Source organism: Pseudomonas sp. 05N431 (assembly GCF_056397005.1).
On sequence record NZ_JBFTMN010000019.1, the window covers coordinates 57,004 to 111,121 of the forward strand.

Annotated in this window: 49 protein-coding genes and 4 tRNA genes; 19 read left to right on the forward strand and 34 right to left on the reverse strand. The window is 59.3% G+C overall.

From position 1 onward, the window contains the following. Positions 1–29 precede the first annotated feature (29 nt). The 7 genes from AC1DIG_RS24930 to rluD form a co-directional block, all read right to left on the reverse strand. Positions 30–106, reverse strand: a tRNA-Pro gene (locus AC1DIG_RS24930). A gap of 97 nt (positions 107–203) precedes the next feature. Further along, positions 204–279, reverse strand: a tRNA-Lys gene (locus tag AC1DIG_RS24935). A 5-nt stretch (positions 280–284) separates the two neighbouring features. Next, positions 285–361, reverse strand: a tRNA-Pro gene (locus AC1DIG_RS24940). A 9-nt stretch (positions 362–370) separates the two neighbouring features. Next, positions 371–446 (reverse strand) — tRNA-Asn (locus AC1DIG_RS24945). Positions 447–743: 297 nt separating this feature from the next. Next, the gene (gene clpB, locus AC1DIG_RS24950; RefSeq protein WP_477769445.1) at positions 744–3,308 is read right to left on the reverse strand and encodes an ATP-dependent chaperone ClpB; all 2,565 of its coding nucleotides are present in this window, start codon (positions 3,306–3,308) and stop codon (positions 744–746) included. Between the two features lie 130 nt (positions 3,309–3,438). Next, on the reverse strand, positions 3,439–4,164 hold the full coding sequence (gene pgeF, locus AC1DIG_RS24955; protein ID WP_477769446.1) for a peptidoglycan editing factor PgeF: 726 nt from the start codon (positions 4,162–4,164) through the stop codon (positions 3,439–3,441). Further along, positions 4,161–5,123, reverse strand: a complete 963-nt coding sequence (gene rluD, locus AC1DIG_RS24960) for a 23S rRNA pseudouridine(1911/1915/1917) synthase RluD (RefSeq protein WP_477769447.1) — start codon at positions 5,121–5,123, stop codon at positions 4,161–4,163. Before rluD ends, pgeF begins: the two co-directional genes overlap by 4 nt. Before the next feature lie 152 nt (positions 5,124–5,275). Between rluD and AC1DIG_RS24965 the strand changes: the two genes are divergently transcribed. The 4 genes from AC1DIG_RS24965 to AC1DIG_RS24980 all read left to right on the forward strand — a co-directional run bounded on the left by AC1DIG_RS24965 (position 5,276) and on the right by AC1DIG_RS24980 (position 9,572). Then, the gene (locus tag AC1DIG_RS24965) at positions 5,276–6,292 is read left to right on the forward strand and encodes an outer membrane protein assembly factor BamD (protein ID WP_477769448.1); all 1,017 of its coding nucleotides are present in this window, start codon (positions 5,276–5,278) and stop codon (positions 6,290–6,292) included. A 124-nt stretch (positions 6,293–6,416) separates the two neighbouring features. Then, positions 6,417–6,650, forward strand: coding sequence for a PP0621 family protein (locus AC1DIG_RS24970; protein WP_123583150.1), 234 nt, complete (start codon positions 6,417–6,419; stop codon positions 6,648–6,650). Further along, the gene (locus AC1DIG_RS24975) at positions 6,640–8,229 is read left to right on the forward strand and encodes a sensor histidine kinase (RefSeq protein ID WP_477769449.1); all 1,590 of its coding nucleotides are present in this window, start codon (positions 6,640–6,642) and stop codon (positions 8,227–8,229) included. The genes AC1DIG_RS24970 and AC1DIG_RS24975 overlap by 11 nt, the downstream gene beginning before the upstream one ends. Beyond that, positions 8,226–9,572 carry a sigma-54-dependent transcriptional regulator gene (locus AC1DIG_RS24980; protein ID WP_477769450.1) on the forward strand — a complete coding sequence of 449 codons (1,347 nt, stop codon included), beginning with the start codon at positions 8,226–8,228 and terminating at the stop codon, positions 9,570–9,572. Before AC1DIG_RS24975 ends, AC1DIG_RS24980 begins: the two co-directional genes overlap by 4 nt. A gap of 4 nt (positions 9,573–9,576) precedes the next feature. Here AC1DIG_RS24980 and thiO read toward each other — a convergent pair whose 3' ends face one another. The 7 genes from thiO to AC1DIG_RS25015 are packed head-to-tail and all read right to left on the reverse strand — an operon-like array spanning position 9,577 to position 16,411. Continuing rightward, positions 9,577–10,680: a glycine oxidase ThiO gene (gene thiO / locus AC1DIG_RS24985; protein ID WP_477769451.1), complete on the reverse strand. Its 1,104-nt coding sequence runs from the start codon at positions 10,678–10,680 to the stop codon at positions 9,577–9,579. 57 nt (positions 10,681–10,737) lie between these two features. Further along, a complete protein-coding gene (locus tag AC1DIG_RS24990; RefSeq protein ID WP_477769452.1) occupies positions 10,738–11,139 on the reverse strand; it encodes a type IV pilin protein in 402 nt (133 codons plus the stop codon). Between the two features lie 15 nt (positions 11,140–11,154). Continuing rightward, positions 11,155–14,316: a pilus assembly protein gene (locus AC1DIG_RS24995; RefSeq protein WP_477769453.1), complete on the reverse strand. Its 3,162-nt coding sequence runs from the start codon at positions 14,314–14,316 to the stop codon at positions 11,155–11,157. Continuing rightward, complete coding sequence (locus tag AC1DIG_RS25000) at positions 14,303–14,788, reverse strand: pilus assembly PilX family protein (protein WP_477769454.1); 486 nt, start codon at positions 14,786–14,788, stop codon at positions 14,303–14,305. Before AC1DIG_RS25000 ends, AC1DIG_RS24995 begins: the two co-directional genes overlap by 14 nt. Before the next feature lie 5 nt (positions 14,789–14,793). Then, on the reverse strand, positions 14,794–15,498 hold the full coding sequence (locus tag AC1DIG_RS25005) for a PilW family protein (protein ID WP_477769455.1): 705 nt from the start codon (positions 15,496–15,498) through the stop codon (positions 14,794–14,796). Further along, positions 15,495–15,941, reverse strand: a complete 447-nt coding sequence (gene pilV / locus AC1DIG_RS25010) for a type IV pilus modification protein PilV (protein WP_477769456.1) — start codon at positions 15,939–15,941, stop codon at positions 15,495–15,497. Before pilV ends, AC1DIG_RS25005 begins: the two co-directional genes overlap by 4 nt. Further along, positions 15,938–16,411 (reverse strand): GspH/FimT family pseudopilin, encoded by a 474-nt coding sequence (locus AC1DIG_RS25015; RefSeq protein WP_477769457.1) that lies wholly within the window; start codon positions 16,409–16,411, stop codon positions 15,938–15,940. The genes pilV and AC1DIG_RS25015 overlap by 4 nt, the downstream gene beginning before the upstream one ends. A gap of 123 nt (positions 16,412–16,534) precedes the next feature. On the opposite strand from AC1DIG_RS25015, the gene AC1DIG_RS25020 reads away from it, so the two are divergent. Next, positions 16,535–17,083 (forward strand): GspH/FimT family pseudopilin, encoded by a 549-nt coding sequence (locus AC1DIG_RS25020; protein ID WP_477769458.1) that lies wholly within the window; start codon positions 16,535–16,537, stop codon positions 17,081–17,083. Here AC1DIG_RS25020 and ispH read toward each other — a convergent pair. From ispH to murJ, 6 genes are all read right to left on the reverse strand, one after another. Further along, positions 17,060–18,007 (reverse strand): 4-hydroxy-3-methylbut-2-enyl diphosphate reductase, encoded by a 948-nt coding sequence (gene ispH, locus AC1DIG_RS25025; RefSeq protein WP_103319409.1) that lies wholly within the window; start codon positions 18,005–18,007, stop codon positions 17,060–17,062. The genes AC1DIG_RS25020 and ispH overlap by 24 nt on opposite strands. 161 nt (positions 18,008–18,168) lie before the next feature. Beyond that, entirely contained in the window at positions 18,169–18,606 is a 438-nt protein-coding gene (fkpB, locus tag AC1DIG_RS25030) for an FKBP-type peptidyl-prolyl cis-trans isomerase (protein WP_173860013.1), read from the reverse strand. A 7-nt stretch (positions 18,607–18,613) separates the two neighbouring features. Beyond that, on the reverse strand, positions 18,614–19,126 hold the full coding sequence (gene lspA / locus AC1DIG_RS25035) for a signal peptidase II (protein ID WP_019691622.1): 513 nt from the start codon (positions 19,124–19,126) through the stop codon (positions 18,614–18,616). Beyond that, positions 19,119–21,950: an isoleucine--tRNA ligase gene (ileS, locus tag AC1DIG_RS25040; protein WP_477769459.1), complete on the reverse strand. Its 2,832-nt coding sequence runs from the start codon at positions 21,948–21,950 to the stop codon at positions 19,119–19,121. The genes lspA and ileS overlap by 8 nt, the downstream gene beginning before the upstream one ends. Before the next feature lie 13 nt (positions 21,951–21,963). Next, on the reverse strand, positions 21,964–22,902 hold the full coding sequence (gene ribF / locus AC1DIG_RS25045; protein WP_477769460.1) for a bifunctional riboflavin kinase/FAD synthetase: 939 nt from the start codon (positions 22,900–22,902) through the stop codon (positions 21,964–21,966). Between the two features lie 129 nt (positions 22,903–23,031). Next, the gene (gene murJ, locus AC1DIG_RS25050) at positions 23,032–24,570 is read right to left on the reverse strand and encodes a murein biosynthesis integral membrane protein MurJ (protein ID WP_477769461.1); all 1,539 of its coding nucleotides are present in this window, start codon (positions 24,568–24,570) and stop codon (positions 23,032–23,034) included. 251 nt (positions 24,571–24,821) lie between these two features. Between murJ and rpsT the strand changes: the two genes are divergently transcribed. After that, positions 24,822–25,100, forward strand: a complete 279-nt coding sequence (gene rpsT, locus AC1DIG_RS25055; RefSeq protein ID WP_003185593.1) for a 30S ribosomal protein S20 — start codon at positions 24,822–24,824, stop codon at positions 25,098–25,100. Positions 25,101–25,282: 182 nt separating this feature from the next. On the opposite strand, the gene AC1DIG_RS25060 is transcribed toward rpsT, so the two are convergent. From AC1DIG_RS25060 to rplU, 5 genes are all read right to left on the reverse strand, one after another. Beyond that, positions 25,283–25,747 (reverse strand): CreA family protein, encoded by a 465-nt coding sequence (locus AC1DIG_RS25060; RefSeq protein ID WP_427534673.1) that lies wholly within the window; start codon positions 25,745–25,747, stop codon positions 25,283–25,285. A gap of 11 nt (positions 25,748–25,758) precedes the next feature. Beyond that, entirely contained in the window at positions 25,759–26,877 is a 1,119-nt protein-coding gene (gene proB, locus AC1DIG_RS25065) for a glutamate 5-kinase (protein ID WP_054595513.1), read from the reverse strand. 123 nt (positions 26,878–27,000) lie between these two features. Then, a complete protein-coding gene (cgtA, locus tag AC1DIG_RS25070) occupies positions 27,001–28,224 on the reverse strand; it encodes an Obg family GTPase CgtA (RefSeq protein ID WP_019691616.1) in 1,224 nt (407 codons plus the stop codon). A gap of 195 nt (positions 28,225–28,419) precedes the next feature. Further along, complete coding sequence (gene rpmA, locus AC1DIG_RS25075; RefSeq protein WP_003176049.1) at positions 28,420–28,677, reverse strand: 50S ribosomal protein L27; 258 nt, start codon at positions 28,675–28,677, stop codon at positions 28,420–28,422. A gap of 35 nt (positions 28,678–28,712) precedes the next feature. After that, positions 28,713–29,027 carry a 50S ribosomal protein L21 gene (rplU, locus tag AC1DIG_RS25080; RefSeq protein ID WP_003176051.1) on the reverse strand — a complete coding sequence of 105 codons (315 nt, stop codon included), beginning with the start codon at positions 29,025–29,027 and terminating at the stop codon, positions 28,713–28,715. A gap of 240 nt (positions 29,028–29,267) precedes the next feature. Here rplU and AC1DIG_RS25085 point away from each other — a divergent pair, with 240 nt between their 5' ends. The 3 genes from AC1DIG_RS25085 to AC1DIG_RS25095 all read left to right on the forward strand — a co-directional run bounded on the left by AC1DIG_RS25085 (position 29,268) and on the right by AC1DIG_RS25095 (position 31,222). Continuing rightward, the gene (locus tag AC1DIG_RS25085) at positions 29,268–30,236 is read left to right on the forward strand and encodes a polyprenyl synthetase family protein (RefSeq protein ID WP_019691615.1); all 969 of its coding nucleotides are present in this window, start codon (positions 29,268–29,270) and stop codon (positions 30,234–30,236) included. Positions 30,237–30,417: 181 nt separating this feature from the next. Then, a complete protein-coding gene (locus AC1DIG_RS25090; protein ID WP_054595511.1) occupies positions 30,418–30,759 on the forward strand; it encodes a zinc ribbon domain-containing protein YjdM in 342 nt (113 codons plus the stop codon). 205 nt (positions 30,760–30,964) lie between these two features. Further along, positions 30,965–31,222, forward strand: a complete 258-nt coding sequence (locus AC1DIG_RS25095) for a PA4570 family protein (protein ID WP_054595510.1) — start codon at positions 30,965–30,967, stop codon at positions 31,220–31,222. A 132-nt stretch (positions 31,223–31,354) separates the two neighbouring features. On the opposite strand, the gene AC1DIG_RS25100 is transcribed toward AC1DIG_RS25095, so the two are convergent. From AC1DIG_RS25100 to AC1DIG_RS25110, 3 genes are all read right to left on the reverse strand, one after another. Further along, positions 31,355–31,972 carry an FKBP-type peptidyl-prolyl cis-trans isomerase gene (locus AC1DIG_RS25100; RefSeq protein ID WP_054595509.1) on the reverse strand — a complete coding sequence of 206 codons (618 nt, stop codon included), beginning with the start codon at positions 31,970–31,972 and terminating at the stop codon, positions 31,355–31,357. 127 nt (positions 31,973–32,099) lie between these two features. Beyond that, on the reverse strand, positions 32,100–32,393 hold the full coding sequence (locus tag AC1DIG_RS25105) for a DUF6482 family protein (RefSeq protein WP_427534030.1): 294 nt from the start codon (positions 32,391–32,393) through the stop codon (positions 32,100–32,102). A gap of 213 nt (positions 32,394–32,606) precedes the next feature. Beyond that, complete coding sequence (locus AC1DIG_RS25110; RefSeq protein WP_123423585.1) at positions 32,607–33,095, reverse strand: TIGR00645 family protein; 489 nt, start codon at positions 33,093–33,095, stop codon at positions 32,607–32,609. Positions 33,096–33,256: 161 nt separating this feature from the next. On the opposite strand from AC1DIG_RS25110, the gene AC1DIG_RS25115 reads away from it, so the two are divergent. After that, on the forward strand, positions 33,257–35,086 hold the full coding sequence (locus AC1DIG_RS25115; RefSeq protein ID WP_477769462.1) for a hypothetical protein: 1,830 nt from the start codon (positions 33,257–33,259) through the stop codon (positions 35,084–35,086). A 3-nt stretch (positions 35,087–35,089) separates the two neighbouring features. Here the strand turns inward: AC1DIG_RS25115 and AC1DIG_RS25120 are convergent, their stop codons facing one another. Beyond that, complete coding sequence (locus tag AC1DIG_RS25120) at positions 35,090–35,431, reverse strand: PA4575 family protein (protein WP_477769463.1); 342 nt, start codon at positions 35,429–35,431, stop codon at positions 35,090–35,092. A gap of 296 nt (positions 35,432–35,727) precedes the next feature. Continuing rightward, positions 35,728–38,172 (reverse strand): Lon protease family protein, encoded by a 2,445-nt coding sequence (locus AC1DIG_RS25125; RefSeq protein ID WP_477769464.1) that lies wholly within the window; start codon positions 38,170–38,172, stop codon positions 35,728–35,730. A 278-nt stretch (positions 38,173–38,450) separates the two neighbouring features. Between AC1DIG_RS25125 and AC1DIG_RS25130 the strand changes: the two genes are divergently transcribed. From AC1DIG_RS25130 to AC1DIG_RS25140, 3 genes are all read left to right on the forward strand, one after another. Next, entirely contained in the window at positions 38,451–38,939 is a 489-nt protein-coding gene (locus AC1DIG_RS25130; RefSeq protein WP_427547035.1) for a DUF3015 domain-containing protein, read from the forward strand. A gap of 85 nt (positions 38,940–39,024) precedes the next feature. Further along, positions 39,025–40,878: an Lnb N-terminal periplasmic domain-containing protein gene (locus tag AC1DIG_RS25135; RefSeq protein WP_477769465.1), complete on the forward strand. Its 1,854-nt coding sequence runs from the start codon at positions 39,025–39,027 to the stop codon at positions 40,876–40,878. Positions 40,879–40,988: 110 nt separating this feature from the next. Further along, positions 40,989–41,480 carry a GreA/GreB family elongation factor gene (locus AC1DIG_RS25140; RefSeq protein WP_477769466.1) on the forward strand — a complete coding sequence of 164 codons (492 nt, stop codon included), beginning with the start codon at positions 40,989–40,991 and terminating at the stop codon, positions 41,478–41,480. Between the two features lie 230 nt (positions 41,481–41,710). Here AC1DIG_RS25140 and ettA read toward each other — a convergent pair whose 3' ends face one another. Continuing rightward, complete coding sequence (gene ettA / locus AC1DIG_RS25145) at positions 41,711–43,375, reverse strand: energy-dependent translational throttle protein EttA (RefSeq protein WP_477769467.1); 1,665 nt, start codon at positions 43,373–43,375, stop codon at positions 41,711–41,713. 285 nt (positions 43,376–43,660) lie between these two features. Here ettA and AC1DIG_RS25150 point away from each other — a divergent pair, with 285 nt between their 5' ends. The 6 genes from AC1DIG_RS25150 (at position 43,661) to AC1DIG_RS25175 (ending at position 52,440) form a co-directional block, all read left to right on the forward strand. Further along, positions 43,661–47,509, forward strand: coding sequence for a bifunctional diguanylate cyclase/phosphodiesterase (locus tag AC1DIG_RS25150; RefSeq protein ID WP_477769468.1), 3,849 nt, complete (start codon positions 43,661–43,663; stop codon positions 47,507–47,509). A gap of 186 nt (positions 47,510–47,695) precedes the next feature. Continuing rightward, entirely contained in the window at positions 47,696–47,818 is a 123-nt protein-coding gene (locus AC1DIG_RS25155; RefSeq protein WP_477769473.1) for a hypothetical protein, read from the forward strand. 251 nt (positions 47,819–48,069) lie between these two features. Further along, a complete protein-coding gene (gene glyA, locus AC1DIG_RS25160; RefSeq protein ID WP_054595500.1) occupies positions 48,070–49,323 on the forward strand; it encodes a serine hydroxymethyltransferase in 1,254 nt (417 codons plus the stop codon). Between the two features lie 259 nt (positions 49,324–49,582). Next, a complete protein-coding gene (locus AC1DIG_RS25165) occupies positions 49,583–50,896 on the forward strand; it encodes a C4-dicarboxylate transporter DctA (protein WP_477769469.1) in 1,314 nt (437 codons plus the stop codon). Between the two features lie 66 nt (positions 50,897–50,962). After that, complete coding sequence (locus AC1DIG_RS25170; RefSeq protein ID WP_427547123.1) at positions 50,963–51,667, forward strand: FadR/GntR family transcriptional regulator; 705 nt, start codon at positions 50,963–50,965, stop codon at positions 51,665–51,667. Between the two features lie 44 nt (positions 51,668–51,711). Continuing rightward, positions 51,712–52,440: a GntR family transcriptional regulator gene (locus AC1DIG_RS25175; RefSeq protein ID WP_477769470.1), complete on the forward strand. Its 729-nt coding sequence runs from the start codon at positions 51,712–51,714 to the stop codon at positions 52,438–52,440. 132 nt (positions 52,441–52,572) lie between these two features. Here AC1DIG_RS25175 and yjiA read toward each other — a convergent pair whose 3' ends face one another. The 3 genes from yjiA to AC1DIG_RS25190 all read right to left on the reverse strand — a co-directional run. Further along, the gene (gene yjiA, locus AC1DIG_RS25180) at positions 52,573–53,544 is read right to left on the reverse strand and encodes a GTPase (RefSeq protein WP_477769471.1); all 972 of its coding nucleotides are present in this window, start codon (positions 53,542–53,544) and stop codon (positions 52,573–52,575) included. Between the two features lie 180 nt (positions 53,545–53,724). Beyond that, complete coding sequence (locus AC1DIG_RS25185; protein ID WP_010448516.1) at positions 53,725–53,922, reverse strand: YbdD/YjiX family protein; 198 nt, start codon at positions 53,920–53,922, stop codon at positions 53,725–53,727. A 15-nt stretch (positions 53,923–53,937) separates the two neighbouring features. After that, positions 53,938–54,118 (reverse strand): hypothetical protein (locus AC1DIG_RS25190; protein WP_477769472.1); only part of this gene is annotated, 181 nt, incomplete at its 5' end.

Genomic DNA, 54,118 nt, shown 5'->3' on the forward strand with positions numbered 1-54,118 from the left:
CGTATCTTTCGATACGAGGACTTTTAATATGGTCGGGGTAAGGGGATTCGAACTCCTGACATCCTGCTCCCAAAGCAGGCGCGCTACCGGACTGCGCTATACCCCGGTAAAAAAAAGGCACCCTTTAAAAGAGCGCCTTCTTCGATCAGTGCTTTTGGCCTCTGATCTTAAGATTCGATTCCAGCGCTAACTGGTTTCAAAAATGGTGGGTCGTGTGGGATTCGAACCTACGACCAATTGGTTAAAAGCCAACTGCTCTACCAACTGAGCTAACGACCCAAAAATGGTCGGGGTAAGGGGATTCGAACTCCTGACATCCTGCTCCCAAAGCAGGCGCGCTACCGGACTGCGCTATACCCCGGTTTGAAATTGGCTCCGTGACCAGGACTCGAACCTGGGACCCAATGATTAACAGTCATTTGCTCTACCGACTGAGCTATCACGGAACTACACATTTCAATTTACAACTGTGAAGCTTGCTTCACCTCTTCGACCCGTTCGCATCGCTGCGTTCGTGTGTCTGAGGCGCGCTATTCTACAATCTTAAACACCTCTGTCAACCCCCTAAATTGCTTTCAAGACAATGATTTGCAACTTATTTCAGATTTCTCCTTGGGGAGAAGAAACCGTTGGGGCGACTTACTGCGGGGCGCACTTTACAAGCCTTTTCCTTACAGTTCAACACCCTAAGAAAAAAAAGGCCCCGCGATGCGGGGCCTCCTTCATTACCGTGCAGCGAACGCTCAGTTGAAAACGATTTCGTCGTTCGCAACGGTGGCTGTAACCGTGGCGCCTGGCAGGAAACTGCCGGCCAGAATCAGCTGTGCCAACGGGTTTTCGATCCAGCGCTGGATCGCTCGTTTGAGCGGCCGTGCGCCATAGACCGGGTCGTAACCCACCGCAATCAACTTATCCAGCGCCTCGCTGCTCAGCGTCAGTTTCAACTCGCGCTCGGCCAGACGGCTGCGCAGGCGCCCCAACTGGATCTCGGTAATGCCGGCAATCTGATCCCGTGCCAACGGCTCGAAGATCACCACTTCGTCGATCCGGTTGATGAACTCCGGACGGAAGTGCGTCGACACCGCATCCATCACCGCCGCACGCTGCGCCTCACGATCACCGACCAGTTCCTGGATCTGCACCGAGCCCAGGTTGGAGGTCATGACGATCACCGTATTGCGAAAATCCACCGTACGCCCGTGACTGTCGGTCAGCCGGCCATCTTCCAGCACTTGCAGCAGCACGTTGAACACGTCCGGATGGGCCTTCTCGACCTCGTCCAGGAGGATCACCGAATAGGGCTTGCGACGCACTGCCTCGGTCAGGTAACCGCCCTCCTCGTAGCCCACGTAGCCCGGTGGCGCTCCGATCAGCCGCGCCACGGAATGTTTCTCCATGAACTCGGACATATCGATTCGCACCATTGCCTCTTCGGTATCAAAGAGGAACTCGGCCAAGGCTTTGCACAACTCGGTTTTACCGACACCGGTCGGGCCGAGGAACATGAACGAACCGCTTGGGCGATTCGGGTCGGACAACCCGGCACGCGAACGGCGCACAGCGTTGGCCACCGCCACCACGGCTTCGTTCTGGCCGATCACGCGTTGGTGCAACAGGCTTTCCATCTTCAGCAGTTTGTCGCGCTCGCCTTCGAGCATTTTCGACACCGGAATACCGGTCCATTTCGACACGACTTCGGCGATCTCTTCTTCAGTCACCTTGCTGCGCAGCAACTGGTTTTCGCTCTTGCCGTGCTGGTCGACCATTTGCAGGCTGCGCTCCAGGTCCGGGATCACCCCGTACTGCAGCTCGGCCATGCGGTTAAGGTCGCCTTTGCGGCGGGCGGCTTCCAGTTCCTGACGGGACTGTTCGATTTTCTGCTGGATTTGTGCCGAGCCCTGCACTTCGGCTTTTTCCGAATTCCAGATTTCTTCGAGGTCCGAGTACTCACGCTCGTGACGAACGATTTCTTCCTGAAGCTTTTCAAGACGCTTCTTCGCCGCTTCGTCGCTTTCTTTCTTCAGTGCCTGGGACTCAACCTTCAGTTGAATCAAGCGCCGCTCCAGACGATCGAGCACTTCCGGCTTGGAGTCGATTTCCATGCGAATGCGGCTGGCCGCTTCGTCGATCAGGTCGATAGCCTTGTCCGGCAACTGACGGTCAGTGATATAGCGATGGCTCAGTTTAGCCGCCGCAATGATTGCGCCGTCGGTGATCGCCACCTTGTGGTGAACCTCGTAGCGCTCTTTCAGGCCACGCAGGATCGCGATGGTGTCTTCTTCGCTCGGCTCGTCCACCAGGACCTTCTGGAAGCGCCGCTCAAGGGCTGCGTCCTTCTCGATATATTGGCGATATTCGTTGAGCGTGGTTGCGCCGACGCAGTGCAGCTCGCCACGGGCCAGGGCCGGTTTGAGCATGTTGCCGGCGTCCATCGAGCCTTCGCCCTTACCGGCACCGACCATGGTGTGCAGTTCGTCGATGAACAGGATGATCTGGCCTTCCTGCTTCGACAGTTCGTTGAGCAGGGATTTCAGGCGTTCTTCGAACTCGCCGCGGTACTTGGCACCGGCAATCAGCGCGCCCATGTCCAGCGACAGCAGGCGTTTGCCTTTCAGGCCATCCGGCACTTCGCCGTTGATGATGCGCTGGGCCAGGCCTTCGGCGATGGCGGTTTTACCCACGCCAGGCTCACCGATCAGCACCGGGTTGTTTTTGGTCCGGCGTTGCAGGACCTGAATCGTCCGGCGAATCTCGTCGTCACGGCCGATCACCGGGTCGAGCTTGCCTTCTTCGGCGCGCTTGGTCAGGTCAATGGTGTATTTATCCAGCGCCTGACGCGACTCCTCGACGTTGGCGTCATTCACCGCTTCGCCGCCACGCAGGTTATTGATCGCGTTTTCCAGGGCTTTTTTGCTGACGCCCTGACCGAGCAGCAATTTGCCGAGCTTGCTGTTCTCGTCCATGGCGGCGAGCAGCACCAGCTCACTGGAGATGAACTGGTCACCCTTCTGCTGGGCCAGGCGATCGGCCTGGTTGAGCAGACGTGCGAGGTCCTGCGACATGTTCACGTCGCCGGTGGGATTCTGGATTTTTGGCAGACGGTCGAGCTCTTTGCTCAACTCTTTGCGCAGGCTGTTGATGTCAAAACCGACTTGCATCAGCAACGGTTTGATCGAACCGCCCTGCTGCTCAAGCAGCGCTTGCATCAGGTGCGCAGGTTCAATGCCCGGATGATCGAGGCCGACAGCCAGGGATTGGGCATCGGACAAGGCTAACTGCAACTTGCTGGTTAAACGGTCTATACGCATTGGTCACCTTCCTTTTGAGCAGGCCGGAGCGATGGACACACCTAAATAGAGAAACCTGCCAGATACCCCACTAGATGCGGTCGATTCTGGAGGATTCAAGCAGCGCTTGATTGATGCAGATCAGATAAGTCTAGCGTTCGAGCCAGACCAGGGAAGCAAACCGACCGGTGCGCGGACTGCGGCGGTAAGAGAAGAAGCGTGGATCGGTCACGGTGCAGAAGCCGCCACCATAAACAGCAGTAACACCGCAGGCTGCCAGACGCAGGCGCGCCAGCGTATAGATGTCGGCCATGAACTTGCCGGCGTTGTGGCTCGGGACGAAGGCCTGATCGGTTTCCGGGAGCTGCCGGACAAAGGTTTCGCGAACTTCCGGGCCGACTTCGAAGGCTTTCGGGCCGATGGCCGGACCGAGCCAGACGAGCACCTCGGCAGGATCTACGGCCAGGCTTTCGACGGTGGCCTCCAGCACACCCGCCGCCAGACCGCGCCAACCGGCGTGAGCAGCGGCGACGCGAGTACCGGCGCGATCACAGAACAAGGCTGGCAAGCAGTCAGCCGTCATTGCCGTACAGGCGATGCCCGGTGTGACAGTCCAGCTGGCATCCGCGGTCGCTACCGTCGCCGGGTCGGCATGGGCCACGGCAACGCCGTGAACCTGTTGCAACCAGGCCGGTTGAATAGAGAAATGATCGGTGAGGCGACGACGGTTCTCGGCAACCGCTTCAGGGTTGTCGTCGACGTGATCGCCCAGGTTGAGGCTGTCGAACGGCGCCAGGCTGACGCCGCCCGCCCGGGTGGTGACGCAGGCTTTTACCCCGGCCGGCGCGGGCCAGTCAGGAATCAGCCAGTCAATCATCCGATGAACGCCTCACGGTCTTGCTTGAGCAGCGACAGCAACCAGACGAAATCGTCTGGCAGTGGCGACTCCCAGCTCATGCGCTTACCGGTGGTCGGATGATCCAGTTCCAGGAAACGCGCATGCAGCGCCTGACGCGGGAAATGTTTCAGCGATTCAATCATGGTCACACTGGCTGCCGGCGGAATACGGAAGCGACCGCCGTAGGCAGGATCTCCGACCAACGGGAAGTTGATGTGGGCCATGTGCACGCGAATCTGGTGCGTACGACCGGTTTCCAGCTTGACCCGCACGTGAGTGTGGGAGCGGAAACGCTCGAGCACGCGGTAATGACTGACCGCCTGCTTGCCACCTTCCATCACCGCCATGCGCTGGCGTTGCTGGCCGTGACGACCGATCGGCGCGTTGATCTTGCCGCCGGCAGTGACCACGCCGATCACGATGCATTCGTAGATCCGGCTGACGCTGCGGCTCTGCAACTGAGTGACCAGCTGCGTCTGTGCCTGAATGGTCTTGGCCACCACCATCAGACCGGTGGTGTCCTTGTCCAGACGGTGCACGATACCGGCGCGCGGCACATTGATGATGTCCGGCACGTGGTGCAGCAAGGCGTTGAGCAAGGTGCCGTCGGCGTGACCGGCGGCAGGATGCACCACCAGGCCCGCAGGTTTGTTGATCACCAGGATGTCGTCATCTTCATAGACGATGTCCAGGGCGATGTCCTGAGCAACCCATTCTCCTTGAGCTTCCTGCTCGGCAGTCAGCTCAAGGATGGCGCCGCCGTGGACGATGTCTCGCGGGCGGATAACCGCTCCATCCACAGTCAGGCGGCCGTCTTTGATCCAGGCGGAAAGGCGCGAGCGCGAGTGCTCAGCGAATAATTGTGCGGCGACTTGATCGAGGCGTTGGCCGCCCAGTTCGGACGGCACCTCTGCGCGAAGTTCAATTTTATCGGACATGCTCAGACTAGGCGTCGGCTACAGCCTTTGGTTTCGGCTGCGCGCTTGTGGTTAAATACGGCGTCTTTTGCCCCGAGGCTTTTCAACGGGGCACTCATCATAACAGGACGGCCCCGCCCAAGACAGCGGCCGTCATAGGGACGCAAGCCGCCATGCAAGTGAAACACCTGCTGCTGATCGCCATCCTCGCATTGACCGCTGCTTGCTCATCGAAGGAAGTCGTCGACGAAAACCTGAGCGAGGTCGAGCTGTACCAGCAGGCTCAGCACGATCTGGATAACAATAGCTATACCAGCGCCACCGCCAAGCTGAAGGCTCTGGAATCGCGTTATCCGTTCGGCCGCTACGCTGATCAGGCTCAACTCGAACTGATTTATGCGAACTACAAGAACGCCGAGCCGGCAGCTGCCAAGTCTGCCGCCGAGCGTTTTATCCGCCTGCACCCGCAGCACCCGAACGTCGATTACGCGTACTACCTCAAGGGCCTGACCTCCTTTGACCAGGACGTCGGCCTGCTGGCGCGCTTCCTGCCGCTGGACATGACCAAGCGTGACCCGGGCGCCGCACGTGACTCCTACAACGAGTTCGCCCAACTCACCAGCCGTTACCCGAACAGCCGCTACGCGCCAGACGCCAAGCAACGCATGATTTATCTGCGTAACCTGCTGGCATCCTACGAAATTCACGTAGCCGACTACTACCTGACCCGTCAGGCGTACGTTGCAGCGGCCAACCGTGGTCGTTATGTCGTGGAAAACTTCCAGGAAACCCCTTCGGTCGGTGACGGCCTGGCGGTGATGGTCGAGTCCTACCAGCGCCTGCACCTGGACGAACTGGCCAACACCAGCCTCGAAACCCTGAAGCTCAACTACCCGAACCATCCGACCCTGGTCGACGGTCAGTTCGTGCCGCGGGTAGCCGAAGCCGACAACCGTTCGTGGTTGAGCAAGGCCACTCTGGGCCTGATCGAATCCCGCCCACCGCTGCCGCCGGGCGAAACCCGCGCCAACCAGGACGTGATGAAGCAGTTCCAGGATGCCAAGGACGCGATCCCTGCCGAGCTCAAGCCTAAAGAAGGCGATGCGGTTGAAGAACAGCCGCACGAGGCCGAAGGCAACAGCAGCGACCGCTCGTGGTTCAGCCGCCTGACCTTCGGTGTGTTTGACTGACACCTTGAGACGCCAAAAAGGGAGACTTTCGAGTCTCCCTTTTTTATGGCCGCGTTTTATTGCGCTGTGCGCGTCTCCAGTCCTTGGCTAAACTGCCGGATTATTCATTGCAAAGCGGCTCATCATGCTTCGTTTACTGTTCTGGATTGCCCTGATTGCTGCAGCAGTATGGTTCTGGCGCAAGTTCAAGCGCCCGGCCGAAACCTCCCATACGCCCAGCGAACTCGATGCACCGCCCATGGTTCGCTGCGCCCATTGCGGTGTACACCTGCCACGCGACCGGGCGCTGAGCCTTCAACAACAGTGGTATTGCAGCCAGGCTCACCTCGAGCAAGGCCCGAGTTCACGTGATCGCTGAGATCTCGTCTCCCGGCGGCAAACAGGCCCAGCGACTGCTGCGTCTCTATCATCTCTACCGTTTAAGCATCGGCATCCTGCTGGTGCTGTTGATCTCCAGCAACATGGACAGCCTGTTGCCGGGGTTCGCCAACGACGACCTGCTGCGCACCGGCAGCTGGGGGTATTTGATTCTGAATATCCTGCTGCTGGTGTTTCTGCAGAACCCCAGACAACCCGCGCAACTCTTCAGCCTCGCGCTGGCCGATGTCCTTCTGCTGTCCGTGCTGTTCTATGCCGCCGGTGGCGCACCCAGCGCCATCGGCAATCTGCTGATTGTCTCGGTGGCCATCAGCAATGCGCTGCTGCGTGGGCGCATCGGCCTGCTGCTTGCGGCAGTTGCCAGCAGCGGCATCCTCTGCGTGAGTTTTTACCTGAGCGGCAGCCATCCGACCGGCGCCAATGACTACTTGCAAGCCGGCACCCTCGGCGCGCTGTGCTTTGTCGCAGCGTTGCTGGTGCAGGGGCTGACCCGACGAGTGGAGGTCAGCGAGAGCCTGGCCGAGCAACGCGCCAGCGAAGTGATGGGCCTGGAAGCGCTCAATGCGCTGATCCTGCAACGCATGCGCACCGGCATCCTGGTGCTCGACAGCGAACGCCGGGTTCAGTTGGCCAATCACAGTGCCTTGAGCCTGTTTGGCCTGGAACGCCTCGACGGCCAGCTCATCGACGATTACTCGACAGCCCTGGTCGAACGCCTGCAACTCTGGTTCAACAACCCGACCTTGCGCCCGCAAAGCCTGAAAGTCGCCCGGACCGGCCTGGAGCTGCAACCGAGCTTTATTGCACTGGGCCTGAACGAACAACGCCAGACCCTGGTATTTCTCGAAGACCTTGCACAGATCGCGCAACAAGCCCAGCAACTCAAGCTCGCCGCACTGGGCCGGCTGACCGCAGGCATTGCCCATGAAATCCGCAATCCATTGGGTGCGATCAGCCATGCAGCGCAGTTGCTGAACGAGTCTGAGGAACTGATCGGCGCCGACCGGCGTCTGACGCAGATTATTCAAGACCACTCTCAACGCATGAACCGAGTGATAGAGAACGTCCTGCAGCTTTCACGCCGGCAGCAAGCCGCACCGCAACGGCTCGACTTGAAGCCGTGGCTGGAGCAGTTCGTGTGCACGGTGCGCGAAGGTGCGACAGATCGTCAGCAGATTCATCTGAGCATGGGCGCAGGGCCGTTCACCACCTTGATGGACCCTGACCAGCTGACTCAGGTTCTCGACAACCTGCTGCGCAATGCCTGGCGCCACAGCGCCCTTGCGCACGAACAGGCCGAAGTCTGGCTCACGCTGTTTATCGACCCCGACAGCCAGCTTCCGACCCTGGATGTGCTGGACAATGGCCCCGGCGTTTCAGCGGAGCAGCAAGCGCATTTGTTCGAACCGTTCTTCACCACCAGTAGCCAGGGCACTGGCCTGGGTCTCTATCTGTCCCGTGAGCTGTGCGAAAGCAACCAGGCCCGCCTAGACTTCAAACCACGCCAAGGCGGCGGCTGCTTTCGCATCACCTTTGCTCACGGACGGAAACAAAGTTGAAGACAAGCCCACGGCAAAAAGTCCTGATCGTCGATGACGAACCGGATATTCGCGAACTACTGGAAATCACCCTCGGCCGAATGAAACTCGACACGCTGAGCGCGCGTAATGTCGGCGAAGCGCGGTCGTTGCTGGCCAAAGAGCGGTTCGACCTGTGCCTGACCGACATGCGGTTGCCCGACGGCACCGGCCTGGAGCTGGTGCAGCACATTCAGTTGACTCATCCATACGTGCCCGTGGCGATGATCACCGCTTATGGCAGCCTCGATACCGCCATCAACGCGCTGAAGGCCGGGGCCTTCGACTTCCTGACCAAACCGGTGGACCTCCCCCGGCTGCGGGAGCTGGTGGTCAGCGCGCTGCGCTTGCCGGTCGCGGGCGACGCTGCGAGCGCCATCGATCGCCGGTTGCTCGGCGACTCAGCGCCCATGCGCAGCCTGCGCAAGCAAATCGACAAACTGGCGCGCAGCCAGGCACCGGTGTACATCAGCGGCGAATCCGGCAGCGGCAAGGAACTGGTCGCCCGGCTGATTCATGAACAAGGCCCACGCAGCAGCCAGCCGTTTGTGCCGGTCAACTGCGGGGCGATTCCGTCCGAATTGATGGAAAGCGAGTTTTTCGGTCATCGCAAAGGCAGTTTCAGCGGCGCCATCGAAGATAACCCCGGGCTGTTCCAGGCGGCCAACGGCGGGACGCTGTTTCTCGATGAGGTGGCTGACTTGCCGCTGGCGATGCAGGTCAAATTGCTGCGCGCGATTCAGGAGAAGGCGGTACGCAGTATCGGCGGGCAGCAGGAAGCCATCATCAATGTGCGAATACTCTGCGCCACCCACAGGGATCTGGACGCTGAAGTGGCCGCCGGGCGCTTTCGGCAGGATTTGTACTATCGGCTGAATGTCATCGAGTTGCGCGTCCCACCGTTGCGCGAGCGCCGTGACGACATCGAGCTACTGGCCAGTCATGTGCTCAAGCGTCTCGCGGCAGTCAGCGGCTTGCCGGCCGCCCATCTTCAGCCGCAAGCCCTCGAAGCGCTCAAGCATTACCGTTTTCCGGGCAATGTCCGCGAGCTGGAGAACATGCTCGAACGTGCGTACACCCTTTGTGAAAATAAGCAGATCGAAGCCAGCGACCTGCGCCTGACTGACGGCAATTGCAGCGCCGAAACCGGATTGCCGGACCTGACGAAAATCGACAATCTTGAGCAGTATCTGGAGAACGTCGAACGCAAACTGATTCTCCAGGCCCTCGAAGAAACCCGCTGGAACCGCACAGCGGCGGCCCAACGGTTGAACCTGTCGTTTCGGTCGATGCGTTACAGGTTGAAAAAACTGGGGCTGGAATAAGACCTTAAAAGATTCGCCCGGTCGGCGCATAAGGCGCCGGATCGATAACCGGTTCGCGCCCCAGCATTACATCCGCAAACAACTGACACGACGCCGGCGCGAGCACCAAGCCGTTACGGTAATGCCCGCAATTGAGCCATAACCCGGCAAATCCGGGCACTGCGCCAATATACGGAATCCCTTCCGGCGAACCTGGCCGCAGCCCCGCCCAATGCCCGACCACCTCGGCCTCCGCCAGCGCCGGAATCAGCTCGACCGCCGAGGCCTTGAGGCTTTCCAGCGCGGACTCGGTCGGCGTCTTGTCGAACCCTTCGTGCTCCAGCGTACTGCCGATCAGGATGTGTCCGTCCCGGCGCGGAATGGCATAACGACCCTTGGCCAGAATCATGCTCGACAGGAAGTCCGAAGCGCACTTGTAGAGAATCATCTGCCCCTTGACTGGCTCGACCGGCAGATCCAGGCCCAGGGTCTTGAGCAGATCACCGCTCCAGGCGCCGGCGGTCAGTACCACCTGATCGCCATGGATCGGGCCTTTTGAACTCTCGACGCCCACCACCGCATCGCCTTCACGAATGAACGCGCTGACCTCGCACTGTTCATGAATGGTCACGTTGGGCAGCGCCAGCAAGGCCGCCTTGAGGGACTTCACCAGTCGCGGGTTACGCACGTTAGCGACATCGGCCATGTAGATTGCCCGCGAGAACCCCTGCCCCAATACCGGCACTGCATCGTGAGCAGCCGAGATATCCACAGGGCTCAGCGGACGATTTTCGCGTTTTGCCCAGGCCAGCGCCTCAGCCTCGTCATCCAGATCCAGCCAGTACAAGCCCGTGGTGTGAACCTCAGGATCGACCCCGGTGCTCGCAAACAGACGTTCGGCCAGTTGTGGATAAAAATCCTGGGACCAGTGAGCCAATGCAGTGACCGCCGGGCTGTAGCGCCACGGGTACAGCGGCGAAACGATGCCGCCACCGGCCCAGGAAGATTCCTGCCCCACGTTCGAGCGATCCAGCAGGACCACGCTCTGCACGTGCGGCGCCAGATTAAACGCGGTCAGCAGGCCGATCACTCCACCGCCGACAATCACCACTTGCTGTTGCTTGGCCATCATCTGATCCAACAATAAAAAAGACAGGGGGCGCCAAACGCGCCCGAGGAAAGGTACTCAGCGACCCCAGCAATCCTTGGTGGTCAGCCCGGTCGTCGCATTGCTCATGCCTCTGACGCCGGTGTTGCTGAGGGTGAAATCCCCGCACTTGTCACTGGCCATCGTTGACCCGGCCTTGCGCACGGCGGTGAGCAAGAAGGTCTGATCGGTCAGTGTCGGGGTAATGGTGTAGTAGTCATTGCCGGCACTCAGCCCGGTAGCGTTGCTGTACACATTGTTTTTCGAATAGAACCGTTCAAGGTTTTGTGCCTGCTCGGACAGCAGCCCGGCGATTTCGGTGCGATGGCTTCTCTTCACGTACTCGGTAAGGAGTGGAGCGGAAATGGTCACCACAATCCCGATGATCGCGATCACGATCATGATTTCGATCAGGGTAAAACCTCGGTTGGATCTGCGCATTGCCTCAACTCTCACTTACTGTATTTGTCGCCACATGATTCGACGGCTGCCGCCGCCGGATTTTTCAACCAGAGTGGTGATGCCGCCACTGGAGTCGTTCACGATTTTACGGGCTGCACTGTTGACGATCGCATTCAGCGTCGGAATACCACCGGTAAAAATCACCCCGCTGGAGATCGTGTCGTTCGTGTCGACCAGGCCATCGCCATTGGTGTCGAGCACCGCATAGTTGAGCATCTTACCGCTGAACGCATCGAGTTCGACCAGTTTGCCGTTGCCAAAGCTTGAACAGGGATCCGTGGTATCGATGCTGGCCGTGGTAAACACAATCCGCCCGAGGACCAGGGCAGCCTGGTTGATCACCCGTTCACCGGTCAGGGCATTGTTGTACACCAGCGGCAAGTACCAGCCATTCTGCGCCGGATAGATCACGGGGTTCTGCGACGTGGTGATGAACTGCCCCCCGGCAGTTCCGCTGAATACCCCGGTCACAGCCTGCGCCTGCAAGCTCGACACGGTGATCTGCCCCGAGCCTCCATCGGCATCCCAGACCCCATAGAACGCTTGCAGGTCCTTGCTGAGCTTGTCAGCGGTCTCGTTGAATTTCCCGGTACCGAAAAACACCTCTTTGCCGTTGATCGGATGGTCCGCCAGTAACGGCTGAGCGGTGATCGGCTGCGTCGCGCCGCCCGGCGCAGTGAATAGCGGTTTACCGGAAAAGGCCACGCCCCAGCTGGCGGGATTCGAGCTGCTCAAGTCGAACTTCCACAACCGGCCTTTCAAATCGCCGCCATAGGCCGCCTGGACAAAGCTTTGCGAATCGACCTTGAGCTTGACCGATGACAGGCCGTTGGTGGTTTCGGTGCTGTCGATAACGATTTTCCTGATCAGCGAACCGTCGCGAATATCCACCACGTACAGCGCAGCAACACCCGAATTGCTGCCGTAGCCATTGGAGATGAAGGCCGCCCAGCGACCATCGGCCAAGCGTGCCACTTCCGGCCGCGCATAGGCATAACCCAGATCATTGAAAGCGTTCGCGGTGTTGGCGGTGGCCGGCGCGCTGATTTCCCACAAGGCATTGGTCACATTCCCCGCCGTCCCATCGAACAACTGCACGGCGTAAAAAGTCTTGCCGCCCGCCCCTACGCCACCCAGGGCCAGGGTTTTCCAGGCGTTGTTGAGCTGGGCATCGAACACGCCGACCTGACCATCGTTGAGAAACTTGTGGCTGGTGCCATTGATGTAAGCGGTATCGGCGATGAAATGCAGCGCCGACAGCACGCTGGAAGGCATGTAACCGTAGTGCCGCGCACCGTTGCCGGCGTTGATGACATTCACGAAGCCATCGTTGGCATTCACCACCAGGCTGGTGTTCATGTTCGCGGCTTTGCTGGTCAGGAACGTGCTGTAACTGGTACTGCCGGCCAGGTCCGAAGCGGTTTTGTCGGTGGGCGATGCCAGCGTCAATGGCGAGTTGATGATGTCACCCAGCAGCACGGTACGAGTCTTCAAGCCGGTTTTATTGGTGCCCTTGCTCCATTCCACCAGATCGCTACCGCTGATACCGGTCGGCAGGTTCTGGCTGAGGCTGGTTTGCTGGGTGCTGGAGAAGTTGCCGTAGGCCAGAGTGACCACCGCGTTGGTCGTGGTGTTCCAGGACTGATACGTCGGCGCCGTCGCACCGGGAACAATGGCTGTATCAGTGGTCCACAGCACAGAAGTGGTGTCCACGGCTCCGCTTGAGGTGAAGCCATAGGCTTTGATCGTGCCGCGCCAGTCCTTGGGGTCGTAGCTGGTCTGAAAATAACTGGAGCCACTGGTCAGCGTGTTGCTGCTGGCGACACCGCTGCCACCGGAGCCGGCCTTGGTGGAGATGTTACTCAAGGCTGCCGATAACGCGGCGTTGAGGCTGGCACTATCGGTTGCCTGATAGTACTTGCCCTGCCCATAACGGGCGGCATCCGCCAACATCTGATTGGCGGTCGCGAACCCCACCGTGTAGGTGTTCAGGTTTTGCTTGGGGAAGTCCGGGGAACTCCAGCTTTTGCCCGCCAGGTCCGTGCCGGTGGAGCGCATGTCGATGTCGAACGCGAATTTGGCGATGTCGTCCAGGTACAGGGTGTCACCCTCGTCATCGCCGTTAAGGTCGTTACCGTCATTGTTGATCCCGTCCCAGTTGGGCAGCCGGGTACCGCCGAGTGGATCGTCGCTAGGGAAAGTCCGGTCGTAGGTCGGCAGGCCATCGGTGATGACCACCCCGTAGCTCTTCTGGCAGCGGTACTGGATCGGACTGGTGTAGGTGGCTGGCCCTGAGTTGTAGTACGGCGTCATACCGCGAAAATAGCGGGTGATTTCGTAGTAGGTTTCTGCCAGTGGTGTATTGGATATTGCGCTCAAGCCGCCGATAGCAGCGATCAGCGCGTTGTAGTTGGCGTCCGCCTGGGCCTGGGTCACGCTGCCGCTGACCACCGTCAGATCACTGATATCGTTGACGATGTAACCGCCATTACCGGCATTATTGTTGCCGATACCACTGCCATGGCCGTTGCCATGATTACCATCGCTGTTGCCGTGGGTAGTCGGCGAGTTATAGGTTGCCAGACCGAAACGTAGCCCGCGATTACTGGTGATCAGCGCAGTGGCTACGTTGCGCGCCACATTGATTCGGTAGTCATTGGGTATCGAGCCGTCGGTGAAATCGCGGTTACTGCCGTTGGCCAGGCTCACCAGGTAAGAGATGTAGTTATCGGAATAACGGGTGTTGCCACCGCCCACCGGATCGGGGAGCTTGAGGCACAGCGGCGTCAGGCTGTTTTTGTAGAACGCGTAGTAACCGCTGGAACATCCCGACTGGGGCAAACTGGACAGCAGGATCGGATCGCCGACGATTGCGGAGCCACTCAAGCACAAGCCCGAGAGCGCGTTACATTGCTGGGCCGGGGTTCGTGAAACGGTCGGGTCAAACCCCGAGGCATAGATGATGCTGTTCATGCTCCCCGAATCATCGAGCAACAGCAGCACGTTTGGCGCAACTGCCGAAGCGCCGAGCAGTGGTGAGTCCGATGGCGTGAAGGCATACGCCGGAGCGGCCAGATAAAGCCCCAGCAGCCAGCCGCAGGTTAACTGCGTCAACCAATCGCGTCGCTCCCGACGATGAGCCTCAGTATTTCGCATAGATGCTCTCCACCACACTGCGCGAAGTACCTGCCAACCCGACAGCGGTGACCCGATAGAGCGTCGCCGAGGTATTGCTCGGGACATTCACGGCGCTCAACGTTGTGCCCAGGTTCTGCACGCCGTAAAAACCGCTGCCGGCAGCGATCCAGGTCACCCCGGAGGTGGCGTTGAAGCCTGCGGCCGTGATCACTGAAGATTCCGCCGGCGGAGCACATTGAGTGGTCGTGGCGCATGCCGCCAGGGTGTACGCGCTCAGTTGCACGGCGCTTTCACCGATACGCAACGCCGCCTCTGCGCCCTGGAAGGATTGATTGCGCAGCGTCACGCTGCCGGCCATTTTTTCCTGGAGCGTGGCGTTTTGCATCGACGAGATACCGATCAGCGTCAACAACAGCAGAAACACCAGGCTCATCAGCAGTGCCATGCCGCGCTGGGCGTGTGCCTTGAGGGGCGGAAGAGTCATCGGCATCGCCCCTACATCAACCGGTTGCGCAAAGCGGCAACCACGTTGAAAGTCTGATTACGCACGCGGTTGTTGGGGTCCGCCAGGGTCAGGGTCAAACGCACACTGCGAATTCGCGTCGGGTCGGTCGGATTGCTGCTGTAACTCGACGCGGCAACATCGGTGGCGCTGGTGGCCATGCCGAAGGTCACATTGAAAGCACTGACGTTGCTCACCAGCGCCGCCGATGTAGTGCCCGTGGCCATCAGGATCTGGCCATTGCTCAGGCTATAGGTCAACCGCCGGATCGGAAACGCCAGTTGCCCGGCTGCCGGGGTGTGTGCTCCGGTGTAGGCCGTTGCGCCGGTTCGGCAGTCAGACACCACGGTCCAGGTCGGCACACCACCGTTACCGCCGACATCCGACGTCACCAGGGTCAGTTTGAGTGCGGTGTTGTCCCAACTGATGGGGGTGATCTGGTTGGCATTGAAGTCGCCGGCCGAGCTCGCGTCGGTAATCGTCCCCAGGCAACCGAACATGCCGACCATGCGGATTTCCTGAATCATTTTGCTCAGGACAAACCGCGCATCCTCCTGCATCCCGGCAGAGGTGTTCTGGCTGATATAGGTGCTTTTCGCCGATATAAAAATTTGCGCCACGCCGAGCACCACGATCAGGCTGATCGCCATGGCGATCATCAGCTCGATCAGACCAAACCCTTGGGACGAGCGATTCATGGCGTCACCAGCGGATCGACGGTGGCACGGCTGCTCAGGACAAAGCTGCGGGTCGAACTGGCGGCTGCTGCGCGCGAATCATCCCAGGTGATGGTGATGGTATACACCCGCTGGTTCAGGGTAATGCTGCCCGTAGCGGTCGGGCCGCCGAAGCTTGTGATATTGGTGGTGAAGTCATACAGGTCCTGATCCCGGGTGACATTCAAATTGCCCGAGGTCGGCGGCGTGACGGTGTAGTCGGCCGCAGAATTGGCGCGAATCCGGTCCATCATGTCGTAGGCGATAAAGCTCGCCTGGCTGGTCATCAGCGAGCTGTCGGTGTACTTCAGCGCATTCAGCTGAGTCGCTGCCGCGCCCAGTAGCCCTACGCTCAGAATCAACAGCGCAACCAACACTTCGATCAGTGTCATGCCGTCCTGTGCACGCGATCCCGCTCCTGTCATCCGCAGCTTCCACCCAAGACAATCCGTCCGTTTAAACACACGCTGAGCGTCCGGCTCTGCGCCCCTGATACGTAATTGAACAGCACCGCCGTGGCTGGCGCCGACAACCCACCCAAGTTGTTGAAATCGATGCTGGTCACTCCAGAGGTTAGCGTCAGAGTGGCGCCGCTGCTCATTGCCGGAATAACCCGCAATACATTCGCCGGTGAGCCGGTGCTGTCGTACACCGTCAACTCCCCGGTCCAGACGCTGCCGCCGGCAGTTGGCCGGACCCGTGTGGTGATGCCCCGGTCGATCGCCTCCAGGCGGGCGTAATTGAGCCCTCGCTGCAGATCACTGATTTCGGTATCGGCCCTGGCGTTCTGTATTGAACTGTTGAACGCCGGTACCGCCAGGGTGAGCAGAATCGCCATGACCGCAAGGATCACCAGCAATTCGACTAGCGTGAAACCTTTTGTAAGATGATTCATCGCTGCCCTCCGCTGCCAACGACTACACCTAGCTGTATCAAGCTAGAACATTCAACCGGTAGCCGCAGGGTTGTTTTGACATTCGTTGCACAACCCAACGCCCTCTCCAGGGAAGGAGATGCCATGCATCAGAAGGGATTCGGTCTGATAGAACTGCTTATCGGACTGGCAATCGCAGCGATCGTTCTGCAACAGGTCAGCCCGGTGCTCAGCGAGTACACGCAATCAGTGAGTCGCGAGACCGCGGCGCAAACACTCGCCAGCGGCATGCGCAACGCCCGCACCGAGGCCATCCTGCGCAATCAGACCCTTGTCATCCACGCGTTGAACGACGATTGGGGTCAAGGCTGGCGAATCATTCTGGACATTAGTGGCGAGGGGCATCAGGACAGCAGCAACCCGCTGTTGCTCGAGCGCCAGACAAGCGTCGGGGTGCCGATTGTGGGCAATCAGCCGGTGAGGAATTTTGTACGGTTCAGCGGTCTGGGCGAGCCGCAGTTGCCCAGCGGTGCCTTTCAGGCCGGGACGTTGCACATCTGCGCGGACCGCGAGCCGGTCAGTCATCACCAGGTGGTGCTGTCCAGAAGCGGCCGCGTCAGCCTGCGCAGCGACAAGGCCGAGCAGGCCTTGTGTGCGGGAGGTGAGGAATCAGAGCAGGGAGCGAACGCGTAGCTCTTTGGGCATGGAGAAGGTGATGTTCTCCTCGCGACCGGCCAGTTCATCGGCGCCGGTAGCGCCCCAGGCCTGCAGTTGCTCGATAACGCCGCGAACCAGTACTTCCGGTGCCGAGGCCCCGGCGGTGATGCCGATACGCTCGACACCGTCGAACCAGCTGCGTTGCATGTCTTCAGCACCGTCGATCAGGTACGCCGGGGTGGACATGCGCTCGGCCAGCTCGCGCAAGCGGTTGGAGTTGGAGCTGTTCGGGCTGCCGACCACCAGCACCACGTCGCATTCGTCAGCCAGTTGCTTGACTGCGTCCTGACGGTTTTGCGTGGCGTAGCAGATATCGTCCTTGCGCGGGCCGCCAATGGCCGGGAAACGAGTGCGCAAGGCATCGATCACGCGGCTGGTGTCGTCCATCGACAAGGTGGTCTGAGTGACGAAGGCGAGTGTTTCAGGGTTGCGCACGTTCAGCGCGGCAACGTCTTTTTCGTCTTCGACGAGGTAGATCGCACCACCATTGCTGGCGTCGTACTGGCCCATGGTGCCCTCAACTTCCGGGTGACCGGCGTGGCCGATCAGGATGCACTCACGACCGTCGCGGCTGTAGCGCGCCACTTCGATGTGCACTTTGGTCACCAATGGGCAGGTCGCATCGAAGACCTTCAGGCCACGGCCTGCAGCTTCCGTGCGAACAGCCTGGGAAACCCCATGGGCGCTGAAAATCACGATGACGTCGTCCGGCACCTGGTCCAGTTCCTCGACGAAGATCGCTCCGCGTGCGCGCAGGTCCTCAACGACGAATTTGTTGTGGACCACTTCGTGGCGCACATAAATCGGCGGCCCGAAAACTTCCAGGGCGCGGTTGACGATTTCGATCGCCCGGTCCACGCCGGCGCAGAAGCCACGGGGGTTGGCGAGTTTGATTTGCATGCTGTGCCTCGTGTCTTGCGCGCAAGAAATAGCGAAAACAGTGAAAAACCAGTGTGGGAGCGAGCTTGCTCGCGATGAGGGCCTCACATTCAACATTGATGTTGACTGATACACAGCCATCGCGAGCAAGCTCGCTCCCACATTTGACCGTGTTCGGTCAGTTACAGCGCTTTGACGTTGATGATTTCCACGTCAAAGGTCAACGTCTTGCCAGCCAGCGGGTGGTTGAAGTCGATGGTCACCTGAGCGTCATCGAACGCCTTGACCACACCGGGCAGCTCAGTATTCGCCGCATCGTTGAAGATCACCAGCAGGCCTTCGGACAGTTCCATATCCTGGAACTGCGAACGCGGGATGATCTGCACGTTTTGCGGGTTGGGCTGGCCAAAAGCGTTTTCTGGCTGAATCGTCAGATTACGCTTGTCACCCGCCTTGAAGCCAAACAGCGCAGCTTCGAAACCTGGCAGCAGGTTGCCGTCGCCAACCTTGAAGGTCGCCGGGGCTTTGTCGAAGGTACTGTCGACGGTGTCGCCGTTCTCCAGGCGCAATGCAAAGTGCAAAGTGACTTCCGTGTTCTGGCCGATGCGTTGCTCAGCCAATACCTGTTCAGTCATGAACGGCTTCTCCGGTCTTCTTGCTTTTGAACATATCCAGCGCGAGCATCACGGCCCCGACGCTGATGGCGCTGTCGGCAAAGTTGAACGCCGGGAAATACCAGCGGTTCTGCCAATGCACCAGAATGAAATCGATCACATGGCCCAGGGCAATGCGGTCGTACAGGTTGCCCAGCGCGCCGCCGAGCACCAGTGCCAGCGCAATCGCCAGCCAGGTGTCGTTGCGCCCCAGACGCTTGAGCCAGACCACCAGCACCGCACTGACCACGACCGCGATCAGGGCAAACAACCAGCGCTGCCAGCCGGAGCTGTCAGCCAGGAAGCTGAAGGCCGCGCCTGTGTTGTAAGCCAGGGTCCAGCTGAAGTAATCAGGGATCACCACGATTTGCTGGTACATGGTCAACGAGCTTTCGAAGTGGAACTTGCTGGCCTGGTCGATGACCAGAACCAGCACGCTCAACCAAAGCCAGCTCAGCCGTCCGAAACGGCTAGCAGCATTAGGCATAGTGACGAACCTCGCCAGCGCCGCTGATGTTGTCGACGCAACGACCGCAGATTTCCGGATGCTCCGGGTTCACGCCGACGTCTTCACGGCAGTGCCAGCAACGGGCGCACTTGGCGAAGCTCGACTTGACCACTTTGAGTTTCAGACCGCTGACTTCGGTTTCAACCGCGTCGGCCGGCGCTTGCACGAACGGTGCAATGCTGGCTGTCGAGGTGATCAGCACGAAGCGCAGTTCGTTGCTCAGCTTGGCCAGGTCGGCGCTCAGCGCCTCTTCGGCGAACAGCGTCACTTCGGCTTGCAGGTTACCGCCCACGGCCTTGGCCGCGCGCTGGATTTCCATTTCCTTGTTCACAGCGACCTTGACCGCCATGATCCGCTCCCAGTAGGCGCGGTCCAGCTCGAAGCCTTCCGGCAACTCGCTGAGGCCTTCGTACCAGGTGTTGAGCATGACCGATTCGTTGCGCTCGCCCGGCAGGTACTGCCACAGCTCATCAGCAGTGAATGCGAGGATCGGCGCGATCCAGCGCACCAGCGCTTCAGAGATGTGGAACAGCGCGGTTTGCGCCGAACGGCGGGCCTTGCTGTTGGCGCCAGTGGTGTACTGACGGTCCTTGATGATGTCGAGGTAGAAACCGCCCAGCTCCTGCACACAGAAGTTGTGCACCTTGGAGTAGACGTTCCAGAAACGGTATTCACCGTAGTGCTCTTGCAACTCGCGTTGCAGCAGCAAGGTACGGTCCACAGCCCAACGGTCCAGCGCGAGCATTTCTTCTGCCGGCAGGATGTCGGTGGCCGGGTTGAAACCGGTCAGGTTGGAAAGCAGGAAGCGCGCGGTGTTACGGATCCGCCGGTAGGCGTCCGCACTGCGTTGCAGGATCTGGTCGGAAACCGCCATTTCACCCGAATAATCGGTCGAAGCGACCCACAGGCGCATGATATCGGCGCCCAGGGTGTCGTTGACTTTCTGCGGCGCGATCACGTTGCCCAGCGACTTCGACATCTTGCGGCCGGCTTCGTCGACGGTGAAACCGTGGGTCAGCAGTTCGCGGTACGGCGCATGGTTGTCGATGGCGCAACCGGTCAACAGCGACGAGTGGAACCAGCCGCGGTGTTGGTCGGAACCTTCCAGGTACAGGTCGGCACGCGGACCGGTTTCGTGGCCCATCGGGTGCGAACCGCGCAGGACGTGCCAGTGCGTGGTGCCCGAATCGAACCAGACGTCGAGGGTGTCGCTGATCTTGTCGTACTGCGGCGCTTCGTCACCCAGCAGTTCGGCCGCGTCCATCTTGAACCAGGCTTCGATGCCTTCGACTTCGACGCGCTGGGCGACCTCTTCCATCAGCTCGACGGTACGTGGATGCAGCTCGCCGCTTTCCTTGTGCAGGAAGAACGGGATCGGCACGCCCCAGTTGCGTTGACGCGAGATGCACCAGTCCGGACGGTTGGCGATCATCGAGTGCAGACGCGCCTGGCCCCAGGCCGGAACGAATTTGGTGTCTTCGATGGCTTTGATCGCGCGTTTGCGCAAGGTGTCGCCAGTCGCAGGCTGTTTGTCCATGCCGATGAACCACTGCGCGGTGGCGCGGTAGATCAGCGGGGTCTTGTGACGCCAGCAGTGCATGTAGCTGTGTTCGATGATGCTGGTGTGCAGCAGCGCACCGACTTCCGTCAGCTTGTCGACGATAGCCGGGTTGGCCTTCCAGATGAACTGGCCGCCGAAGAACTCCAGCGACGGCACGTAAACGCCGTTGCTTTGCACCGGATTGAGGATGTCGTCGTTGACCATGCCGTAAGCTTTGCAGGTCACGAAGTCGTCTACGCCGTAGGCTGGCGAGGAGTGAACCACGCCGGTGCCGGCGCCCAGTTCGACGTACTCGGCCAGGTAAACCGGCGACAGGCGATCGTAGAACGGGTGACGGAAGTTGATCAGTTCCAGTGCCGCACCAGTGGCGGTGGCGATGACCGAGCCTTCGAGGTTGTAGCGAGCCAGGCACGACTCGACCAGCTCTTCAGCCAGTACCAGCAGTTTGTCGCCGACGTCGACCAGGGCGTAGTTGAACTCGGGGTGAACGTTCAGCGCCTGGTTGGCCGGGATGGTCCACGGGGTGGTGGTCCAGATCACGATCGAAGCCGGTTTGCCCAGCGATGGCAGGCCGAAGGCGGCAGCCAGTTTGGCTTCGTCGGCAATCGGGAAGGCGACGTCGATGGTCGAGGACTTTTTGTTCTCGTATTCAACTTCAGCTTCAGCCAGGGCTGAACCGCAGTCGAAGCACCAGTTCACAGGCTTGAGGCCCTTGAACACGAAACCACCCTTGACGATTTCAGCCAAGGCGCGGATTTCGCCGGCCTCGTTCTTGAAATCCATGGTCTTGTACGGGTTGGCGAAGTCACCCAGCACACCCAGGCGGATGAACTCGGACTTCTGGCCTTCGATCTGCTCGGTGGCGTAGGCACGGCACAGCTCACGGGTTTTATCCGCGGTGAGGTTCTTGCCGTGGGTCACTTCGACTTTGTGCTCGATCGGCAGGCCATGGCAGTCCCAGCCCGGAACATAAGGCGCGTCGAAACCCGAAAGGGTTTTCGAGCGGATGATCATGTCCTTGAGAATCTTGTTGAGCGCATGACCGATGTGAATGGTGCCGTTGGCGTACGGAGGACCGTCGTGCAGAACGAACTTCGGACGATCCTTACCAATCTCACGCAACTTCTGGTACAGGCCAATGCTGTCCCAGCGCTGCAGAATCTGCGGTTCGCGCTGAGGCAGGCCGGCCTTCATTGGGAAGGCGGTGTCCGGAAGGTTTAGCGTGGCTTTATAGTCGGTCATTTAAGGCTCTTCATTAGCGATTGGCGCTAGGTGCGGCTAGGGCACGGGCGGCGGCGACATCCGCATTGATCGCCGTCTTAAGCGCCTCCAGAGAGGCGAAACGCTGCTCTTCGCGCAGCTTGTGGTGGAAAACCACCGTCAAACGCCGGTCATACAGATCGCCGGCAAAATCTAGAATATGGACTTCAAGGTGGGCTTTGCCATCACCTTCAACCGTTGGCCGAACGCCAATATTGGCGACGCCTGGCCAGGTCTTGCCGTCGACTTCGACGCTCACCAGGTAAACCCCGGTCAACGGTACACGACGACGCTTGAGTTGCACGTTGGCCGTTGGCGTGCCCAGTTGGCGCGCCAGCTTCTGACCGTGCAGGACCCGTCCGGTAATCCGGAACGGACGACCGAGCAAGCGCTCGGCCAAGGCAAAATCGGCAGCGGCCAAGGCATTACGCACCTGGGTGCTGCTGACACGCAACCCGTCCAGCTCAACGGTCTGCGCCGCTTCGACGGTGAACCCCTGAACGGCCCCGGCCTGTAGCAGGAAATCGAAATCCCCTACCCGATCGCAGCCGAAACGGAAGTCGTCACCGACCTCCAGATGCTGCACACCCAGACCATCGACCAGAATGGTGTCGACGAACTCGGCAGCGCTGAGCTTGCTCAAACGATGATTGAAGGCCAGGCACAGGACCCGGTCGACCCCTTCGGCGGCCAGCAGTTGCAACTTGTCGCGCAAGCGCGCCAGACGGGCCGGAGCCGTGTCCGGGGCGAAAAACTCACGCGGCTGCGGCTCGAAAATCACCACGCAGCTGGGTACACCCAACTCGAGCGCACGCTCACGCAGCCGGGCCAGGATAGCCTGGTGGCCACGGTGAACACCGTCAAAGTTGCCAATAGTGGCGACACAGCCCCGATGCTGGGGGCGCAAATTGTGGAGGCCTCGAACCAGCTGCATAACGCGCTTCTTGCTCATAAAGTGGTCGATTATAACCACACCCGGCGGCCGACAACAGGCAACACCGTAACCCAAAGTGATCGAACCGACAAAACTGGCGCCCGACCCGTGATTATTGATGCCGCGTCTTCAGTTCAACGCCTTGCGATTGAAGTCCCGCAGACGGAAGCCCATCAACGCCAACATACCGAAATAGACCACCACACCAGCACCGACCAATGCCCCCAGACGCAGGAAGCGCATCGGCATGTGCCCTTCGTCCCAGGCCGGCATGAAATGCATCGCCCCCAGCAAGACTGCGGACATCACCGTCACCGCGATCACCAGCTTGAGCCCGAACATGCCCCAGCCTGGCTGCGGCTGATACATCTCCTGCTTGCGCAATTGATAGAACAACAGACCCGCGTTGAGGCACGCGCCGGCGCTGATGGCCAGGGCCAAACCTGCGTGTTTCAAAGGGCCGATCAAGGCCAGGTTGAAGAGCTGAGTGACGACCAGCGTGAAAATCGCGATTTTTACCGGAGTGCGAATGTTTTGTTGCGCATAAAAACCCGGCGCCAGCACTTTAATCACGATAATCCCGAGCAAACCGACCGAGTAGGCAATCAGGGCACGCTGGGTCATCGAGGCATCGAATGCGCTGAATTGACCGTACTGGAACAGCGAAACGGTCAGCGGCTCCGCCAGAATCCCCAACGCCAGCGAGCACGGCAGCACCAGCACGAAGCACAGGCGCAGGCCCCAATCGAGAATGCGCGAGTATTCGTGGCGATCCTTGCTGGCGTAGGTTTTGGCCAGCGTCGGCAGCAAAATCGTGCCCAATGCCACACCGAGAACACCGGATGGCAATTCCATCAGGCGGTCGGCGTAATACATCCAGGACACCGAACCCGCCACCAGAAACGAGGCAAAAATGGTGTTGATGATCAGCGAAATCTGGCTGACCGAGACCCCGAGGATCGCCGGCAGCATCTGCTTCATCACGCGCCAGACACCGGTGTCGCGCAGATTAAGGCGCGGCAACACCAACATGCCGATTTTCTTCAGGTGTGGCAGTTGATAGAGCAATTGCGCCAGGCCACCGACCAGCACCGCCCAGCCCAGGGCCATTACCGGCGGATCGAAGTACGGTGTCAGGAACAATGCGAAGACGATCATGCTGACGTTGAGCAGCGTCGGCACGAAGGCCGGCACCGAAAAACGGTTCCAGGTATTGAGGATCGCCCCGGCCAGCGAGGACAGCGAGATCAGCAATATATAAGGAAAGGTCACTCGCAGCAGGCTGGAGGTCAGCTGGAATTTTTCCGGCGTATTGGTAAACCCCGGGGCCGTTGCCCAGATGACCCAGGGCGCCGCGACCATCCCCAGAATCGTGACCAGCGCCAGTACCAGCGTGAGCAAGCCCGACACGTAAGCGATGAAGGTTCGTGTCGCCTCCTCGCCCTGCTGACTTTTGTATTCCGCCAGGATCGGCACAAAGGCCTGGGAAAACGCCCCTTCGGCGAAGATTCGCCGCAACAGATTGGGCAGTTTGAAGGCGATAAAGAAGGCGTCTGTGGCCATCCCGGCGCCAAATATGCGTGCGACGAGCGTGTCACGGACGAACCCCAGAACCCGGGAAAGCATCGTGATAGAGCTGACGGCGGCCAACGATTTAAGCAGGTTCATTGAAGAGTTTTTGCCTGTCGATAAACAGCAGGCGAACAAACCGCCCACTTATGCGATACTCCGCGCCGCAACAGCACAGAGCCAAAGCTCGCGAGTTTACAGGTCAAGCGCCGGAAATAAATATCCCGCCTCTTTAGATCGACCACTCAGCGGAACGCATCACCCGCCCTTGACAAGACTTCAACTCATCGGCATGATTCGCGGCCTATTTTGTTTGCTATTTCCTAAAAAGTCTTTCGAGGAGCTCGACGGTGGCCAACACACCTTCCGCCAAAAAACGTGCAAAACAGGCTGAGAAGCGTCGCAGCCACAACGCCAGCCTGCGTTCCATGGTTCGTACCTACATCAAGAATGTAGTTAAAGCCATCGACGCAAAAGACGCTGAAAAAGCGCAAGCCGCTTACGTTCTGGCCGTGCCAGTTATCGACCGTATGGCCGATAAAGGCATCATCCACAAGAACAAAGCTGCTCGTCATAAGAGCCGCCTGAATGGCCACGTCAAGGCTCTGAACGTTGCCGCTGCTGCCTAAGCGACACGCTCATTAAAAAACCGACCCCAGGGTCGGTTTTTTATTGCCTGCGATTTGGCGAATGCAACGCAAAAAAATGTGGGAGCGAGCTTGCTCGCGATGGCGGCATGGCAGTCAACAATGATGTTGAATGATACGACCTCATCGCGAGCAAGCTCGCTCCCACAGGGTACTGCGTCAGATTATTGGGCGTGCGTCCACGGCAAAATCGGAATCGCGGTCACCGCATTCTGCGGACTACCCTCGATCAGGCGATCGCTGTAGACCAGGTACACCAGGGTGTTGCGCTTCTTGTCGAGGAAACGCACCACCTGCATTGTCTTGAACACCAGCGATGTGCGCTCCTTGAACACCTCTTCGCCATCCTTGAGCTCACCCTTGAAGCTGATCGGCCCGACCTGACGGCAAGCGATGGACGCTTCCGCCCGATCCTCAGCCAGCCCCAGACCACCTTTCACGCCACCCGTTTTGGCTCGCGACAGGTAGCAGGTCACGCCATCGACCTTCGGATCATCAAAGGCCTCGACGACGATACGATCATTCGGCCCGACGAATTTGAACACGGTCGACACCTGACCGATTTCTTCCGCCGATGCCAACAGCGGCATCGCCAACAGCAACCCCAACAATCCTTTTGCCATGCGCATTCGCGTTTTCCTTAAACCAGAATCAGGTTATCGCGGTGAACCAGTTCCGGCTCCGCCATGTAACCCAGCAAACCGACAATCGCCTCAGACGATTGACCGATGATTTTTTGCGCCTCAAGCGCACTGTAGTTGGCCAGGCCACGGGCAATCTCACGACCGTCCGGCGCCACGCACACCACCATTTCACCGCGACGGAAGCTGCCCTGAACCAGCTTGACGCCAACTGGCAGCAAACTCTTATTACCCCGAGACAACGCCGTGACCGCCCCTTCATCCAGCACCAACGTGCCGCGAGTCTGCAAGTGCCCAGCCAGCCATTGCTTGCGCGCCGCCAACAGGCCGCGCTCAGGCGACAGCAAGGTGCCGATGCGCTCGCCCGCCTTCAGACGATCCAGCACACGCTCAAGACGCCCACCCACGATGATCGTGTGAGCCCCCGAACGCGCCGCCAGACGCGCCGCACGCAATTTGGTCTGCATACCGCCACGACCCAACGCACCACCAGTGCCACCCGCAACCGCGTCCAGCGCCGGATCATCGGCGCGCGCTTCGTAAATCAGCTTGGCGTCAGGGTTATTGCGCGGATCGGCGTCGAACATGCCGTCACGATCAGTGAGGATCACCAACAGGTCAGCCTCGACCAGGTTGGCCACCAGCGCTGCCAGCGTGTCGTTGTCGCCGAAACGGATTTCGTCGGTGACCACCGTATCGTTCTCGTTGATCACCGGAATGACCTTGAGATCGACCAGCGCACGCAAGGTGCTGCGGGCGTTGAGGTAACGCTTGCGGTCAGACAGGTCATCGTGAGTCAGGAGAATCTGCGCCGTGTGCCGGCCATGCTCGGCAAAGCTCGACTCCCAGGCCTGCACCAAGCCCATCTGACCGATGGCGGCAGCCGCCTGCAACTCGTGCATCGCACTGGGTCGTGCGGTCCAACCAAGGCGACTCATGCCTGCCGCTACCGCCCCCGAGGACACCAGCACCAGCTCGACACCCGCCTCATGCAGCGCGACCATCTGCTCAACCCAGACGCTCATTGCTGCGCGATCCAGACCCTTGCCGTCAGCCGTCAGCAAAGCGCTGCCGATCTTCACGACCCAACGCTGCGCACCTGTCACCTTGCTCCGCATCATCTTCAACCTTAGCTTGAGGACAGCACGACCCAGCGCTGCCCGTAACGTTATTCGTGACTACCGATTTCCAGATACCAAAACGCCGCTCGATAGAGCGGCGCTTAAGTTTACTGCAACGAATCAGTCGCGCACGTAAATGATTTCCGGACCGTCTTCATCATCCACATCTTCTTCGTCCCAGTCATCGTCACCGATGTCATGGACCGACTTCACGCCACTGCGGCGCAGGGCACGCTGGTCATCCAGCGCCTGCAACTGGGCACGGGCTTCGTCTTCGATGCGCTGATCGAGATCAGCCAACTCTTCCTTGTAGACCGGGTCGTTAGCCAGACGATCGGCACGATCTTCCAGGTAACGCATGATGTCGCGCGTCAGGCGCTCGGTGCCTTCTTTGGCAATGGCCGAAATCACGTAGACCGGACCGGTCCACTCCAGGCGATCAACGATCTCCTTGACCCGCTCTTCGTGCTCTTCTTCAAGGATCTGGTCGCACTTGTTCAGCACCAGCCAGCGATCACGCTCAGCCAGCGAAGGGCTGAACTTGGTCAGCTCGCTGACAATGACTTCAGCAGCGTCCGGAGCACTGGTGTCATCCAGCGGCGCCATGTCGACGAGATGCAGCAACAGACGGGTACGCGACAAGTGCTTGAGGAAGCGAATCCCCAGGCCCGCGCCGTCGGAAGCACCCTCAATCAGACCCGGAATGTCGGCAATGACGAAGCTCTTCCAGCGATCGACGCTGACCACGCCGAGGTTTGGCACCAGCGTGGTAAACGGATAATCGGCAACTTTCGGCTTGGCCGCCGAGACCGAACGGATAAAGGTACTTTTACCGGCGTTCGGCAAGCCCAGCAAGCCCACGTCGGCCAACACCTTCATTTCCAGCTTGAGGTCACGCTGCTCGCCCGGCTTGCCTGGCGTAGTCTGGCGCGGTGCGCGGTTGGTACTGGATTTGAAACGGGTGTTACCCAGACCGTGCCAGCCGCCATGAGCCACCAGCAGACGCTGACCAGCCTTGGTCAGGTCGCCAATGACCTCTTGCGTAGCAGAGTCAATGACCGTGGTACCGACCGGAACCCGCAGGACCAGCTCTTCACCTTTTTTACCAGTGCAGTCAGTGCTGCCGCCGTTAGCGCCACGCTCAGCATCGAAGTGCCGGGTGTAACGGTAGTCGACCAGGGTGTTGAGGTTTTCGTCGGCGATCATGTAGACCGAGCCGCCATCACCACCGTCACCGCCGTTAGGACCGCCGTTTTCGATGAATTTTTCCCGACGGAAACTCATGCAGCCATTGCCGCCGTCGCCAGCCTTTACTCGAATCGATACTTCATCAACAAACTTCATAACAAAACGCCTCTCGCCATACGGACGAGCCGAAAAACACTAAGACATAAGACTCTTGCAAAAATGAGCGCAGCGACCTCAATCAACGACCGCACAATCCAGCGCCGGCAGCCCATACAAACAGTTTTGCAAGAGACTCACCCCACAAACGAAAAAGCCCCGTCGCAAGACAGGGCTTTTCCAGCGATCGCGCAATTAAGCCGCGACAACGCTCACGTAACGGCGGTTGAACGCGCCTTTTACTTCAAACTTGATCACGCCTTCGATTTTCGCGAAGAGGGTGTGATCTTTACCCATGCCAACACCGTAACCGGCGTGGAATTGGGTGCCGCGCTGACGCACGATGATGTTGCCCGGAATGATTTTCTGGCCGCCATACATCTTCACGCCAAGGCGTTTGGCTTCTGAGTCGCGACCGTTACGGGTACTACCACCAGCTTTTTTGTGTGCCATGAGTTCAATTCTCCTAGTGAGGAATTAGGCTGAAATTAAGCCTGAATACCGGTGATTTTGATCTCGGTGTACCACTGGCGGTGGCCCATACGCTTCATGTGGTGCTTACGACGACGGAACTTGATGATGCGGACTTTATCGTGACGACCTTGGGAGATCACTTCAGCCACAACGGTAGCGCCAGCAACAACTGGAGCGCCGATATTCACGTCATCGCCATTGGCGACCAACAGAACGCGATCAAAAGTTACGGATTCGCCGGTAGCGATTTCCAGTTTCTCGATCTTCAGGTATTCACCTGGGGCGACCTTGTATTGCTTGCCACCAGTAACGATTACTGCGTACGACATGGTATTTCTCCGATAATCCTGCTCACCCAGCTCTTTATAAGAAGAGGTATTGGCTGGCATGGCTGCATGGGATGGAACGACCCAAATGCAATTGCGTAAGGCAGGTGCTGCCCAGGAAGTTCAGGGTGCGCGATTGTACGCAAGGCACGAGCGCGTTGCAAGTGGCCGTCCATCGCGCCTTGACACCCGCTGACGTGGGTCCTAGCATGCCGCGCAACCCTTCTGGAGCGACTGTCGCTGATGCAACCCCAAGCTTTCTACCGCGCGGTGGCGGACGATTTTAACGCCGTCGACGGCATCATCAAGAAGCAGCTGACTTCCCGAGTGCCGCTGGTATCGAAAATCGGCGATTACATTACCTCGGCCGGCGGTAAACGCCTGCGTCCTTTATTAGTGTTGCTGTGTGGCAAGGCTCTGGGGCGCGAAGGCGACGACATGCGCCTGCTGGCCGCCACCATCGAATTCCTGCACACCGCCACCCTGCTGCATGACGACGTGGTCGACATGTCCGGCATGCGCCGTGGCCGCTCGACCGCCAACGCCATGTGGGGCAACGCCCCGAGTGTGCTGGTGGGTGATTTCCTGTACTCGCGCTCGTTCGAGATGATGGTCGAACTGGGCTCGATGCCGGTAATGAAGATTCTCTCGCAAGCCACCCGGATCATCGCTGAAGGCGAAGTCCTGCAGTTGTCCAAGGTGCGCGACGCCAGCACCACCGAAGAAACCTACATGGAAGTCATCCGCGGTAAAACCGCGATGCTTTTCGAGGCTTCGACCCACAGTGCCGCGGCCCTGGCTGGCGCTACGCCAGAACAGAGCGAAGCCTTGCGCACCTTTGGCGACCACCTCGGCGTGGCTTTCCAGCTGGTCGACGACCTGCTGGATTACAAAGGCGACGCAGAAACCCTGGGCAAGAACGTCGGTGACGATCTGGCCGAAGGCAAGCCGACCCTGCCACTGATCTACACCATGCGCGAAGGCACGCCAGAGCAAGCGGCACTGGTACGCAAGGCGATTCAGAAAGGTGGCATCGAAGACCTGGAAAGCATCCGCGCTGCCGTGGAAGCTTCGGGCTCGCTGGATTACACCGCACAGCTGGCCCGCGATTACGTGGCCCGTGCGATCAAATGCCTCGAAATGCTGCCTGCCAGCGAATACCGGGATGCATTGGTCGAACTGAGCGAATTTGCGGTAGCCCGCACGCACTAACACGTACCCCATGTGGGAGCGAGCTTGCTCGCGATAGCGGACTGACAATTGACACTTATGTTGAATGTTAAGCCGTCATCGCGAGCAAGCTCGCTCCCACAGGTCGTCACCGCTACCCCTCTCCCGCCTAAAACCCTATATAATGTGCGCTTTTTAGCCATCCTGAATCCAAGGAGCTTTAGTGAGCACGTTGCCACCCTGCCCGAAATGCAATTCCGAATACACCTATGAAGACGGCGCCCAGCTGATCTGCCCGGAGTGCGCCCATGAGTGGTCCGCTAACGGTGAAGCCGACGCTGCGTCCGATGAAACCGTGAAAAAGGATTCGGTCGGCAACGTCCTGCAAGATGGCGACACCATCACCGTGATCAAGGACCTCAAGGTCAAGGGCACATCGCTGGTGGTCAAGGTCGGCACCAAGGTCAAGAACATCCGCCTGTGCGATGGCGACCACGACATCGACTGCAAGATCGACGGTATCGGCCCGATGAAGCTCAAATCCGAGTTCGTCAGAAAAGTCTGAACCTGCTGTATTCCATCCTGCGCCCCGCGTGGGATGGAGCCTCACCCTCGCCTGATCCCCCAACAATCCCGCCCAATAGCAAAACGCCAGCCGTTTTGACCTTCAGCAATTCCCCCACAGAAAACAGCAGAAACCGCCAATAGGTACTTGCTATTAATTGAATAGGAATTATTCTCATCAAACCATTAAAAAGGAGATGAGCATCATGACTTACTTGATCGATGCATGGCTGGATCGCCCACACCCGTACCTCAGGATCCTGCATCGGGAAACCGGGGAAGTGTGTGCGGTACTGGAAGAAGAAGCTTTGAGTGAGCTGCAAGACCAGGGCGACCTCGACCTCAATGGCCTGAGTTCCAGCGAGCCGGTGGTGCTCAAGGAACTGGTGCGCAACCTGTTTCTATTCTGCTACGCCCGGGCATTGCGCCCGATGAATGATTCGAACACCAAGTTCGAAATATGAGAAGCGCGGTAAAAAACTGTGGGAGCGAGCTTGCTCGCGATGCGGCCAACCCGGTTTGCCTGTGAAACCGAGGTAATTCAATCGCGAGAAAGCTCGCTCCCACATTAGTTCGACCCAATATCGGGCCAGGTATTACAGAACGTCGAGCAGCTCGACGTCGAACACCAGAACGCTGTGCGGCGGAATGCTGCCAACGCCTTGTGCGCCGTAAGCCAGTTCGCTCGGCACGTACAGGCGCCATTTGCTACCGGCGTTCATCAGTTGCAGAGCTTCGGTCCAGCCAGCGATCACGCCGCCAACCGGGAATTCTGCAGGCTGGCCACGATCGTAGGAGCTGTCGAACACAGTGCCGTCGATCAGCGTGCCGTGGTAGTGGGTGCGCACTTGATCTTCACGGGTTGGCTTGGCGCCTTCACCTTGAGTCAGTACTTCGAACTGCAGGCCGGAAGCCAGAGTGGTGATGCCGTCACGCTTGGCGTTTTCAGCCAGAAATGCCAGGCCTTCGCCAGCGGCCGCTTCAGCCTTGGCAGCCGCTTCGGCTTGCATGATTTCGCGGATGACCTTGAAGCTGGCAGACATTGCTTCCTGGCCAACACGGCTTTCCTTACCGGCGAATGCGTCGGTCAGACCGGCCAGGATCGCGTCCAGGCTAACGCCCGGTGGCGGGTTGTCGCGCAGTTGGTCGCCCAACTGACGGCCGATGCCGTAGCTGACGCGGGTTTCGTCGGTGGACAGATTTACTTCGGACATGACACTGCTCCGCTGTGCGGACGGCTCGGGACATTGCCGTGCGTGCACAGCGCATCCCGGAGCGCCCGGAACCAAAAGGGCGAGCAGACTAGCACAGATGCCATTGCGGTGATCAGGGCTGTCAGCGCTATTGGGAGATGGGTACCTTCAGGCTCTCTTCCCCGCTGGTACCCAGACCGCACATCTCGTCGTGCACCGAGGTGTGAATCAGGTTGAATGTCAGCTTGGGAAAGGCATGAAGGACTTCACGAGCATGTTCCACCGAACGCAGATGCAGTGTTTGCCCATGGGTGTCGTCGATTGGATGAGCGGCGCCATGTATCCGTGCTTCCAACAGATAGATCCCGCCTTCCATCGAGATCAGGTTCAGCTCATCGACCTTCCCGGCGAGGGCATAGGCGTTCAGCTCTTCCAGGTTCATGGGCACACCCCGCGCAATGGCGAACCAAGACACTTACAGGGATATGCCTCGGCGCACAAAAGCACAAGCCGCAAACGCCGCCGCCCGTCCGTTTCACACGCCTCTGCTACTTGTAGGAGTAAAGCTTGCTCGCGATAGCGGTATCGAGAACTGCGCAAGGACCGAGTCGTTCCCATCGCGGGCAAGCCACGCTCCCACAAGGGCTGTGGCGGATCAGTGCTTGGTCAGCTTGTCCAGGTAACCCATGGCAAACGCCGAGATCACGAAGGTCATGTGAATGATCACGTACCACTTCAGGTGCTCGGGATCGACGTTCCTGGCGTCCATGAAGATGCGCAACAGATGGATCGAGGAAATCGCCACGATCGAGGCCGCGACTTTCATCTTCAGGGAAGAAGAGTCCATCGTGCCCAACCAGTTGAGCTTCTCCTTGCCGTCATCGATGTCGAGTTCGGACACGAAGTTTTCGTAGCCGGAAATCATCACCATCACCAGCAAGCCGCCCACCAGCGCCATGTCGATCAGCGACAACAGCACCAGAATCAGATCGGACTCGGCCATCGAGAACACGTTGGGGATAACGTGGAAGACTTCCTGAAAGAATTTCAGCGCCAGGGCCAGCAGGCCCAGGGACAAACCGAAGTAGATCGGCGCCAGCAGCCAGCGCGAGGCGTACATTGCATTTTCGACAAAACGTTCCATTGAATCTCACACAAGGGTTTTAAACGGCGGCGAGTATATCAGTGGCTCAAAACCCCATAAACCGCAGACAAATCCACAACCTGCGAGTCTGCCAGAGCGTTTTTCTGCTAGTGTCCAAAGCATTCGCATCGTTTATTTGCGTTGTAGAGGAAAACCGGAAAATGGATTTGCGATTGCCTTTAACGACTGTCGGCCTTTGCCTCGCGGTACTGATCGGCGGCTGCTCACCCAGCGATGAGAAGCGCCCGCAGAGCCTCGAGGAGAAGACCGCACAGTTCGAGAAGTCGCTGGACGCGATTCAGGATCCCAAGCTCAAGGATGCCGTGGCCAATCTCGGCGGCTCGTTGCTACTGCTCGAGCGCGCACAGCAAAAGCTTGCCATCAAGCCGATCGCCACCGAATACGGCGAAGACGCTATGGCCCTGCTCAAGCACTACCCTACCCCACAGGCGCTGGTCGACACTTACATCAACGGCCTGTTCGTACTGCGCAAGGACTCCAGCTCCGAGTACCTGACCGACTTGCAGCCGGTGTTCCCCTTCAATTTCAACATGCCTTCCGAGTTCCCCTTCCCGCATGGGCTGGAATGGCAGTCGGTCACGCTAAGCAACAAGAAAGTCATCCCTTTCCAGCCCGAATGGTCGGAAACCGATCCTGGCATTCAGTTGAGCCCTTCAAGCGCGAGCCTGACCAATCCGGATGACCTGACCGTGGCCTACCCTTTTGTCGAGGGCACGGACCTTGACAACAAAAGCCAGCCGCAACCGACAACCCTGAAAGGCAAAGTCGAGGTCATTTCACCGCGTAAGGTATTCACCTTCGACCTGACGAAAAAGGACGTGGGCCAGACCCGCACGGACGACAACATCAGCGTCACCCTGAAGGCCCTCGAAAAGAACTACGCCGAGGTTGAAGTCAACAACAGCGCTGCACTGGCGCCAGACGTCAGCGAAACCCCGCTCAATCCGCTGATTGTCCAGGCCAGGGACACGACCGGGCAGCTTCTCTCACGCTCGGGCTCGATCAACGAAGACGCCGTACAAATCGGTTTCTATCAAAAACAACTGGCCGAGATGCAGAAGCAGACCGCCTGGAGCGATGCGTTCGAAAAACAGCTCGAAGACGAACAACAGGCATTCGAGCACCAGCAGACTCATCACTACACCAAGGTGTACTTCAACGGCCCCATCGAAAACCTCGAAGTCAATGTCCTCGACTTCTCGGCCGTCACCGTGACCCGCAAGGACCTGGAGCTGCCGGTACGCCGCTTCGACCGCAATACCACGGATAAAACCATCCAGAGCCTGAACCTTCCCGTGGTCGTGTACGACGATCAGGCTGCAACCTGGCTCAAAGGCGCCACACTGGATGAGGAACAGCTGAAAAAGAACATCCATGTCAATCAGTCCGTCGAGGACGCCAGTGCGGCACGTATCGAATTCGATCACCCGAAAACCTTCAACGACGAACTGCTCGGCTCCTCATTCAGCCCTGGCGACACCCCCGTGACCTTCTTCACCCAGAACGATAAGGGCAAACGTGGCGAGCCCATCGAATTGCCAGCCGAGGCCTTCGAAATCGACCCGCTGCGCGCCACCATCACGTACGACCTGACCTTGTTCCCCGAGACGCCGGCGTATGCCGTCGGCTCGATGCCGTTGTTTCTGGCCAATATTGAAAAAAGCAGCCTCGACACCCAGAAGCTGCCCAAAGGTCTGGAGCTCAAGGGCAACGCCTTGGTGGTTGACCAGAAAGCATTCCCCGCCCAGGACTGGCGTTTCTTCGCCAAGGACGCGAGCGGTAATTACCTGAAGGAGATTCTTGCGGTCAGCCACGACGCCAGCGCAGATGGCCCGGCGGTGGTTGAGGTGCATTATTTCTACGGCCAGCCGACCAGCCTGGAAACCTACCAGCGCACCAACCTCAATACCGTCGAATATGGGTTCGAGGTCAAACTCGACAAGGCCGAAAACCCCAACCCTGTCGAATAGTCACTAATGCTCGGGGGTGAACTGAAAACCACCCGAACTTCGGCACCGTCCACCATTGATTTCCCGCAGTTGGGCTTGCAAGTGCAAACACCAGATTTGCGGGTCATCAGCCAGCTGATAGCCGTGCAGAGTCAGGCTTTCAACGATGGTATCGAGTATCGATTCGGCCACGAAAGGACCATGAAACGGGCCCTGGGCCTTGATGGCGGAAGGTTGTTCGCCGGCCATTCCGGCGGCAAACAACAAGGTCCACATACCGGTGTCCCCCGCAAGCGGGCGAATACTGCATTCGATACGGGTAACCAGACCCAGGCATTGGCGGGTGAGGCAGAGGTTGCGCGGCATGGCGGCGACCCTCGGTAAATCGGGTATTCAGCCTCCACGGGAAGGCTGTCTCGATCCAGTGATGACTGTCGATGTCCTTGTCCTGAGCATAGAAGAAAAGTCGAGTCAGCAAGTTGACGGAGCTTAGAAGGCGCCGAATGGTCGTTGTTGGTTTTTTGACGTCATCCACCGAACAAAAATGACCACCATTTATTGCATACACATGCCCCGTAGGAGCTGGCGAAGCCTGCGATCTTTTGACGTTTGAACATCAAGATCAAAAGATCGCAGCCTGCGGCAGCTCCTACGCAGGAAAATCAGGCAGGCTTGGCCGCAGCCAGTGCTTCCTGCGCCTGAGCATGCTCCTTCTCGGCCTCTTTCAAGTCATCTTCGCTGATCAATTCCGCGATCACCCGCAAGCGCTCCACCACGCGCGCGTTGACGCTGCCCTCAGGGAACTGACCCTCTTCGTCCGGCTCGCCGGCCGCCTCGCCCACCAGCAGGCTCAGTGCCTCATCGGCCTGACGCACCGCATAGACATGGAACTGCCCGGCACGCACGGCCGCCAGCACCCGCTCATCAAGCATCAACGTGGCGACGTTGGCCTGCGGAATGATCGCGCCCTGCTCTCCGGTCAAGCCGCGCGCCTCGCACAGACGGAAGAAGCCTTCGATCTTCTCGTTGACCCCACCCACCGCCTGCACTTCACCGAACTGGTTGATCGAACCGGTAATCGCGAAGCACTGCTTGAGCGGGGTTTTCGACAATGCCGAAATCAACGTGCAGGCCTCGCCCAGCGAGGCACTGTCGCCATCGACGTAACCGTAGGATTGTTCCAGCGCGATACTGGCCGAGATCGCCAACGGGAATTCCTGAGCGTAACGGCTGCCCAGATACCCGGTGAGGATCATCACGCCCTTGGAGTGGATCGGCTGCCCGAGGTTGACCTCACGCTCGATGTCGACGATGCCACTGCCACCGGGGTAAACCGTGGCAGAGATTCGCGCCGGTATGCCGAAGGCCGAGTCGCCGACCTCCAGCACCGTCAGCCCGTTGCACTTGCCGACCGCCGCACCCGCAGTGTCGATCAGGATGATCCCTGCCAGCATGTCGTCGAGAATCCGCGCCGACACACGCCCAGTACGGGTGGCCTTGGCCTTGAGCGCACGTTCGATGTGCCCGGCGTCGGTCATCTCGTCACCGGCCAGATCGCGAATGAAGTCCGCCTCGCTGACCAACTGGAACAGATCGCCAATGCGCGCCGACAAACGGCCCTGGTGCTCGGCCAGCCGCGCACTGTAGGTCGCCAGACGTGCCACCGCATCGGCGGTCAGTGGGGCCATGCCTTCTTCAGAGGTCCGGGTCTTGAGCAACTGAGCGAACTGCTCGAGGCTCTCATCGACCATCGGGATGTCTTCATCGAAGTCCACCAGTACCCGGAACATCTCCTGGAAATCCGGATCGAGGTCTTGCAGCGTGTAATACAGCTGGCGTGCGCCGATGATGACGACTTTGACCTGCAGCGGAATATGCTGCGGTGTCAGGGTCACCGTGGCCAGTCGGCCCAGCTCGCCCAGCGGCGATTCCATTTTCAGCTTGCGTGACTGCAAGGCCCGCTTCAGCGCATCCCAGACAAAGGGTTCGCTGAGCATTTTTTCGGCTTCCAGAATCAGGAAGCCGCCGTTGGCCCGGTGCAGCGCGCCCGGACGCAACTGCCGATAGGTGGTGTAGAGCGCCCCCTGATCAGTGCTGTACTCGATTCGGCCGAACAGGTTGTCGTAAGTCGGGTGCGGTTCGAACACCACGGGGGCACCGCCACTGTGCGGATGACCGACCACCAGGCTCGGGCCATATTGCTCTTCGAGCAATTTACGGGCGACCGCGTCGGTCTTGCTGTCGTCGACCAGTTGCTCGACCACCGTCTTGAGCAGATACACCTGCATCGCTTGCAGGTAACCGCACACCGCAGCGTTTTCTGCGTACTTTTCCGACAACGGTGAAAGCAATGGCTGCAAGGCCAGGGTGATGGTTTCTTCGTTGAGCTGGCGCAACTGATTGCTCGACTCGCGCTTCCACTGCGGCAAGCTGGCCAATTCTTCGTTCAGCCGCTCTTCCAGTCCGGAAATGTCGTCGTGGAAGCGCTCGCGAACGGCTTCCGGCAACTGGGCGAACTCCGCCTCGTCCAGCGCCTTGCCTTCGCTCATCGGGGTGAAGGCAATGTTGGTGCTGTCACGGTACAGCGCGACTTCTTTCTCCAGCGCCAGGCGCTCGATCACGTCCAGTGCACGGTCGTAGCGCTGATTGAAGGCGCGGTCGATGGCACTTTTCTTTTGCTGGTAGGACGGGTGTTCGAAGACCGCTGGAAATGTCGCCAGCAGGTTGTCGATCAGGCCGTTGATGTCGGCGATGAACGCACCGGCCGACCCCGACGGCAACTCCAGTGCGCGAGGTTCGCGCGGCTCATCGAAATTGTTGACGTAGACCCAGTCCGCCGGGGTCTGCAGGCGTTTGCCTTCGGCTTTCAGGTAGCGTTTGACGAAAGAGAACCGGCCGGTACCGGGCTCACCCATGACAAACACGTTGTAACCGGGGCGTGGCATGGCCACACCGAACTGCAAGGCTTCAACCGCACGTTCCTGGCCGAGCACGCCGCGAAAAGGCTCCAGCTCATTGGTGGTAGAGAAGCTGAACTGTTCAGCGGAAAACGGACGGGTCAGCGCTTCAGGCGCTAGACGCAAGCTGGCAGCAACAGGATCAGGCATCGGGCTTCCTTACATCAGGCGGGGCAATTGAAGGCATTCTGGCGCTGCCCATGCCTGACTGGCAAGGCGCGCCTTGGGTAAAAGCATAGTCAAGCGCCAAACCCCGGACGGGTCGGGGCTAAATCAATGATGACCGGGAATGTTTGGCGAAAAATCACGGAACCCCCGGATCGTGCCTAGACTCCAAACTGCGCGGCTGGACTAATCACCAGCCCAACGGCGTCGGAGCGACGCCAGAACCCCTGTCCATTGGTACGCAAACAAAAGAGAACACAGCTATGAAACGGATTCTTCTTGGTACTCTCTTCACCGTTGCATCCCTCAACGCCATGGCCCAGGCGCCAGGCGGCCCGGATTGCGGTTGGGGCAACATGCTGTTCGAAGGTCAGCGTGGCACCCCGGCGCACTTCCTGGCATCCACCACCAACGGCACCTCTGGCAACGCCACTTTCGGCATGACATCCGGCACCAACGGTTGCGCAACCAACTCCGCGCTGACCTACGGCGGCAAGTCCTGGATTGCCATGAACGGCATGATGAACGAACTGTCCGAAGACATGGCCAAGGGTCAAGGCGAAGCGCTGACCACCTATGCCGTGGTACTGGGCGTCGCACCGCAAGACCGTGCGTATTTCGCTACCGTCACCCACGAGCACTTCCAGCAGATTTTCAGCAAGGCTGACGTGACCGCTGAAGACGTGCACACCAATACCCTGGCCGTGCTCAAAGGCGATGCTCGTCTGGCCAAATATGCCACCCCGGCTTAAGCTCGACCTCACCCGCCCCTCACCCGGGCGGGTTTTGTTTTTGGACCCGACCTTTGGGTCTTTTTTTTGAATTAAGTAGCCCACCATGCTCAAACGCCTTGCCTGCCTGGCGCTGTTTGTCTGCGCCCCGCTGTCCGCCGCGCCCCGAATCGACAACCAACGCTTGCAGCAACTGGCCAACGACCGGTTCTGGATTTCCCTGGGCCACTACGAAAGCGCAAAACTCGGCGGCTGGCGCAGCTATGTCAGCGACAAGAAATTCTTCCTTGCGGCTAACGGCGCCGAACATCCCGACGCAGAGCTGGCGGCCACGGTACAAGCGCTCTACGCTCCCGCCAGCAAAGGCCAGCAACACGCGCAATGTGTTTACCCGGCGCGTACCCGCTGGTTGAAAGCCCAGCTGAACCTGAACGATTTGCCGACGGTGGATTGCAGCGAGTTCAAACAATGGTTCAAGGACGTATCGCCCCACAGCGCAGTGATGATTTTTCCGGCAGCCTATCTGAACAGCCCGTCATCGATGTTCGGTCACACCTTGTTGCGCATCGATCAGGCTGACGTGCAAACCGACCACACTGCCCTGCTTAGTTACGCGATCAATTTCGGCGCCTATATCGAAGGTTCGGACAACAGCATTCTGTATGCCTGGAAAGGCCTGATGGGCGGCTATCCGGGGCTGTTCGCACTGGTGCCCTATCAGGAAAAACTCTCGGAATACCGCAGCCTGGAAAACCGCGATCTGTGGGAATACCGGTTGAACCTGACGCAGGCAGAAACCGAGCGCATGGTCGAGCATGTCTGGGAGCTCAAACAGATTCAGTTCGATTATTTCTTCTTTGATGAAAACTGCTCTTACCGCTTGCTGGAGTTGCTGCAAGTGGCGCGACCGAGCCTCAGGCTCACCGAACAATTCCCGCTGACGGCGATTCCTACCGACACCGTCAAAGCCGTGAAAGACGCAGGCCTGGTGGAAAAAATCGATTACCGTCCGTCCCGCGAACGTGAGCTGTTGGGCCGTGCCAAACCGCTCACCGACGATGAGCAGCAATGGGTGTTGAAGCTCAGCGCCGACCAGAAACGCTTGCAGGAACCGACCTTCAAGGCGCTGCCACGCGATCGCCAGGCATTGATCATCGACGCGGCCTACCGTCTTGAGCGTTACCGCGCGAACGGCCAGGAACGCGATCCACAGCGCGCGCAACGCAGCTTCGAGCTGCTGCGGGCGATCAACCAGAACCCGCCACCGGAGTTGTCAATCGAACGCCCCGGCCTGCCGGAAGACGGTCACGAATCGCGCACCTGGCAGGCCGGTATCGGCACCCGTGGCGACAAAGCCTTTGGTGAATATGGCCTGCGCATGGCCTATCACGACCTCAACGACAATGCCGAAAGCTTTCCCCTCGGTGCGCAGATTGAAATTCTCCAGATGAAACTGCGCCAGTACGAAGGCAATCACTGGCAATTGCAGCAACTGGACCTGGCGACCATCCGCTCACTGACCCCACGCAATGAGCTGCTGCAACCCTGGTCCTGGCAAGTCACCGGCGGCCTCGAACGGGTACCGGGAAAGCATGACGATGAAACCCTGGTCAGCCATGTCAACGGCGGCGCCGGCGGCACCTGGCAACTGGGCGACAACGTACTCGGCTTCGTCCTTGGCACCGTGCGCATCGAGCACAACAGCGACTTTGCCGGTTTCATCGCGCCCGCCGCCGGTTTCAACAGCGGTGTACTGTGGAAGAATCCGCTGGGCAATCTGAGCCTGGAAACCAAAGGCGATTACTTCACCAACGGCGAAGTACGCCGCAGCCTGAGTCTGAACCAGCAGTGGGAACTCTCGCGTAACCTCGGCCTGCGCCTGAGCGCCCAGCGTGAGTTCAGCCACATCGCCTCGCCCGAAAACGAGGTTATGCTTGAGGTGAAGTGGTATCACTATTGAATCTGCAAGGGCACGCACAGGCCTTTCGCTCGCAGCAGGTCGTTTTCGGACAACCTTCGAAACCAGAAGCCTGCGACGATGGCCTGAAACCCCATTCAGGGAGAACCGCCATGAGCCGCGCTTTCGTCAATGAAGATAACGCCACCCCACAAGCCGACCAGCCGGTAGAACGCCAGGTCAGCACGCAGCCCAACTACGTCACGCCCGAAGGCCTGGCCCTGCTGCAGGCCAAAGTCGCCGAGTTGCAAACCCTGCACGGCGAACAATCGGCCCGCGAGGACGCTGACCCACAGTGGCTGGCCGATCTCGAGCGTGATCTGCGTTACTTCAAACAACGCCTGCAAAGCGCTCAAATGGTGACGCCGGCCACTTCCACCAAGAAGGTTCAGATTGGCAGCTGGGTGACCTACGCCGATGAACGGGGCACTGAACGACGCGTGCAACTGGTTGGCGAAGATCAGGCCAATGCCGCCAAAGGCCTGATCAACTGGAGCTCGCCGCTGGGACGGGCGCTGCTCGGCGCACAGCTGAACGACGAAGTGCTCTGGCAACGACCGGCCGGTGATCAGTTGATCGAAATCATCCGCATCGAACCGAGCTGAACCGCGCCCCCTGGCCTGGGAATGACGCACAAAAAAACGGAGCCCGAAGGCCAATTCCAGTCAGTTAAGCGCAGTTCATGTGGGAGCGGGCTTGCTCGCGAAGGCGGTGTGCCCGGCAACATTAATGTCGACTGACACTCCCTCTTCGCGAGCAAGCCCGCTCCCACAGGTTCCACACCTTACCTGACTGGCACTGGCCCCAAGGCTCCGTTTTTCATGCAACCAGCCGATCAGGCCAGTTTCTTGTGACGCACCCGGTGTGGCTGGGAAGCGGCATCGCCAAGACGCTTTTTGCGGTCGGCTTCGTACTCGGTGTAGTTACCTTCGAAGAACACCGCTTGCGAGTCGTCTTCGTACGCCAGGATGTGAGTCGCGACGCGGTCAAGGAACCACCGATCGTGAGAGATCACAATGGCGGCGCCCGGGAAGTCCAGCAGGGCTTCTTCCAGGGAACGCAGGGTTTCAACGTCGAGGTCGTTGGACGGTTCGTCGAGCAGCAGGACGTTGCCGCCCTCTTTCAGGGTCAGGGCCAGGTGCAAGCGACCACGCTCACCACCGGACAGGTCCTTGACGAACTTCTGCTGATCGCCGCCCTTGAAGTTGAAGCGACCCACGTAGGTACGCGACGGGATCTCGTAGTTGCCGATGCGGATCTGGTCGGAACCGTCGGAGATCTGCTGGAACACGGTCTTGCTGCCGTCCAGGTCCTCGCGGCTCTGGTCAACACAAGCCAACTGCACGGTTTCACCGACTTCGATGGTGCCCGAATCCGGTGTTTCCTTGCCCATCAGCATGCGGAACAGCGTGGATTTACCCGCACCGTTACCACCGATCACGCCAACGATGGCGCCTTTAGGCATGGAGAACGACAGGTTGTCGATCAACACGCGATCGCCATAGCCCTTGGTAACGTTCTTGAATTCGATGACCTTGTCGCCCAGGCGAGGACCGGCCGGGATATAGATCTCGTTGGTTTCGCTGCGCTTCTGGAATTCCTGCGATTGCATTTCTTCGAAGCGTTGCAGACGCGCCTTGGATTTCGACTGGCGAGCCTTGGCGCCTTTGCGTACCCACTCCAGTTCTTCCTTCATGGCCTTTTCATGGGCCGACTGCTGCTTGGATTCGGCGGCCAGACGGTCGGACTTGGCTTCCAGCCAACCCGAATAGTTGCCCTCGTAAGGAATACCGGCGCCGCGGTCGAGTTCCAGAATCCAGCCAGCGACGTTGTCCAGGAAGTAACGGTCGTGCGTGATCGCTACCACTGTGCCCGGGAAGTCGTGGAGGAAATGCTCCAGCCAGGCCACGGAGTCGGCGTCCAGGTGGTTGGTCGGTTCGTCGAGCAGCAGCATGTCCGGGGCGGACAGCAGCAGGCGGCACAGGGCCACACGGCGCTTTTCACCACCGGACAGGTGTTCGATTTTGGCATCCCAGGCCGGCAGACGCAGCGCATCGGCGGCGACTTCCAGTTGGCGATCGAGGTTGTGACCGTCGCCCGCCTGCAGGATGGCTTCGAGCTTGGCCTGTTCGGCGGCCAGTTTGTCGAAGTCGGCATCCGGGTCGGCGTATTCGGCGTAGACCTGATCCAGACGCGCCTGCGCGTCCTTGATCACGCTGACCGCTTCCTCGACCACGTCACGCACGGTCTTGGTCGGATCCAGCAGCGGTTCTTGCGGCAGGTAGCCGATGTTCAGCTCCGGCATCGGACGGGCTTCGCCGTCGAACTCGGTGTCGACGCCAGCCATGATTTTCAACAGTGTGGATTTACCCGAGCCGTTGAGGCCGAGCACGCCGATCTTGGCGCCCGGGAAGAACGACAGCGAAATGTTTTTCAGGATTTCCCGCTTCGGCGGAACAACTTTGCCCAGCCGATGCATGGTGAAGACGTATTGAGCCATGGAGAACCTAGGGTCAGTGACTAATGAATATAAGCACGGGCGAAGCCCGGGCCAGGCCATACGCGCCGCCAGCGATTGATCGCTATCAATACGTGCGCGCGAAAAAAGCCTGAGTCTAAGAGCTGGAACGCTCCCGCGTAACCGGCAAAGCTACCTTAATGATGAAAGGCAGTCCAGCCGAGAGGGGCTGGCACTTTGCCACAACTCAAGGCATGCTAGCCGCCCTCCGGGCGTCCGGCTTATAGTGCACGTCGCGCCAATCCAGCCAAACCGCAGGATCACAGTTTGTCCAATGTCACTCCGCCTTCGTCCGTGAGCGCACTGAGTCCTGCGACCGGATCGCCCCTGCGCGGCACCTTGAAAGGTGCATTGGCGACGCTTGTCCTGCTGTTGATCGGATTGCTGCTCTGGCAGTTGTTCGACCAACTGAACGAAACCCAGAATAGCCAGCGCCAGTACACCATCGACTACACCGCCGATCTGGCCGCGCAAGTCAGCCTGAACATGGCGCTCAACGCCCAGATCGCACTGAATCTGCTACCGATCGTCGAACAACCGCAGACCGTTGATCAGCAACAGGCGTTGCTGCGCAAACTGCAACAATCCTTGCCTGATTTAACCAGCCTGGCGCTGCTCAGCCCCTCGGGAAAAATCCTCACTGACAGCGCCAGCGACAGCCAGGACGCCGGCTACCTGAGCGATCTGGTCCGACGCAGTCACGCGCAGGCGCATTACTTCAGCAACGCCAACGACGCCTCGATGGTGAACCTGCTGCTGCACCAGGCCAGCGGCAACACCCGCGGCTACTGGGTCTTGCGCCTGCGGCCGACGTTTTTCTCCTCGCTGACCAAACAGAGCGACACAGGAGTCCGTCCGCTGTGGGTGGTGGAAAACCGCATCAGCCAACAGATCATCAGCCGCGAAGACGGATTGCCCTCGAACAAGCCGAACACGGTAAACGCCAATGACCTGGCGAACAGCGTGCTGGTCGTTCCACTCAGTAACAGCGACTGGCAGTTACGCGGACTGTTTGACCGGCAACGCGTAATCGAACAACTGCTGCCGGCGCTTATCGGCAAATGCCTGTTGGGCCTGGCCTTCTCGCTGCTACCGCTCATCGCATTGTTGAACATGCGCCGACGCCAGCGTCAGGTGCACGACGGGCGTCGGCGCTACCGGGACATTTTCGACGGCACCGGAGTCGCGCTCTGCGTACTGGACCTCTCCGGGCTCAAAGCCTGCCTCGACAAGGCGCAACTGCACACCAGCGAGCAATTGCAGCGGTGGCTGGAGAACGCCGAACAACGCCAGCAGTTGCTGCAAGAGTTGCGTATCACTGAAGTCAACCAGGTCGCCTTGCACCTGCTCAACGTCCAGTCCGGCGAGCAAGCCTGGAAGCTGTTGATCGAAGGCGGGCCACTGGATGGCAATGCCATCGGCAACCAGTTGCTCGACGCCGTGCTCAACCAGAAGAAACAGCTGGAACTGGAGATCAAGCTCAAGGACCCCCAGGGTCGCGACCAGCATCTGTGGCTGGTGTTGCATTTGCCACAAGCTCAGCACGACGCCAAAGCCGTGATCCTCAGCATCAGCGATATCACCAGCCGTAAAATTGTCGAGCTGTCGCTGCTGGAGCGTGAAGGTTTCTGGTCGGATGTGGTGCGCACCGTCCCGGATCACCTCTACGTGCAGGACGTGATCAGCCAGCGGATGATTTTCAGCAACCATCACCTGGGCCAGACGCTGGGTTACAGCAAAACCGAACTGCACCAGATGGGCGAGTACTTCTGGGAGATTCTGCTGCACCCCGAAGATGCCGATCATTACCACCGTTTGCGTCAGGAGCAGCGTCAGGCCGGTTATACCCAGCTGATGCAGTGCCAATTGCGCTTCCGTCACCGCGACGGCAAATGGCGGCGTTTCGAAGTCCGCGAGCAGGCGCTGGCTCGGGACAAACACGACCAGGTCACCCGCATCATTGGCGTGGCCAAAGACATTACCGATCAGATCGAAGCCAGCGAGTCCCTGCGCGACAGCGAGCAGCGCTACCGGATGCTCGCCGAAAGCATCAGCGATGTGATTTTCTCCACCGACAGCAAACTCTCGCTCAATTACGTCAGCCCGTCGGTGAACGCCGTGCTCGGCTATGACGTTGACTGGATCTTCCAGAATGGCTGGCAATCAACGATCGCCAACCCGCAACAATTGACCGGCATCTACAGCTTGATGGACCGGGTCAGCAAAGCCCTGGATAAACCCGAACAACTGGCGCAACTGCGCAGCCAGGTGCAAACCCAGCTGTTCCTGTTCGACTGCTTGCGCGCCGACGGGCGCAAGATCCCGATCGAACTGCGCCTGGTATTGGTCTGGGATGAACATGGCGCGTTCGAAGGCGTGCTCGGGGTCGGTCGCGATATCAGCCAGCAGCGCCGCGCCGAGAAAGACCTGCGCATGGCGGCGACGGTGTTCGAACACTCTACGTCGGCGATTCTGATCACCGACCCGGCCGGCTACATCGTGCAGGCCAACGAAGCCTTCAGCCGCGTCAGCGGTTACGAAGTGGCGCAGGTCCTTGACCAGCTGCCGAACATGCTGACCGTCGATGACCAGCAGGAAGCCCACCTGCGCTATGTGCTCAAGCAACTGCATCAGCACAGCACCTGGGAAGGCGAAGTCTGGCTCAAGCGCCGCAACGGTGAGCACTACCCGGCGTGGGTCGGCATTACCGCGGTACTCGACGACGAAGGCGACCTCGCCAGCTACGTGTGCTTCTTCAGTGACATCAGCGAGCGCAAGGCCAGCGAGCAGCGGATTCACCGCCTCGCCTACTACGACGCCCTGACCCACCTGCCCAACCGCACCTTGTTCCAGGACCGGTTGCACACGGCGCTGCAATCGGCGGAGCGGCAGAAGTCGTGGGTCGTGCTGATGTTCCTCGATCTCGACCGTTTCAAACCGATCAACGACTCCCTCGGCCACGCCGCCGGCGACCGCATGCTCAAGGAAATGGCCACCCGCCTGCTCGGCTGCGTCGACGATGACGACACGGTGGCGCGCATGGGCGGCGATGAGTTCACCTTGCTCCTGCAACCGCGTGCCAACCGTGAGATCGCGCTGAACCGGGCGATTCATGTGGCCGAACAGATCCTTGCCAGCCTGGTGAAACCGTTTGTCCTCGAAGGCCGCGAGTTCTTTGTCACCGCCAGTATCGGCATCGCCTTGAGTCCTCAGGACGGCAACGAACTGAGCCAGTTGATGAAGAACGCCGACACGGCGATGTACCACGCCAAGGAGCGCGGCAAGAACAACTTCCAGTTCTATCAGGCGGACATGAACGCCAGTGCCCTGGAACGCCTGGAACTGGAAAGTGACCTGCGCCACGCCCTTGAGCAAAACGAATTCGTTCTGTACTACCAGCCGCAATTCAGTGGCGACGGTAAACGCCTGACCGGCGCCGAAGCCCTGTTGCGCTGGCGGCATCCACGTCGTGGACTGGTGCCGCCGGGAGACTTCATTCCAGTGCTCGAAGAGCTTGGGCTGGTGGTGGATGTCGGTGACTGGGTGATCAGCGAGGCCTGTCGTCAACTCAAAACCTGGCACCAGGCCAAGGTCCGGGTACCGAAAGTCTCGGTGAACATCTCTGCACGGCAATTCTCCGACGGCCAGCTCGGGACGCGCATCGCTACCATCCTCAAGGACACCGGCCTGCCACCGGCCTGTCTGGAGCTGGAGCTGACCGAAAGTATCCTGATGCGTGAAGTCAGCGAAGCCATGCAGATTCTCGCCGGGCTGAAAAACCTGGGCCTGAGCATCGCCGTCGACGACTTCGGCACCGGTTATTCATCGCTGAACTACTTGAAGCAGTTCCCGATCGACGTGCTGAAAATCGACCGGACCTTCGTCGACGGCCTGCCGTCCGGTGAACAGGACGCGCAGATTGCCCGGGCGATCATCGCCATGGCCCACAGCCTGAACCTGGCGGTGATCGCCGAGGGCGTGGAAACCCACGAACAGCTCGACTTCCTGCGTGAACACGGCTGCGATGAGGTGCAGGGCTACCTGTTCGGCCGCCCGATGCCGGCGGGTCGCTTCGAGGCGCAGTTCAGCAATGATGCGTTGTTCATGTTCGATTGAGATTTTGTGGCGCGGCAAATGACGCCATCGCGAGCAAGCTCGCTCCCACAGGGGATTTGCCGAGTACCGGAGACTTTTGGTTGAAACCACTCCAGTGTGGGAGCGAGCTTGCTCGCGATGAGGCCTGCACAATCGCCGCATATCCCGTCATGAACACCACTTGTCTGCGACATGATGTCCTTTCATATGCCAGACAAAATCCGCGAACACGGCTGCGATGAGGTGCAGGGCTACCTGTTCGGCCGCCCGATGCCGGCGGGTCGCTTCGAGGCGCAGTTCAGCAAAGATGCGTTGTTCATGTTCGATTGAAATTTTGTGGCGCGGCAAATGACGCCATCGCGAGCAAGCTCGCTCCCACAGGGGATTTGCCGAGTGCCTGAGACTTTTGGTTGAAACCACTCCAGTGTGGGAGCGAGCTTGCTCGCGATGAGGCCTGCACAATCGCCGCATATCCCGTCATGAACACCACTTGTCTGCGACATGATGTCCTTTCATATGCCAGACAAAACCCATTGAGTTAGAATGCCTTCCTTTTCTGCCCCCGATCCTTGAGGACCGCCATGTTCAGCCGTGATTTGACTATTGCCAAGTACGACGCCGACCTTTTTGCCGCCATGGAGCAAGAAGCTCAGCGCCAGGAAGAACACATTGAGCTGATCGCTTCGGAAAACTACACCAGCCCAGCGGTGATGGAAGCTCAAGGCTCGGTTCTGACCAACAAGTACGCCGAAGGCTACCCAGGCAAGCGCTACTACGGTGGCTGCGAGTACGTCGACGTGGTTGAGCAGCTGGCCATCGACCGTGCCAAGCAGCTGTTCGGCGCCGATTACGCCAACGTTCAGCCACACGCTGGCTCCCAAGCCAACAGCGCCGTTTACCTGGCCCTGCTGCAAGCGGGCGACACCATCCTGGGCATGAGCCTGGCCCACGGCGGTCACCTGACCCACGGCGCCAGCGTTTCCTCCTCCGGCAAGCTGTACAACGCCGTGCAGTACGGTATCGACAGCAATGGCCTGATCGACTACGACGAAGTCGAGCGTCTGGCGGTAGAACACAAGCCAAAAATGATCGTGGCCGGTTTCTCTGCCTACTCGCAGATCCTCGACTTCCCACGCTTCCGTGAAATCGCTGACAAAGTCGGCGCCTACCTGTTCGTCGACATGGCTCACGTGGCCGGTCTGGTCGCTGCTGGCGTCTACCCGAACCCGGTGCCATTCGCTGACGTGGTCACCACCACCACTCACAAGACCCTGCGCGGTCCACGTGGCGGCCTGATCCTGGCTCGCGCCAACGCCGACATCGAGAAGAAGCTGAACTCCGCGGTATTCCCGGGCGCCCAGGGTGGCCCGCTGGAGCACGTGATCGCCGCTAAAGCGATCTGCTTCAAGGAAGCATTGCAGCCTGAGTTCAAGGCCTACCAGCAACAAGTGGTCAAGAACGCCCAGGCCATGGCCGGTGTGTTCATCGAACGCGGCTTTGACGTGGTTTCCGGCGGTACTGAAAACCACCTGTTCCTGCTGTCGCTGATCAAGCAGGAAATCTCCGGTAAAGACGCCGACGCCGCTCTGGGCAAAGCGTTCATCACCGTGAACAAGAACTCGGTACCGAACGATCCACGCTCCCCGTTCGTCACCTCCGGCCTGCGCTTCGGTACTCCGGCTGTGACCACTCGCGGCTTCAAAGAGGCTGAGTGCAAAGAGCTGGCCGGCTGGATCTGCGACATCCTGGCTGACCTTTCCAACGAAGCGGTGATCGACGCCGTTCGCGAGAAGGTCAAGGCCATCTGCAAGAAGCTGCCGGTATACGGCGCTTAATCGGCCCGCTTAACCGCAGCAAAAAGAAACCGGCCACTGATGGCCGGTTTTTTTTCGCCTGCGAAACCGCTCAAGATCGGCCCTTACCGCACAACTGGTAAGACCGGTAAAGCCAATTTGTCACTTTCCGCTTGCAGCCCTCTGAAAACAGCGCCTAAACTGCGCCTGCACTGGACATACCGGTAAGACCACAATAATTAAGTCCTGAATCTGATGCGCACAGCGCACGGCACCCAGGACACTCACCAGGATTCCTCCCATGCTCAGATGGTGCTCGCGCTCAATCTTCCTTCAAGTTGTCCTTGGACTGGTGCTTGGCATCATCTGCGGACTGGCCCTTCCCGAATACTCCGCCCAGTTAAAACCCCTCGGCGACGGCTTCATCAAACTGATCAAAATGCTCATCGGCCTGATCGTCTTCTGCGTGGTGGTCAGCGGCATTTCCGGCGCAGGCGACCTTAAGAAGGTCGGACGCATCGGCCTCAAATCGGTGATCTACTTCGAAGTGCTGACCACCATCGCCCTGGTGATCGGTCTGGTGTTCGCGTTCAGTACCGGCATCGGTAGCGGTGCGAACATTCATCTGGATCAGCTTTCCACCGCCGACATGGGCGATATCGCCCAGCGCGGCCAGCACATGCACACCACCACGCAGTTCCTGATGGACCTGATCCCGACCTCGGTGATTGGCGCCTTTGCCGACAACAACATCCTGCAAGTACTGCTGTTCTCGGTCTTGTTCGGCAGCGCACTGAACCTGGTGGGTGAAGCGGCCTCGGGAATCTCGCGACTGATCAACGAGCTCAGCCATGTGATTTTCCGCATCATGGGCATGATCGTGCGTCTGGCACCGATTGGTGTGTTTGGTGCGATTGCCTTCACCACCAGCAAATATGGCCTGGACTCCCTGCAACATCTGGGTAGCCTGATCGGCCTGTTTTACCTGACATGCGCAGTGTTCGTGTCGTTGATCCTGGGTCTGGTGATGCGCCTTTCCGGCCTGCGGCTGCTGCCGTTTCTCAAGTACCTGCGCGAAGAGTTGCTGATCGTGCTGGGCACCGCCTCCTCTGACGCCGTGCTTCCGCAAATCATGCGCAAACTGGAGCATCTGGGTATCGGCAGTTCGACGGTTGGCCTGGTGATTCCCACCGGATACTCGTTCAACCTCGATGGTTTTTCGATCTACCTGACCCTGGCCATCGTGTTTATCGCCAACGCCACCGGCACGCCGCTGGCCATGAGCGATTTGCTGACAATCCTGCTGGTTTCGCTGATCACCTCAAAAGGTGCCCATGGTATTCCCGGCTCGGCCCTGGTGATTCTGGCGGCGACCCTGACCGCGATCCCGGCGATTCCGGTGGTGGGCCTGGTGCTGGTGTTGGCGGTGGACTGGTTCATGGGCATCGGCCGGGCACTGACCAACCTGATCGGTAACTGCGTCGCCACCGTGGCCATCGCCCGCTGGGAAAAAGACATCGATGTCCAGCGTGCCAACAAGGTACTGTCCGGCGAGCAGGGCTACACCTTCCAGTCACGTAAATCCGCGACACCGGCACATCAGCAAGAGTTTTGACCGAACCTGTGCCTGTCACTGGCAGGCACAACAATCAGCGTTTTACCGTCTCTCATGGAGCAAACAGTGATCACCTCGTCGACAGTTGTAAATTCAGTGGTTGAAAAGCTTCGTGCCGCATTGGCACGCGGGCAGTGGCGCTCGGGCGACATGTTGCCGGGGCAACGCGAACTGGCTGAACAACTGGGCATCAGCCGGCCGAGCCTGCGTGAAGCAGTGATCGTGCTCGAAACCCTCGGCCTGGTGCGTTCCATGCCCGGCAAAGGCGTGGTGGTGCTGGAGGCCAACCTGAACGACGCGCCAGCCAACGACAGCGGCGTAGCCGGCGCCAGCCTCGAGGATGTGCTGCAACTGCGCTACACCCTCGAACCGTTCATTGTCGGGCTGGTTGCCCAGTCCATCAGCAGCAAGGAAATCGGCCAACTGCGCCTGACGCTGATGGACATGCGCGAAGCCCTCGAAGCGAGTGACAGCGAAGCCGGAATGAACGCTTACATCGCGTTCCACGAAGAGCTGTTCACCCTGACTTCGAACCCGATCTTCCAGAACGTCGTGCAGCAAACCAGCAACGCCCTCAAACAGAGCGCCGAGATGCTGCGCAACTCCCCGGAACACTTGGCCGGGCGCCTGGAAGAAAACGAAGCCGTGGTCCGTGCGATCCGCAGTAAAAACAGCGCCCTGGCCAGCGCCGAAATGCGCCGGCACATCCTTCAGGAAGGGCAACGCATGGGTATTGAACTGAACATCCCGGACGACAATCTGGGCCAATAACTGCTTGTAGACCCCCCTATCGGCAACCGGACTGGAGACAGGCCATGAGTTCCTACGCCTTGAAGAATCCCGTTTTCTCGATTTCCGCCGCCCTGCCCTTGCGCCGCCAGAGCGAAAAGAAGCGTTGCGTCGATGACATCTATCCGCAGATTTTCGACGCCATTCTCGAACAACGCATCGCCCCGGCCAGCCGTTTCACCGAAGAAAGCCTTGGTCAGGCATTCGGTGTCAGCCGCAGCATCATCCGCCAGGTGCTGGCGCGATTGTCCCATCAGCAGGTAGTCATCCTGCGGCCCAATCATCGCCCGCAAGTCGCGGCGCCCGATGCCGAGCAAACCCGCCAGATACTCCACGCCCGCAGGCTGACCGAAACCACCCTGGTGCGACTGGCCTGCCAGCAACCGACGTCCCGGCACCTGCCGCAGTTACGCGAACTGATCGATCGCGAACGCCGCTGTATCGAACAGCACCAACGCGGGCCGGCGATTCGCCTGTCGGGTGAGTTCCACCTGCAACTGGCGCACGTCGCCGGTAACGCGCCGCTGGCACAATTTCTTGGCAGCCTGGTGCCGCTGACATCGCTGGCTATCGCCTGCTACGAAGAACAGTCGCCCAGTCATTGTGCGTGGCAGGAGCATGCGGCGATAGTCGAGGCGGTGGAGCGCGGGGATGCCAAGGCCGCCGAGGGGCTGATGACCGAGCATCTGGATCATCTTGAGAAGAAATTGCTGAGCCCTGAATCGGGATCGGTCCATGATCGCGTAACCGGTTAGATCGTCATCGCGAGCAAGCTCGCTCCCACACTTGACCTGTGTTGTCCACCTGATGTGGTTCGACGCAAATCCAATGTGGGAGCGAGCTTGCTCGCGATAGCGGCCTCAAACACGCACAAAAAATGCCTGACCTTACTCCGCAGCCACCCGCGCAAACCCAGCGCGAATTTTCTCTTCCGGCAGATCATCGGCAATAAACACGATCACGCTCTCTCGCGCTTCGTCCTCGGCCCACTCGGTATCCCAGTCAAAACCGTACAACTTCAGCACGCCCTGAAACACCATGCGCCGTGGTTCGCCGACGATGTTCAACACGCCTTTGTAGCGCAGCAACTGCTTGCCGTGGTCTTCCAGCAGTTCGTTCATGAACTCGCTGAGCTTGTCGATATCCAGCGCTTTTTCGGTACGCAGCACCAGGCTCGAGATGCGGTCGATAGACGGCGCCTTGATCACCGGGCGCAGGCTTACGCCACCGCCGAGGTCGGCATTGAGGTTGAAGCCACGCACATCCAGCAACTCCGCCAGATCGATCTTGCCGTGTTCGACGACACGGATCGGCGCACGACGATTGATCCGGGTCAGGCGTTCGCTCAGCGCGGTAAACGTCGCCTCGTCGACCAGATCGCGTTTGCTCACCAACAACCGGTCAGCAAAACCGACCTGCGCCTGGGCGATGGTCTGGGTCAGGTGCTGCTCGGCGTGAGCCGCATCGACCAGGGTGATGATGCCGTCGAGGATGTAGCGCTCGCGCAACTCTTCATCGATGAAGAAGGTCTGTGCCACCGGAGCCGGATCGGCCAGGCCGGTGCATTCGATCACCAGACGGTCAAAGGCGATTTCGCCGCTGTCCAGGCGTTCCAGCAACAGGTACAGGGCCTTGGTCAGGTCGGTGTGAATGGTGCAGCAGACGCAGCCGTTGGACAGTGTCATGACTTGCACCGGCTCATCGCCCAGTAGTTGGGTGTCGATGCCGGCGTCGCTGAATTCGTTTTCGATCACGGCGATTTTCAGGCCGCGCTCGGCTTTGAGCAGGTGGCGCAGCAGCGTGGTTTTGCCGGCGCCGAGAAAGCCGCTGAGGACTGTTACCGGGATGGGAGAGGACAAACTCGATCTCCTTCAACTACACAAATAAAAATGGGAGCAGGTTAGTGTGGGAGCGAGCTTGCTCGCGATAGCGGTCTGGCAGTCAACTGCAATGTTGAATGTCAAGCCGTCATCGCGAGCAAGCTCGCTCCCACAAAAAGCCTGCTCCCACATTACATCTGATCACCCGCCGTTAGCGGGTCAACAGCATTTCGGCCCACCCTTGCCACCGTAACGAGCCTCCTGGCGTTCCCGAAAGAACGCCTCGTAGCTCATAACCGGTTTGTCCGGGTGTTTGGTCTGCATATGCTCGACGTAAGTGTCGTAGTCGGGCATGCCGACCATCAGGCGCGCGGCCTGACCGAGGTATTTACCGAGGCGACTCAGGTCATTGAACATGCTTGCAACCCTCGATTACGCTTCCGGAATAGCCTGGAATGGCGATTCTTTATCCGTGCGTTCTTTGCTGCCCCAGGCGGAAATACCGACCTTGATCGCATAGAACAGGATGCTGAAGACCACGAACAGGAACAGCGCCGTCAGCGTTGCGTTGGTGTAGGCGTTGTAGATCACGTGCTGCATCTGCGTGATGTCC

Bases quoted from the DNA above. Each gene is read 5' to 3' on its own strand.
- clpB (WP_477769445.1), bottom strand. From the start codon at position 3,308: ATGCGTATAGACCGTTTAACCAGCAAGTTGCAGTTAGCCTTGTCCGAT.
- pgeF (WP_477769446.1), bottom strand. From the start codon at position 4,164: ATGATTGACTGGCTGATTCCTGACTGGCCCGCGCCGGCCGGGGTAAAA.
- rluD (WP_477769447.1), bottom strand. From the start codon at position 5,123: ATGTCCGATAAAATTGAACTTCGCGCAGAGGTGCCGTCCGAACTGGGC.
- AC1DIG_RS24965 (WP_477769448.1), top strand. From the start codon at position 5,276: ATGCAAGTGAAACACCTGCTGCTGATCGCCATCCTCGCATTGACCGCT.
- AC1DIG_RS24970 (WP_123583150.1), top strand. From the start codon at position 6,417: ATGCTTCGTTTACTGTTCTGGATTGCCCTGATTGCTGCAGCAGTATGG.
- thiO (WP_477769451.1), bottom strand. From the start codon at position 10,680: ATGGCCAAGCAACAGCAAGTGGTGATTGTCGGCGGTGGAGTGATCGGC.
- AC1DIG_RS24990 (WP_477769452.1), bottom strand. From the start codon at position 11,139: ATGCGCAGATCCAACCGAGGTTTTACCCTGATCGAAATCATGATCGTG.
- AC1DIG_RS24995 (WP_477769453.1), bottom strand. From the start codon at position 14,316: ATGCGAAATACTGAGGCTCATCGTCGGGAGCGACGCGATTGGTTGACG.
- AC1DIG_RS25000 (WP_477769454.1), bottom strand. From the start codon at position 14,788: ATGCCGATGACTCTTCCGCCCCTCAAGGCACACGCCCAGCGCGGCATG.
- AC1DIG_RS25005 (WP_477769455.1), bottom strand. From the start codon at position 15,498: ATGAATCGCTCGTCCCAAGGGTTTGGTCTGATCGAGCTGATGATCGCC.
- pilV (WP_477769456.1), bottom strand. From the start codon at position 15,941: ATGACAGGAGCGGGATCGCGTGCACAGGACGGCATGACACTGATCGAA.
- AC1DIG_RS25015 (WP_477769457.1), bottom strand. From the start codon at position 16,411: ATGAATCATCTTACAAAAGGTTTCACGCTAGTCGAATTGCTGGTGATC.
- AC1DIG_RS25020 (WP_477769458.1), top strand. From the start codon at position 16,535: ATGCATCAGAAGGGATTCGGTCTGATAGAACTGCTTATCGGACTGGCA.
- ispH (WP_103319409.1), bottom strand. From the start codon at position 18,007: ATGCAAATCAAACTCGCCAACCCCCGTGGCTTCTGCGCCGGCGTGGAC.
- lspA (WP_019691622.1), bottom strand. From the start codon at position 19,126: ATGCCTAATGCTGCTAGCCGTTTCGGACGGCTGAGCTGGCTTTGGTTG.
- ileS (WP_477769459.1), bottom strand. From the start codon at position 21,950: ATGACCGACTATAAAGCCACGCTAAACCTTCCGGACACCGCCTTCCCA.
- ribF (WP_477769460.1), bottom strand. From the start codon at position 22,902: ATGCAGCTGGTTCGAGGCCTCCACAATTTGCGCCCCCAGCATCGGGGC.
- murJ (WP_477769461.1), bottom strand. From the start codon at position 24,570: ATGAACCTGCTTAAATCGTTGGCCGCCGTCAGCTCTATCACGATGCTT.
- AC1DIG_RS25060 (WP_427534673.1), bottom strand. From the start codon at position 25,747: ATGCGCATGGCAAAAGGATTGTTGGGGTTGCTGTTGGCGATGCCGCTG.
- proB (WP_054595513.1), bottom strand. From the start codon at position 26,877: ATGCGGAGCAAGGTGACAGGTGCGCAGCGTTGGGTCGTGAAGATCGGC.
- cgtA (WP_019691616.1), bottom strand. From the start codon at position 28,224: ATGAAGTTTGTTGATGAAGTATCGATTCGAGTAAAGGCTGGCGACGGC.
- rpmA (WP_003176049.1), bottom strand. From the start codon at position 28,677: ATGGCACACAAAAAAGCTGGTGGTAGTACCCGTAACGGTCGCGACTCA.
- rplU (WP_003176051.1), bottom strand. From the start codon at position 29,027: ATGTCGTACGCAGTAATCGTTACTGGTGGCAAGCAATACAAGGTCGCC.
- AC1DIG_RS25085 (WP_019691615.1), top strand. From the start codon at position 29,268: ATGCAACCCCAAGCTTTCTACCGCGCGGTGGCGGACGATTTTAACGCC.
- AC1DIG_RS25095 (WP_054595510.1), top strand. From the start codon at position 30,965: ATGACTTACTTGATCGATGCATGGCTGGATCGCCCACACCCGTACCTC.
- AC1DIG_RS25100 (WP_054595509.1), bottom strand. From the start codon at position 31,972: ATGTCCGAAGTAAATCTGTCCACCGACGAAACCCGCGTCAGCTACGGC.
- AC1DIG_RS25105 (WP_427534030.1), bottom strand. From the start codon at position 32,393: ATGAACCTGGAAGAGCTGAACGCCTATGCCCTCGCCGGGAAGGTCGAT.
- AC1DIG_RS25110 (WP_123423585.1), bottom strand. From the start codon at position 33,095: ATGGAACGTTTTGTCGAAAATGCAATGTACGCCTCGCGCTGGCTGCTG.
- AC1DIG_RS25115 (WP_477769462.1), top strand. From the start codon at position 33,257: ATGGATTTGCGATTGCCTTTAACGACTGTCGGCCTTTGCCTCGCGGTA.
- AC1DIG_RS25120 (WP_477769463.1), bottom strand. From the start codon at position 35,431: ATGCCGCGCAACCTCTGCCTCACCCGCCAATGCCTGGGTCTGGTTACC.
- AC1DIG_RS25125 (WP_477769464.1), bottom strand. From the start codon at position 38,172: ATGCCTGATCCTGTTGCTGCCAGCTTGCGTCTAGCGCCTGAAGCGCTG.
- AC1DIG_RS25130 (WP_427547035.1), top strand. From the start codon at position 38,451: ATGAAACGGATTCTTCTTGGTACTCTCTTCACCGTTGCATCCCTCAAC.
- AC1DIG_RS25135 (WP_477769465.1), top strand. From the start codon at position 39,025: ATGCTCAAACGCCTTGCCTGCCTGGCGCTGTTTGTCTGCGCCCCGCTG.
- AC1DIG_RS25140 (WP_477769466.1), top strand. From the start codon at position 40,989: ATGAGCCGCGCTTTCGTCAATGAAGATAACGCCACCCCACAAGCCGAC.
- ettA (WP_477769467.1), bottom strand. From the start codon at position 43,375: ATGGCTCAATACGTCTTCACCATGCATCGGCTGGGCAAAGTTGTTCCG.
- AC1DIG_RS25155 (WP_477769473.1), top strand. From the start codon at position 47,696: ATGCCAGACAAAATCCGCGAACACGGCTGCGATGAGGTGCAGGGCTAC.
- glyA (WP_054595500.1), top strand. From the start codon at position 48,070: ATGTTCAGCCGTGATTTGACTATTGCCAAGTACGACGCCGACCTTTTT.
- AC1DIG_RS25165 (WP_477769469.1), top strand. From the start codon at position 49,583: ATGCTCAGATGGTGCTCGCGCTCAATCTTCCTTCAAGTTGTCCTTGGA.
- AC1DIG_RS25175 (WP_477769470.1), top strand. From the start codon at position 51,712: ATGAGTTCCTACGCCTTGAAGAATCCCGTTTTCTCGATTTCCGCCGCC.
- AC1DIG_RS25185 (WP_010448516.1), bottom strand. From the start codon at position 53,922: ATGTTCAATGACCTGAGTCGCCTCGGTAAATACCTCGGTCAGGCCGCG.